The 57,671-nt window shown below is 73.3% G+C and carries 30 protein-coding genes (1 of these 30 only partly in view); 17 read left to right on the top strand and 13 right to left on the bottom strand.

Features of this window, described 5'->3' with window-relative positions; translation table 11 throughout:
• On the top strand, positions 1-197 hold the 3' end of the coding sequence (locus ACGF5O_RS14320; RefSeq protein WP_393810186.1) for an amidohydrolase. Its footprint begins 1,336 nt before the window's first position; the window shows 197 of its 1,533 coding nt (coding positions 1,337-1,533); its start codon lies off the left edge, out of view; it ends in the stop codon at positions 195-197.
• 99 nt (positions 198-296) lie between these two features.
• Here ACGF5O_RS14320 and ACGF5O_RS14325 read toward each other — a convergent pair whose 3' ends face one another.
• Entirely contained in the window at positions 297-1,622 is a 1,326-nt protein-coding gene (locus ACGF5O_RS14325) for a lysine N(6)-hydroxylase/L-ornithine N(5)-oxygenase family protein (RefSeq protein WP_393810187.1), read from the bottom strand.
• A gap of 89 nt (positions 1,623-1,711) precedes the next feature.
• Between ACGF5O_RS14325 and ACGF5O_RS14330 the strand changes: the two genes are divergently transcribed.
• Positions 1,712-2,665, top strand: coding sequence for a methionyl-tRNA formyltransferase (locus ACGF5O_RS14330; protein ID WP_393810188.1), 954 nt, complete (start codon positions 1,712-1,714; stop codon positions 2,663-2,665).
• Between the two features lie 65 nt (positions 2,666-2,730).
• Here the strand turns inward: ACGF5O_RS14330 and ACGF5O_RS14335 are convergent, their stop codons facing one another.
• The 3 genes from ACGF5O_RS14335 to ACGF5O_RS14345 all read right to left on the bottom strand — a co-directional run bounded on the left by ACGF5O_RS14335 (position 2,731) and on the right by ACGF5O_RS14345 (position 5,769).
• On the bottom strand, positions 2,731-3,645 hold the full coding sequence (locus ACGF5O_RS14335; protein WP_393810189.1) for an ABC transporter ATP-binding protein: 915 nt from the start codon (positions 3,643-3,645) through the stop codon (positions 2,731-2,733).
• A gap of 4 nt (positions 3,646-3,649) precedes the next feature.
• Positions 3,650-4,645, bottom strand: a complete 996-nt coding sequence (locus ACGF5O_RS14340) for an iron chelate uptake ABC transporter family permease subunit (RefSeq protein WP_362598299.1) — start codon at positions 4,643-4,645, stop codon at positions 3,650-3,652.
• A 128-nt stretch (positions 4,646-4,773) separates the two neighbouring features.
• A complete protein-coding gene (locus ACGF5O_RS14345) occupies positions 4,774-5,769 on the bottom strand; it encodes a FecCD family ABC transporter permease (RefSeq protein WP_393810612.1) in 996 nt (331 codons plus the stop codon).
• A gap of 225 nt (positions 5,770-5,994) precedes the next feature.
• Here ACGF5O_RS14345 and ACGF5O_RS14350 point away from each other — a divergent pair, with 225 nt between their 5' ends.
• Both ACGF5O_RS14350 and ACGF5O_RS14355 read left to right on the top strand, forming a co-directional pair.
• Entirely contained in the window at positions 5,995-28,104 is a 22,110-nt protein-coding gene (locus tag ACGF5O_RS14350) for a non-ribosomal peptide synthase/polyketide synthase (protein ID WP_393810190.1), read from the top strand.
• A gap of 45 nt (positions 28,105-28,149) precedes the next feature.
• Entirely contained in the window at positions 28,150-28,353 is a 204-nt protein-coding gene (locus ACGF5O_RS14355; protein WP_189262309.1) for an MbtH family protein, read from the top strand.
• Between the two features lie 67 nt (positions 28,354-28,420).
• On the opposite strand, the gene ACGF5O_RS14360 is transcribed toward ACGF5O_RS14355, so the two are convergent.
• The 3 genes from ACGF5O_RS14360 to ACGF5O_RS14370 all read right to left on the bottom strand — a co-directional run bounded on the left by ACGF5O_RS14360 (position 28,421) and on the right by ACGF5O_RS14370 (position 33,136).
• Complete coding sequence (locus ACGF5O_RS14360) at positions 28,421-29,503, bottom strand: iron-siderophore ABC transporter substrate-binding protein (RefSeq protein ID WP_393810191.1); 1,083 nt, start codon at positions 29,501-29,503, stop codon at positions 28,421-28,423.
• 82 nt (positions 29,504-29,585) lie between these two features.
• Positions 29,586-31,382: an ABC transporter ATP-binding protein gene (locus ACGF5O_RS14365; protein WP_393810192.1), complete on the bottom strand. Its 1,797-nt coding sequence runs from the start codon at positions 31,380-31,382 to the stop codon at positions 29,586-29,588.
• Positions 31,379-33,136 (bottom strand): ABC transporter ATP-binding protein, encoded by a 1,758-nt coding sequence (locus tag ACGF5O_RS14370; RefSeq protein WP_393810613.1) that lies wholly within the window; start codon positions 33,134-33,136, stop codon positions 31,379-31,381. The genes ACGF5O_RS14365 and ACGF5O_RS14370 overlap by 4 nt, the downstream gene beginning before the upstream one ends.
• A 631-nt stretch (positions 33,137-33,767) precedes the next feature.
• On the opposite strand from ACGF5O_RS14370, the gene ACGF5O_RS14375 reads away from it, so the two are divergent.
• Together ACGF5O_RS14375 and ACGF5O_RS14380 are read left to right on the top strand one after the other, a co-directional pair.
• A complete protein-coding gene (locus tag ACGF5O_RS14375) occupies positions 33,768-36,986 on the top strand; it encodes an NACHT domain-containing protein (RefSeq protein WP_393810193.1) in 3,219 nt (1,072 codons plus the stop codon).
• A gap of 75 nt (positions 36,987-37,061) precedes the next feature.
• Positions 37,062-38,369, top strand: coding sequence for an MFS transporter (locus ACGF5O_RS14380; protein ID WP_393810194.1), 1,308 nt, complete (start codon positions 37,062-37,064; stop codon positions 38,367-38,369).
• Here the strand turns inward: ACGF5O_RS14380 and ACGF5O_RS14385 are convergent.
• From ACGF5O_RS14385 to ACGF5O_RS14395, 3 genes are all read right to left on the bottom strand, one after another.
• Entirely contained in the window at positions 38,366-39,064 is a 699-nt protein-coding gene (locus ACGF5O_RS14385) for a histidine phosphatase family protein (RefSeq protein ID WP_393810195.1), read from the bottom strand. The two genes, ACGF5O_RS14380 and ACGF5O_RS14385, sit on opposite strands and share 4 nt — an antisense overlap.
• Before the next feature lie 230 nt (positions 39,065-39,294).
• Positions 39,295-40,407, bottom strand: coding sequence for a sensor histidine kinase (locus tag ACGF5O_RS14390; RefSeq protein WP_393810196.1), 1,113 nt, complete (start codon positions 40,405-40,407; stop codon positions 39,295-39,297).
• Entirely contained in the window at positions 40,404-41,072 is a 669-nt protein-coding gene (locus ACGF5O_RS14395) for a response regulator (RefSeq protein WP_393810197.1), read from the bottom strand. Before ACGF5O_RS14395 ends, ACGF5O_RS14390 begins: the two co-directional genes overlap by 4 nt.
• Before the next feature lie 254 nt (positions 41,073-41,326).
• Here ACGF5O_RS14395 and ACGF5O_RS14400 point away from each other — a divergent pair, with 254 nt between their 5' ends.
• The 4 genes from ACGF5O_RS14400 (at position 41,327) to ACGF5O_RS14415 (ending at position 45,052) form a co-directional block, all read left to right on the top strand.
• Complete coding sequence (locus ACGF5O_RS14400; RefSeq protein WP_393810198.1) at positions 41,327-42,382, top strand: serine hydrolase domain-containing protein; 1,056 nt, start codon at positions 41,327-41,329, stop codon at positions 42,380-42,382.
• A gap of 62 nt (positions 42,383-42,444) precedes the next feature.
• Positions 42,445-43,971, top strand: a complete 1,527-nt coding sequence (gene miaB, locus ACGF5O_RS14405) for a tRNA (N6-isopentenyl adenosine(37)-C2)-methylthiotransferase MiaB (protein ID WP_393810199.1) — start codon at positions 42,445-42,447, stop codon at positions 43,969-43,971.
• A gap of 42 nt (positions 43,972-44,013) precedes the next feature.
• The gene (locus tag ACGF5O_RS14410; protein WP_393810200.1) at positions 44,014-44,304 is read left to right on the top strand and encodes a hypothetical protein; all 291 of its coding nucleotides are present in this window, start codon (positions 44,014-44,016) and stop codon (positions 44,302-44,304) included.
• Between the two features lie 10 nt (positions 44,305-44,314).
• Positions 44,315-45,052, top strand: a complete 738-nt coding sequence (locus ACGF5O_RS14415; protein ID WP_393810201.1) for a class III extradiol dioxygenase subunit B-like domain-containing protein — start codon at positions 44,315-44,317, stop codon at positions 45,050-45,052.
• Positions 45,053-45,130: 78 nt separating this feature from the next.
• Here ACGF5O_RS14415 and ACGF5O_RS14420 read toward each other — a convergent pair whose 3' ends face one another.
• Together ACGF5O_RS14420 and ACGF5O_RS14425 are read right to left on the bottom strand one after the other, a co-directional pair.
• Positions 45,131-45,418 (bottom strand): antitoxin, encoded by a 288-nt coding sequence (locus ACGF5O_RS14420; RefSeq protein WP_393810202.1) that lies wholly within the window; start codon positions 45,416-45,418, stop codon positions 45,131-45,133.
• A gap of 33 nt (positions 45,419-45,451) precedes the next feature.
• Entirely contained in the window at positions 45,452-45,751 is a 300-nt protein-coding gene (locus ACGF5O_RS14425; protein WP_393810203.1) for a hypothetical protein, read from the bottom strand.
• A gap of 183 nt (positions 45,752-45,934) precedes the next feature.
• Here ACGF5O_RS14425 and miaA point away from each other — a divergent pair, with 183 nt between their 5' ends.
• The 6 genes from miaA (at position 45,935) to hflX (ending at position 54,228) form a co-directional block, all read left to right on the top strand.
• Positions 45,935-46,873, top strand: a complete 939-nt coding sequence (gene miaA / locus ACGF5O_RS14430; RefSeq protein ID WP_393810204.1) for a tRNA (adenosine(37)-N6)-dimethylallyltransferase MiaA — start codon at positions 45,935-45,937, stop codon at positions 46,871-46,873.
• Between the two features lie 107 nt (positions 46,874-46,980).
• Positions 46,981-47,496 (top strand): hypothetical protein, encoded by a 516-nt coding sequence (locus ACGF5O_RS14435; RefSeq protein ID WP_362598296.1) that lies wholly within the window; start codon positions 46,981-46,983, stop codon positions 47,494-47,496.
• A 150-nt stretch (positions 47,497-47,646) separates the two neighbouring features.
• Positions 47,647-48,510, top strand: coding sequence for a diaminopimelate epimerase (gene dapF, locus ACGF5O_RS14440; RefSeq protein WP_393810205.1), 864 nt, complete (start codon positions 47,647-47,649; stop codon positions 48,508-48,510).
• 295 nt (positions 48,511-48,805) lie between these two features.
• A complete protein-coding gene (locus ACGF5O_RS14445) occupies positions 48,806-50,947 on the top strand; it encodes a RelA/SpoT family protein (protein WP_393810206.1) in 2,142 nt (713 codons plus the stop codon).
• 69 nt (positions 50,948-51,016) lie between these two features.
• Entirely contained in the window at positions 51,017-52,525 is a 1,509-nt protein-coding gene (locus ACGF5O_RS14450) for a M1 family metallopeptidase (protein WP_393810207.1), read from the top strand.
• 209 nt (positions 52,526-52,734) lie between these two features.
• The gene (hflX, locus tag ACGF5O_RS14455) at positions 52,735-54,228 is read left to right on the top strand and encodes a GTPase HflX (RefSeq protein WP_393810208.1); all 1,494 of its coding nucleotides are present in this window, start codon (positions 52,735-52,737) and stop codon (positions 54,226-54,228) included.
• A 145-nt stretch (positions 54,229-54,373) separates the two neighbouring features.
• Here the strand turns inward: hflX and ACGF5O_RS14460 are convergent, their stop codons facing one another.
• Entirely contained in the window at positions 54,374-55,597 is a 1,224-nt protein-coding gene (locus ACGF5O_RS14460; RefSeq protein ID WP_393810209.1) for a trypsin-like serine peptidase, read from the bottom strand.
• 359 nt (positions 55,598-55,956) lie between these two features.
• Here ACGF5O_RS14460 and ACGF5O_RS14465 point away from each other — a divergent pair, with 359 nt between their 5' ends.
• The gene (locus tag ACGF5O_RS14465; protein ID WP_393810210.1) at positions 55,957-57,537 is read left to right on the top strand and encodes a diaminobutyrate--2-oxoglutarate transaminase family protein; all 1,581 of its coding nucleotides are present in this window, start codon (positions 55,957-55,959) and stop codon (positions 57,535-57,537) included.
• The last annotated feature ends 134 nt before the right edge of the window (positions 57,538-57,671 follow it).

The following is a 57,671-nucleotide window of genomic DNA, read 5'->3' on the forward strand; positions in this document are numbered from 1 at the left end:
GGCACCCGGAGCAGCGCCTGCCGGTGCGGGACGCGCTGGCCGCGGCGGCTCGCGGGCGCCGGCTCATCAGGGTCGGGGACCCCGCCGACCTGGTGGTCGTGGACGTGGATCCGCTGACGGCCGGCCCGGACGCCCTGCGCGCGATGCCGGTGCACGCCACGATGACGGCCGGCCGCTGGACCCACGGCCCCTACTGACACCGCCCGCCGGACGGACGAGCCCCGTGGCCCGGACGGGACCGTACCGTCCGGGCCACGGGAGTGCGGGGTGGCGGTGAGGCGGGGTGGCGGCGCGGGTCAGGCCGCCGTCGCCCGGTCGGCCACCAGGGATCCGTGGATCTCCTGCGCACGGACCGCCACGGTCGACAGCAGGGTGCTGGTGAGCCCGTGGGTGTGCTCGGTCCCGCCCTGGAGGTAGATGCCGGCCGCGACCTCCGGCACCGTCTCCACGCGGTGGTCCCGGCCGACCCGGATCGCGTCGCCGTCGTCCTTGAGGCACAGCTTGGCCGCGTCGCCCATGAGCGCGGTCAGGTCCCGGGGCCGGTAGCCGGTGGCGAGCACCAGGACGTCGGCGGGCAGCGTCTGCTGTTCGCCGGTGGGCAGGAACTCGACGGTGACGCCGAGACCGCCGTCCGGCCCGTCCGCGACCTCGCGGACGCGGGAGACGTTGAGGAAGCGCAGCCGCTCCCGGCCCGCCACCTTCTCCCGGTACGTGGTGGCGTACAGCGACTCGATCAGATCCATGTCGACGACCGAGTAGTTGGTGGAGCGGTGGTAGTCCAGCAGCGACTGCTTGACCGCGGACGGCGCGGAGAAGTAGACGTCGACCGCCTCCGGGTCGAAGATCCGGTTGGCGAACGGGCTGTCGTCCGCGGGCGTGTAGCCGTACTTGGCGAAGACCGAGCAGACCTCGGCGTCCGGGAACGTGCGGTGCAGGTAGTCCACCGTCTCCGCGGCGCTCTGCCCGGCACCGAGCACGACCGCCCGCCGCACCGGCGCGCCCGTCGCCGCCAGTTGCTCGGCGCGCGGGATCAACTCGCTGTTGTGCCAGACCCGTTCGGCGAGTTCAAGACCCGGCGGCACATGCGGCTCAAGTCCCATCGCCACGCTGATGTTGCGGGTGCGGTGGGTCACGGCCGTCCCCGGGCGGGCCGCGTCCCGGCAGGTGACGTCGAAGAAGGCCACCCCGCCGTCGTCGTCGCGCACCGGGTCCACCGCGACCACCTCGCTGCCGTACGACACCAGGTGCGCGACCCGGGCCGCCGCCCACTCGAAGTACTCGTGGAACTCCATCCGCAGCGGGAAGAGGGTCTTCTGGTTCAGGAAGTCGATCAGTCTGCCCTGTTCGCGCAGGAAGCAGAGGAAGCTGTAGTCGCTGGTCGGGTTGCGCAGGGTGACGAGGTCCTTGAGGAAGGAGACCTGCATCGTGGCGTCGTCGATCAGCATGCCCCGGTGCCAGCCGAACCGCGGCTGCCGTTCCAGGAACAGGGCGTTGAGACGGCTGTCCGCCGCCAGACCCGTGTTGTGCTCCTCAACCGCTATGGACAGAGCGAGATTTGACGGGCCGAAACCGATTCCGATGATGTCGTGGACGACGTCGGAACCCATGACCGGTGATTTCACCTTTGCATCGCCTCCCTCAGGCAGACCCATGCTAGATAAGGTAAGGCTTACCTAGCAATGGGGTCTGTGAAGGGAAGGGAAGGTCCGTCATGCGGGTCGTCATGCTCGGCTACCAGACCTGGGGTCACCGCACGCTGCAGGCGCTGCTGGACTCCGATCACGAGGTGGTCCTCGTCATCACCCATCCGAGGAGCGAGCACGCCTACGAGAAGATCTGGGACGACAACGTCGCCGAGCTGGCCGAGAAGCACCAGGTCCCGGTGCTGCTGCGCAACCGCCCCGACGACGCCGAACTCCTCGACGCCGTACGGGAGTCGAGGCCGGACATCATCGTCGCCAACAACTGGCGGACCTGGCTGCCCCCGGAGCTGTTCGACCTGCCGCCGCACGGCACCCTCAACATCCACGACTCGCTGCTGCCCGCCTACGCCGGGTTCTCGCCGATCATCTGGGCGCTGATCAACGGCGAGGAGCGGGTCGGGGTGACCGCGCACCGCATGAACGCCGAACTCGACGCCGGGGACGTCCTGGTGCAGCGCTCGGTGCCGGTCGGGCCCACCGACACCGCCACCGACCTCTTCCGCCGCACGGTCGACCTGATCGCGCCCATCGTGCGCGAGTCCCTCGACCTGATCGCCGCCGGCCGGGACACCGGCCAGTGGGTGCCGCAGGACCGGGCCCGGGCCAGCTTCTTCCACAAGCGGTCCCTGGAGGACAGCCGCATCGACTGGAGCTGGCCGGCGGAGCGCCTGGAGCGCCTGGTGCGGGCCCAGTCCGACCCGTACCCCAACGCCTACGCGTTCCACCGCGGCGAGCGGCTCAGGATCGTCTCCGCCGCCGTCTCCGAGGGGCGTTACGGCGGCACCCCGGGCCGTATATTCATCCGCGAGGGCGACGGCGTGGTCGTCGTGGCGGGCCCCGACGCCCACACCGGGCGGGGCCGGGGGCTGCTGGTCCGGCGGGTACGGACGGACGACGGCACGGAGTACGCGGCGGCGGACCACTTCCGCACCATGGGCGGTTACCTGACGTCCCGTCCCTGACCGTACGACGGCCTCCCGCCGCCCCGGTCTTCGCGTCGCGTCGGCCGGGGCGACGGGATGGCCGCTCAGTCGAGGGCGGCCGGTACCGCGTCCTCGGCGGCGCGGGCGGTGCCGGTGGCGTCGTCGGTGTCGGTGGCGTCGTCGTGGTGGTGGCGGCCGAGTGGGATGACCATCGGGGTGCCGCTGACCGGGTCGGGGGTGATCCGGCAGCGCAGGTCGAAGACGTCCTCGACGGTGGCCTCGGTGACCACCTCGGCCGGTGTGCCCTGGGCGACGATGCGGCCGGCCTTCATCGCGATGACGTGGTCGGCGTACCGGCACGCCTGGTTGAGGTCGTGCAGCACCATCACCACCGTACGGCCCTCGCGCCGGTTGAGGTCGGTGATCAGGTCGAGCACGTCGATCTGGTGGGCCAGGTCGAGATAGGTCGTCGGCTCGTCCAGGAGGAGGACCGGGGTGCCCTGGGCGACGGCCATGGCGATCCACGCGCGCTGCCGCTGGCCGCCGGAGAGCTCGTCCACCGGCCGGTCCGCGAGCTCGGTCAGGCCGGTCGCCGCCAACGCGGCCCGTACGGCCTCCTCGTCCGCCGCCGACCACTGCCGCCACCAGGTCTGGTGCGGGGAGCGCCCGCGGTTGACCAGGTCGGCGACGGTCAGCCCCTCCGGCGCCACCGGTGTCTGCGGCAGGATGCCGAGGGTGCGGGCGAGTTCGCGGGTCGGTATGGAGCGCAGGGCGGTGCCGTCGAGTTCGACGACGCCTTCGCGGGGGGCCAGCAGCCGGGCGAGGGCGCGCAACAGGGTCGACTTGCCACAGGCGTTGGCGCCGACGATGGCCGTGACCCGGCCGGTGGGCACGGTGAGGTCGAGGTCGGCCACCACCGTCCGGCCGTCGTAGGCGAGATGGAGCCCTCGGGCTCGCAACTCGGGTCCGGCGGCGGGCCGTTCGAGGAAGCCCGGGGTGCGCGGGGCGGTGGTCGACATGGGATCAGCCTCCAGATCCCGCGCGGTTGGCGCGGACGAGCAGCCACAGCAGGACCGGCGCGCCGAGGGCGCCGGTGACGACCCCGACCGGCAGTTCCGTCCCGGGGACCGCCTCGCGGGCGAGGAGGTCGGCGCCGAGGACGACGAACGCGCCGGTGAGACCGGAGACGAGCGGGGGCGGCGCCGAGGTGCCGGCCAGCCGCAGGGCGATCTGCGGGCAGGCCAGGGCCACGAAGGCCACGGGTCCGGCCGCCGCCGTACCGAAGGCGACCAGGCCCACCCCGGTCAGCAGCAGCGCCAGCCGGACCGGCTGGACGGGGGTGCCGAGCCCGGCGGCCACGTCGTCGCCGAGCTGGAGCGTGCGCATCCAGCGGCCCAGGCCCAGGGTGACCGGCAGCAGCACGGCGAGGGCGACGGCCAGCGAGTCCACCTGGCCCCAGGTACGGCCGTTGAGGTTGCCGACCAGCCAGCCGAGCGCCTCCTCGGCCTGGAACCGGTTGCCCCGCGCCACCAGGAAGTCGGTGGCGCTGGTGCAGATCCAGGAGACGCCGATGCCGACGAGGATGATGCGGTAGCCGGTGGCCCCGCCCTTCCAGGCCAGCGCGTACACGAGCAGCGCGGTCGCCAGGGCGCCGAGCAGCCCGACCGTGGACAGCCCGAGTCCGCCGGCCCAGCCGAGCACCACCGCCGCCACCACCGCGGTGCCGGCGCCCTCGGTCAGCCCGATCATGTCGGGGCTGGCCAGCGGGTTGCGGGTCATCGTCTGGAACACCGCCCCGGAGACCCCGAAGGCGATGCCGACCAGGAGCCCGGTGAGGGCGCGGGGCAGCCGCAGGTCCCGTACGACGACGAGCGTTCCGGGATCGCCCACCCCGAACAGGGCCTTGACGACGTCGGGCAGGCTCACCGGGTAGTCGCCGAGGGCCAGGCCCCAGCAGAACAGCGCGAACGCGCCCACGCCGACGAGCACTCCGGTCAGTACCAGGCGTGGCCGCAGCATGCCGGAGACCGGGGGAGCGGCCAGCCGGAACGGCCGGTCGCGCAACGCGGGCCGGGCGGCAGCAGGTGCAGGTGCAGGAGCAGGGGCGGGAGAGGGAGAGGGAGAGGGAGTGGGTCGTGCGGGCACGCTCACACCTCCGCGAGTTTCCGGCGGCGGACCAGGGCGATGAAGAACGGGCCGCCGAGGAAGGCGACGAGGACCCCGGCCTGGATCTCGGTGGGCCGGGCCACCATCCGGCCCACGATGTCGGCGGACAGCAGCAGCACCGGTGCCAGCGCGGCGGACAGCGGCAGCAGCCAGCGGTGGTCGGGGCCGATGCCGGCGAACTGGGCGAGCAGCCGGGCGATGTGCGGGACGACCAGGCCGAGGAAGACCACCGGGCCGATCACGGCGACCGACGCGCCGGTCAGCAGCACGATCGCGGTCACCCCCTGGAGCCGTACCAGACCCAGCCGCCGTCCCAGCGAGGCGGCCACGTCGTCGCCGAGCGCGAGGCTGTTGAGGGCGGGTGCGCAGGACAGCGCCAGTACGGCGCCCACGGCGAGGAACGGCAGGATGCGCACCAGGTCGCCGGAGTCCTGGTCGGCCAGGGTGCCGGCCGACCAGTAGCGGTAACGGTCCAGCGCGTCCTGGTCGGTGAGCACCGCGGCACTGGTCAGCGACGACAGCAGCGAGGTGACGGCCACTCCGGCGAGCGCCAGCTTCACCGGGGTCGCCCCGGAGCGGCCGAGCCGTCCGAGGAGGAAGACCAGGACGCTCGCGGCGAGCGCCCCGGCGAACGCGAACCACACGTAGCCGTAGAGCGATCCGACCCCGAGCACCGCGACCGACACGACGATCGCGAAGGACGCGCCCGCGCTCACCCCGAGGATGCCGGGGTCCGCGAGCGGGTTGCGGGTCAGGGCCTGCATCAGGGCGCCGGAGAGGCCGAGCGCCGCGCCCGTGGTGAGGCCGAGCAGCGTCCTGGGGACGCGCACCGACCAGATCACGTTGTCGACCAGCCGGCTCGGCGGGTGCCCGAGGACCGAGCGCACCACCTGGTCGAGCGGGACGCTCAACGCGCCCAGTGCCACGGAGAGCAGGGACAAAAGGACCAGGAGCGCGACGATCACCGTCACCAGCACCGTGGTGCGAAGCCTTCTGCCTGAAGCCACTTGCCGGTCTCCATGCCGTCGTCCGGTGGTCCGCGAACAGTCCTGAGAGCAGGTTAGGTGAGCATAACCTCAGCGGCTGTGACTTGGACCGCTGAAGTCACATTCCCCTGTTGAGTTAGGCAATCCTTACCTTACTATGCGAGCGGTCGCGGCTCCGCTGAGCCGTTCCACACCTATGGGGAGGCACGGGCAGCTGTGTCGGGCAACAGGCGTTCTTCCGCACCTTCTTCCGCGGCTTCGACTTCGACGGCGCGGACGGCATCCACGGAGGAGTACTGGCGGGAACGGTTCGCCGCACCGGCACCGGAGACCTCACTGCCGTTCGACTTCCCGCACCCGGCGCGCCCGCGGGAACCAAGGCCGCGCGAGGTCCGCACGGCCGAACTCGGCCTGACGGCCGACGCACCCACCCTGCTCGCCGCCTTCGTCGCCCTGCTGCACCGCTACGGCGGCGGCACGGCGCAGGAGCTGACGGTCGCTCACGAGGGCCTGCCGCTGCGGCTTCCGGTGAACGGCACCATGACGTTCGCCGAGTTGCGCGACCACGTCACGGCCGCCCACGCGCAGGCCGCCGCCCACCGGCTGCCCACCGCGGAGCTGCTACGGCTGCTCGCTCCCGAACCCGGCCGTGGCGGCGCCCTGTTGTGCGCCGTCGGCTTCGGCCCTTCGCCCTGGGACGAGGGCGGCCCACTGGACCTGGCGCTGTCCGTCACCGACCTGTCCGTCGCCGACCTGTCCGCGAGCGGCGCGGAGTTGTGCGCGGACTACGCCGCCGACCTCTTCGAACCCGCCACCGTCGACCGGATCCTCGGCCACTACGCCGCGCTCCTCGCCGACGCCCTAGACCGGCCCGGCACCCCCGTCGCCGACCTCCAACTCCTCGGCGCAGGCGAACGGCGGCGGATCCTGGCCGACTGGAACGACACCGGCCACGACGTGCCGGCCCGCACCTGGCCGCGCATGTTCGCCGACCAGGTCGCCGCCCGCCCCGACGAGGTGGCCCTCGTCCACGGGGACGTCCGCCTCACCTACGCCGAACTCGACGCCCGGGCCGCCCGGTTGGCCCATGCCCTGGTCGCCAGGGGCGCAGGTCCCGAGCAGGTCGTGGCGCTCGCCGTACCCCGCTCCGCGGAGATGATCGTCGCGGAGGTCGCCGTACTGAAGACGGGCGCGGCCTACCTCCCCGTCGACACCGACTATCCGGCCGACCGCATCGCGTACATGCTGGAGGACGCCCGGCCGGTCTGCCTCGTCACCACCGCCGACACGGTCCCCGACCTGCCGCCGGGCCCGGCGACGCTGGTCCTCGACGCCCCGGAGACCGTCGCCGAGCTGGCCGCCCACCCGGCCCACGACCCCGCCACCGCCGACGCGTTGACGGTCGCGCACGCCGCGTACGTCATCTACACCTCCGGCTCCACCGGCCGCCCCAAGGGCGTGGTGCTCTCGCACGCCGGAGTCGCCAAGCTGGTCGCCACCCAGCGCGAGCGGTTCGGGATCGGCCCGCACAGCCGGGTCCTGCAGTTCGCCTCGCCCAGCTTCGACGTGGCCTTCTGGGACCTGTGCCTCGGCCTGCTCTCCGGCGGCCGGCTGGTCGTCGTACCCGCCGACCGCCGGGTGCCCGGCGCGCCCCTCGCCGACTACGCGAACGAGCACGGCATCACCTTCATGATCCTGCCGCCCGCTCTCCTCGCGGCCATGCCCGACGACGTGCGACTCCCGCCCACCGCAACCCTGCTGGCCGGCACCGAGCGGGTCTCGCCCGAGCTGGTCGGCCGCTACGCGCGCGGCCGGATGATGTTCAACGCGTACGGGCCCACCGAGGCCACCACCAACTCCACCCTCGGCCGGTGCGACCCGGACACCCCGGCCGGCACCATCGTGCCCATCGGCGTCCCCGACCCCGGCACCCGCGCCTACGTCCTCGACGACCGGCTGCGGCCCGTACCGGCCGGTGTGGTGGGGGAGTTGTACCTCGGCGGCGCCGGACTCGCCCGCGGCTACCTCGGCCGGCCCGCGCTGACCGCCGAACGGTTCGTCGCCGACCCGTTCGGCGCGCCCGGCGAACGGCTCTACCGCACCGGCGACCTGGTCCGCTGGAGGTCCGACGGGCGCCTGGAGTTCCACGGCCGCGCCGACAGCCAGATCAAGATCCGCGGCTTCCGCATCGAGCCCGGCGAGATCGAGTCGGTGCTGCGCGCCCACCCGGCCGTCGACCAGGCCGCCGTCGTGGTCCGTGAGGACCGTCCGGGCGACCGCCGCCTCGCCGCCTATGTCGTGCCCGCCCTGGACGCCCCGGACGCTCCGGACGGCACCGCCGGGGCCGACGAGGCCGTGTCCGACTGGAAGGACCTGCACGAACTCCTCTACTCCGCCGCCGGATCCGACGGCTTCGAGGAGAACTTCGCGGGCTGGAACAGCATGTACGACGGCCTGCCCCTCCCGCTCGCGGACCTGCGCGAGTGGCGGGACGCGACCGTCGCCCGGATCCGCGAACTGCGGCCCCGCCGCGTCCTGGAGATCGGCGTCGGCAGCGGCCTGCTGCTCTCCCGGATCGCCCCCGACTGCGCCGAGTACGTCGGGTGCGACCTCTCCGAGGAGGCGGTCCGCGCGCTGCGCGCCCAGGTCGGCGCCGTACCGGAGCTGGCCGGCAAGGTCACGCTGCACGCCCGGCCCGCACACGGGCTGACCGGGCTCCCCGAGGGCCACTTCGACACCGTCGTCGTCAACTCCGTGATCCAGTACTTCCCGGGCGCCGACTACCTCACCGACGTCCTGCGCTCGGCCGCGCGCCTGCTCGCGCCCGGCGGCGCGCTGTTCGTCGGCGACGTGCGCAACCTGCGGCTGCTGCGGACGCTGGCCACGGCCGTCGAGTCGGGCCGCGGCCGGACGGAGGACAAGGAGGCGCTGCGCGCCGCCGTCGACCGGGCCGTCGCCTGGGAGGGCGAACTCCTCGTCGACCCGGACTACTTCGCGACCCTGGACGGCTTCACCGCCGACGTGCGCGTCAAGCGCGGCGCCCACCACAACGAGCTGACCCGTTACCGGTACGACGTCGTCCTGCGCCCGGGCACCGAACCGGGCCCGGACGACTCGGCTCCGGCCGCCTTGGCCTCGGTCGCCTCGGTCGCGGCGGCCTTGGCTCCGGTCGCCTCGGCCGCGGACGCCTTGACCTCAGCGGCCTCGGCCCCGGTGCCCTGGTCCGCGTTCGGCACCCCGGACGCCCTCGGCGACCGGCTCGCCGCCCCGGACCGTCCCGCGCACCTCCGTGTCACCGGCATCCCCAACGCCCGTCTCGCCCCCGACCTGGCCGCGCTCGGCGCCCTCGACGACAGCAGCCGTACCGGCAGCGCGGGCGTCGACCCGGAGACCCTGTACGAGACCGCCGCCCGGCACGGCTACCGGGCCGCCCTGACCTGGACCGCGGACGCCGAGGACGGCAGCCTGGACGCGGTGTTCGCGCGCGGCGACGACACCCCGCTCGGCCCGCTGTACCTCCCCGGCCGGGCCCGGCCCGAGGCGCACCCGCACACCAACCGTCCCGCACCGTTCCGCAACGTCACCGCGCTGATGGCCGGGCTGCGCGCGCACGCCGCCGAGTTCCTGCCCGAGTACATGGTCCCGGCCGCCCTCGTCCCGCTGGACCGGCTCCCGGTCACCCCGAGCGGCAAGCTCGACTCCGCCGCCCTGCCGGTCCCGGACTACGGCCTGCTCAGCTCGGGCCGCGCCCCGCGCACCGAACGCGAGCGCCTGCTGTGCGACCTGTACGCGCGGGCCCTGCGGGTGCCCTCGGTCACCGTCGACGACGACTTCTTCGCGCTCGGCGGGGACAGCATCGTCGCCATCCAGTTGCTCGTCCTGGCCCGCCGGGCCGGTCTGGAGCTGACCCCGCGCGACGTCTTCCGGCACCGCACGGTCGACCGGCTCGCCGGGGTCGCCCGCACCGCCGACGCCGCCTCCGCCGAGGACCCGGCCGGCACCCCCTGGGACCCGCCCACCGCCGACGAACTCGCCGCGCTCCAGGGCGACGCCCCGCTCACGGTCGCCGAGGTCCTGCCGCTCGGCCCGCTCCAGGAGGGCTTCTTCTTCCACGCCCTGGTGGACGGCGCCGAGCACGACGCCTATGTCGTCCAGCAGGTGGTCGAACTCGCCGGACCCGTCGACGGCGGCCTCCTCCGCCAGGCCGCCCAGCGGCTCCTCGACCGGCACGCCCCGCTGCGGGCCTGCTTCCGTCAGCTCCCGGACGGCCGCCCCGCCCAGCTCGTGGCCACCGGCCTCGACGTGCCCTGGCGTGAGGTCGACCTCTCCGCCCAGGATCCCGCGGTCCGTACCGGCCTCGCCGCGGCCGTCGCCGCCGACGAACGCGCCCGCCGCTTCGACCTCGCCCACCCGCCGCTGCTGCGCTGCGCCCTGCTCCGCCTCGGCCCGGACCGCAGCCAACTGGTCCTGACCTTCCACCACATCGTCGCCGACGGCTGGTCCCTGCCCGTCCTGCACCGCGAACTCCTCGCCCTCTACGGCGAGGAGCCCGCGCCACTCCCCGAAGTCGCCCCGTACCGCGGCTACCTGGCCCGCGTCGCGCGCGCCGACCGGGAAGCCGCGCGGAACGCCTGGCGCACCGCCCTCGCCGGGATCGACGAGCCCACCCGCCTGGTCGGAACCCCGGCGGCCACCGGTCCGGTCGAGCCCGCCCAGCTCCGCGTCGAGCTGCCCGAGCGCACCACCGCCCGGCTCACCGCCCGCGCCCGCGAACACGGCGTCACCCTCGGCACGGTCGTCCAGGCCGCCTGGGGCCTGCTCCTCGCCGGACTCACCGGCCGCCAGGACGTGGTCTTCGGCACCACCGTCTCCGGCCGCGACGCCGCCGTGCCCGGCATCGAGTCGATGGTCGGCCTCTTCATCAACACCCTGCCCACCCGGCTGAGCTGGGCCCCCACCGAAACCCTCGGTGCCGTCCTGGAGCGCCTCCAGCAGGAGCAGAGCGCCCTGCTGGACCACCAGCACCTCGGCCTCGCCGAGATCCAGCGGGCCGCCGGGCACGCGGGCGACGGCGAACTCTTCGACACCCTGGTCGTCTTCGAGAACTACCCCGCCGAACCGAACCTCGCCGACCCCACCGGCACGGTCCGGCTGGCCGGGCACGCCTTCCACGACGCCGTGCACTATCCGCTGGCCCTGATCGTCAAGCCCGGCCGCCGCCTCGACCTGCGCCTCAAGCACCACGCGAACCGGATCCCCGGCGAGGCCGTGCGACTGCTCGCCGACCGGCTCACCCGGGTCCTCGACGCCCTCGCCGAGGACACCGCACGCCCGGTGGCCGCGCTGGACCTGCTCGTCGAGGGCGAGCACGTACACGTCGACGGCGAGCGGCGCGCCGTACCCGCGACCACCCTGCCCGCCGCCATCGCCGCCCAGACCGCCCGCACGCCTGACGCCACCGCCGTCGTGTACGAGGGCGCCACCCTCACCTACGCCGAACTCGACGCCCGTGCCGAGCGGTTGGCCCGCCGCCTGCGCGCCCGCGGTGCCGGGCCCGAGCGGTTCGTCGCCGTCGCGGTGCCGCGTTCGGCCGAGTTGATGGTCGCGCTCCTCGGGGTGCTCAAGTCGGGCGCCGCCTACCTGCCGGTCGACCTCGACTACCCGGCCGACCGCATCGCCTACATGCTCAGCGACTCCGGTGCCCGGACGGTCATCACCACGGCACGGGACGCGGTACGCCTTCCGGCGGTGGACGGACTGGAGATCCTGCACGTCGAGGCGGAAGTGGCGGAAGAGGAGGAAACGGAGGAAACGGAGGAAGCGAAGGGCGAGGAGCCGCAGGACGTACCGCGGTCCGCGCCTCTCACCCCCGACCACCCCGCCTACCTCATCTACACCTCCGGCTCCACCGGCCGACCCAAGGGCGTCGTCGTCACCCACCGCGCGATCGGCAACCGGCTCGCCTGGATGCAGGGCGCGTACGGACTGGCCGCCGACGACCGGGTGTTGCAGAAGACCCCGTCCAGCTTCGACGTCAGCGTCTGGGAGTTCTTCTGGGCGCTGCGCGAGGGCGCCGCGGTCGTGCTCGCCGCGCCCGACGGGCACCGCGACCCCGCCTACCTGGCCCGGCTGATCCGGGCCGAGGGCGTCACCACCATGCACTTCGTGCCGTCGATGCTGGACGCGTTCCTCGCGTCCGAGGAGGTCACCGCCGATCCCGCCTGGGCGGGCGGCCTGCGTCGCGTCTTCAGCAGCGGCGAGGCCCTGTCGGGCGCGGCGGCCCGGCGCTGGCGCGACCTGACGGGCGTACCGCTGCACAACCTGTACGGCCCGACCGAGGCCGCCGTCGACGTGACGTACCACGCCTACGACGGTGCGCCCGGTACGGTCGTGCCCATCGGGCGGCCCGTGTGGAACACCGGTCTGCGGGTGCTGGACTCGTGTCTGCGCCCGGTGCCGGACGGGGTGCCCGGCGAGCTGTACCTGACCGGCGTCCAGCTGGCCCGCGGCTACCACCGGCGGCCCGCGCTCACCGCCGACCGCTTCGTGGCGGACCCGTACGCCGCCGCGCCCGGCGTCCCCATGTACCGCACCGGCGATCTGGTGCGCCGTCGCCCCGACGGTACCCTCGACTACCTGGGCCGCACCGACCGGCAGGTCAAGCTGCGCGGCAACCGGATCGAACTCGGCGAGATCGAGGCCGCGTTGACCCGGCACCCGGCGGTGGCGCGCGGTGCCGTGGTCGTCCGGGACGGGCGGCTCGTCGCCTACGCGGTCCCCGCGGCCGGTGCCGTCGCCGACCCCGCCGACCTGCGGGCCGCCCTCGCCGGGGCGCTGCCCGCGCCGCTGGTCCCCGAGGCGTACGTCGTCCTCGACGACCTCCCGCTCACCCCCAGCGGCAAGCTCGACCAGGCCGCACTGCCCGTCCCCGAGGCCGAACGCGCCGCCCGCCGGGAACCCGAGGGCCCCCTGGAACGGCGGCTCACCGGGATCTTCGCGGCCGTCCTCGGCATCGCCGACGTCGGCCCGGACGACGACTTCTTCCGGCTCGGCGGCGACAGCATCAGCTCCATCGGCGTCGCCAGCCGGGCCCGCGCGGCCGGCCTGGACCTCAGCCCACGGGACGTGTTCACCCACCGGACCCCCGCCGCGCTCGCCGGCACCGCCGGCACCGTCACGCGGGAAGCGCCCAACGCCGCTGCCGCCTTCACCCTCACCGACGCCGAACACGCCCGGATCCGCGCGCTCGCCGCCCCGGCCGCGGTCGCCGACGTCTGGCCGCTGGCCCCTCTCCAGGAGGGCCTGTTCTTCCACTCGGCCTACGACCAGGGCGCGTTGGACGTCTACACCGTCCACGAGACCTTCGACTTCGCCACCGGCCTCAACCCGGCCCGGCTGCGCGCCGCCGCCCGCACCCTCCTGGACCGCAACCCGGGCCTGCGCGCCGGGTTCACCAGCGAAGGCCTCGACCAGCCGGTGCAGTTCATCGTCGAGACCCCGGAGATCCCGCTCGACGAGGTCGACCTCTCGCACCTCGCGGCCGTGGAACAGGACGCGCGCGTAAGGGAGTTGACCGACGCCGAGCGCAACCGGCGGTTCGACCTGTCCGCGCCCCCGCTGTTCCGGCTGCTCCTGCTGCGCCTCGGCGCCGAGCGCGGCGACCGCCTGGTCGTCGGCCGTCACCTGATCCTCTGGGACGGCTGGTCGGCCTGGCTCTTCCTGGACGAGCTGTTCGCCCTGTACGAGTCGGGCGGCGACGCCTCCGCGCTGCCCGCCCCCGGCAGCTACCGGGACTACCTGACCTGGCTCGACCAGCAGGACGACACCGTCGCCACGGCCGCCTGGCGGACCGCGCTGGCCGGTCTGGAGGAGCCCACCCTGCTGGCCCCGACCGCCGCCGACGGGCTCGAACCGGTCATCCCCGACCGGCTCGACGTCCGCCTCGGCGCCGAACTCGGCGACCGGCTGCGGGAGACCGGCCGGGTCCACGGCCTCACCCTGAACACCCTGCTCAACGCGGCCTGGGGCCTCACCCTCGCCTCCGCGACCGGCCGTACCGACGTCGTGTTCGGCACCACGGTCGCCGGCCGGCCCAGCGAGGTCCACGACGTCGAGAACATCATCGGCCTCTTCCTCAACACCGTCCCCACCCGGATCGCCCTCGACCCCGCCGAACCGGTCCTCGGCCTGCTCCGCCGCGTCCAGGGCGAACGCCTCGACCTGATGCCGTACGAGCACCTCAGCCTCGGCGTGCTCCAGGCCGAGACCGGGCACCGCAAGCTGTTCGACACCCTGTTCGTGCTGCGCAACAACGACACCGAGGACCGGCTGGCGGAACTGCGCACCCGGCACGGCGCCACCGCCGTCGCCAACGTCGACGCCACCCACTACCCGGCCAACCTCGTCGTCACCCCCGGACAGCGGATCACGGTCACCCTCACCCACCGGCCCGACTTGGTCCCGGCCGACCGCGCCCGCGCCCTGCTCGACCGCTTCACCCTCCTCGTCGACCGGCTCACCGCCGACCTCACGGCCCCCGTGGGCTCCCTCGACCCGCTGCTGCCCGCCGAACACGCGGCGCTGCGCGAGGAGTGGGCGTCCGGCCGGGTCGAGGTCCCCGAGGAGACCGTCGCCGACCTGCTGGCCGCCCAGGCCGCCCGTACCCCGGACGCCCGCGCCCTCGTCCTCGGCGAGCGCGCGCTGACCTACGCCGAACTCGACGCGGCCGTCAACCGGACGGCCCGGCTGCTCGTCGAGCGGGGCGCCGGTCCCGAGCAAGTGGTCGCGCTCGGCCTCGGCCGCTCCCTCGACATGGTGGTCGCGCTCTTCGCCGTGCTGCGCACCGGCGCCGCCTACCTGCCCCTGGAGCTGGACCACCCGGCCGACCGGCTCTCCCTGATGCTGGCCGACGCCCGCCCGCTGCTCCTGCTCTCCACCGCCGCCGTCTCCGCGACCCTCGACGGCGACGGCCTGCCGCGCCTCCTGCTCGACGACCCGGCGGTCCGCGACGAACTGGCCGGCCTCCCCGACACCCCCGTCCGCCGCCGCTTCAGCCTCGAACACCCCGCCTACGTCATCTACACCTCCGGCTCCACCGGCCGCCCCAAGGGCGTCGTCACCCCCTACCGGGGCCTGACCAACATGCAGCTCAACCACCAGAAGGAGATCTTCGAACCCGCGATCGCCGCGGCGGGCGGCCGGCGGCTGCGGATCGCGCACACCGTGTCCTTCGCCTTCGACATGTCGTGGGAGGAGCTGCTCTGGCTGGTCGAGGGCCACGAAGTGCACGTCTGCGACGAGGAGTTGCGGCGCGACGCGCAGGCCCTGGTCGCCTACTGCGAGCGGCACCGCATCGACGTCGTCAACGTCACGCCCACCTACGCGCGGCTGCTGATCGAGCAGGGCCTGCTGGAGGGCCACGTCCCGCCGCTCGTGCTGCTCGGCGGCGAGGCCGTTCCGGAGACGGTGTGGGCGGCGCTGCGCGACACCGAGGGGACGTACGGCTACAACCTGTACGGGCCGACCGAGTACACCATCAACACCCTCGGCGGCGGCACCCTCGACTCCGACACCCCCACCGTCGGCAGGCCCATCCGCGGCACCCGCGCCCACCTGCTGGACGCCTGGCTGCGCCCGGTGCCCGACGGCGTCCCCGGCGAGCTGTACATCGCCGGGATCGGCCTGGCCCGCGGCTACCTGGACCGGCCGGGACTGACCGCCGAACGGTTCGTCGCCGACCCGTTCGGGGAGCCCGGCGAGCGCATGTACCGCACCGGCGACCTGGTGCGCCGGAACCCCGACGGCAACCTCGACTTCCTCGGCCGCACCGACGACCAGGTGAAGATCCGCGGCTACCGGATCGAGCCCGGCGAGATCGAGGCCGCCCTCAGCCGCCACCCGCTGGTCTCCCAGGCCGCCGTCGTGGTCCGCGGCGAACGCCTCGTCGGCTACGTCGTGCCCTCCGGCGCCGACCCCGCCGACCGCACCGCCGCCGAGGCCGCCCAGGTGGGGGAGTGGCAGGAGATCTACTCCGACGAGTACGAGGAGATCGGCACCGCCGTCTTCACCGAGCAGTACGACGGCTGGGACAGCTCCTACGACGGCCGGCCCATCCCCTTCGAGCAGATGCACGAGTGGCGCGAGGCCACCGTCGCCCGCATCCGCGCCCTGAACCCGCGCCGCATCCTCGAAATCGGCGTCGGCTCAGGCCTGCTGCTGTCCCGGCTCGCCCCGGACGCGGCGGAGTACTGGGCGACCGACTTCGCCGCCCCGGTGATCCGCAAGATCGGCGCGGAGCTGCGGGACCGGGACCCCGAACTGGCCTCCCGGGTTCAGCTGCGCTGCCGGCCCGCCGACGACCTGAGCGGGCTGCCCGCCGGCCACTTCGACACGATCGTCGTCAACTCCGTCATCCAGTACTTCCCGAGCATCGAGTACCTCACCGCCGTCATCGACGGCGCCATGGAACTGCTCGCACCCGGCGGCGCCCTGTTCGTCGGCGACGTCCGCAACCTGCGGCTGGCCCGCACCTTCCACACCGAGATCCAGCACGCCCGGGGCACGGCCGAGTCCGAGCTGTCGGCGGCGGTGGAGCGCGGGCTGCGCCTGGAGAAGGAACTCCTGGTCGACCCGGACTACTTCACCACCCTCGGCTACCACGTCGACCTGCGCACCAAGCGCGGCCGGCACCACAACGAGCTGACCAGGCACCGCTACGACGTCGTCCTGTACGCCGGCGAGCCCGGCGTCCGACTCGACGACGCGCCGACGGTCGAGTGGAGCACCGCCCACACCGTGGGCGAACTCGCCCGCGGCGGCCTGACGTCCGGAGTCGTCGGACAACTCCTGCGCGATGCGGGGGAGCTGATCGCCCGCGTGGGCGAACGCCCGCGTGCCGGGCGGCCCGCGGCCCTGCGCGTCACCGGCATCCCCGACGGCCGCATCCGCGAGGACGGTGTCGACCCGGAGACCCTATACGCACTCGGCGCCGACGCCGGCCACCGGGTCCTCACCACCTGGTCGCCGGGGGCCGGGACCTACGACGCCGTGTTCCTGGGCGCCGAACACCGGCTCACCGCGGGCCTGTTCCGGCCCGGCGGCGGCACCGCCCCCTACGCCAACGACCCGACCGCCGCCCGCGAGACCGGTGCCCTGGTCCGGCGGCTGCGCGAGGACCTCGGACGCGAACTGCCCGAGTACATGGTCCCGGCAGCCTTCGTCACCGTCGACGGCCTGCCCATGAACGCCAACGGCAAGCTGGACGTGCGCGCCCTGCCCGAGGCCGAGCCCGCCGTCGCCCTCGGCGGCGGACGCGGCCCCCGCACCCCGCGGGAGGAGGTGCTCTGCCGCCTGTTCGCCGAGGTGCTCGGGCTGCCCGAGGCCGGTGCCGAGGACAACTTCTTCGACCTCGGCGGCCACTCGCTGCTCGCCACCCGGCTGGTCAGCCGCGCCCGCACCGAACTGGGCGCCGAACTCGCCATCCGCGACCTCTTCGAGGCCCCCACCCCGGCCCGGCTCGCCGCCCGCGTCGGCACGGCGAGCCCCGCCCGGCCGCCCGTCACCCCGGTCAGGGACCGGCCCGCCCGGATCCCGCTCTCCCCGGCCCAGCGCCGGCTGCTGCTCGTCGAGCAGATCACCGGCAGCGGCGTCGCCTACAACTTCCCGCTGGTCTTCCGGCTGCGCGGCGACCTCGACACCGAGGCCCTGCGCGCCGCCCTGCGGGACGTGGCCGCCCGCCACGAGGCGCTGCGCACCGTGTTCCCGGCCCTTGACGGCGAGCCGTACCAGCGGATCGTCCCCGCCGAGGACGCGCACCCGGCCCTCACCGTGGCCGCCGCCACCGAGGAGGCGCTGCCCGCGCTGATCGAGGCGGCCCAGCGCCGCCCCTTCGACCTGACCGCCGAACTCCCGCTGCGCTGCGAGGTGTTCCGGCTGGCCGACGACGACCACGTGGTGGCCGTCGTGCTGCACCACATCACCACCGACGAGTGGTCCGACCGGCCGTTCCTCGCCGACCTGGACACCGCCTACGCGGCCCGCCGCGCGGGTACGGCCCCGGAGTGGGCGCCGCTGCCCGCGCAGTACGCCGACTACACCCTGTGGCAGCGGCAGTTGCTCGACGCGACCGGCGAGGCCCAACTCGCCTACTGGCGTGAGGCGCTGCGCGACCTCCCGGAGGAGCTGATCCTGCCCGCCGACCGGCCGCGCCCCGCCGAGCCGACCGGCCGCGGCGGCAAGGTCCGGCTGGAGCTGCCCGCCGCCACCGGCCAGGCCCTGCGCGACCTCACCGCATCCACCGGCACCAGCATGTTCATGCTGTTCCAGGCCGCCACCGCCGCCCTGCTCCGGCGGCTCGGCGCGGGCGACGACATCCCCCTCGGCTCGCCCGTCGCGGGCCGCACCGACGAGGCCCTCGGCGACCTGGTGGGCTTCTTCGTCAACACCCTGGTCCTGCGCACCGACCTGTCCGGCGACCGGCTGACGTTCCGTGAACTCCTCGGCCGGGTCAGGGAGTCGTCGCTGTCCGCCTTCGAGCACCAGGACCTGCCCTTCGACCGGGTGGTGGAGGCCCTCAACCCGCCCCGGACGGCCGGCCGCAACCCGCTCTTCCAGGTCATGCTCGGCTACCATCACCGGCCCGACGGCGACCCCGACGTGCTGGGCCTGGCCACCGAGTGGTCCGACATGGACACCGGCATGGCCAAGTTCGACCTGCACTTCACCTACGTCGACGAGTCCGACCGGGTGGTCCTGGTCCTGGAGTACGCCACCGACCTCTTCGACCCCGGCACGGCCGAGGCCCTGGCCGACCGCGCGGCCCGGCTCCTCGCGCACGCCGCCGCCGCACCCGACGCCCCGCTCGGGGACCTGGACATCCTGCACGAGGACGAGCGGGCCCGCGTCCTCACCGGCTGGAACGACACCGCCAGGACCGTCCCGGACGTCACGCTCCCCGAGCTCTTCCGCGCCCAGGCGGCCCGCACCCCCGACGCGACCGCCCTCGTCTTCGAGGAACAGCGGCTCACCTACGCCCAGTTGGACGCCCGCGTCGAGCGCACCGCCCGGGTCCTGGCCGGACTGGGCGCGGGCCCGGAGCGGACCGTCGCCGTCGCCCTGCCGCGCTCGGTCGACCTCGTCGTGGCCCTCCTGGCCACCCACCGCGCAGGAGCCGCCTACCTGCCGCTGGACCCGGACTACCCGGCGGACCGGCTCGCCCTGATGGTCGAGGACGCCCGGCCGGTCTGCGTGATCCGCGACGCCCTGCCCACCGGCCCGGAGGCGCCGCTCCCGACGTCGTACGACCCCCGGCACCCGGCCTACGTCATCTACACCTCGGGTTCCACCGGCCGTCCCAAGGGCGTGGTCGTCCCGCACGCGGGCATCGCCAACCGGCTGCTGTGGATGCAGGACACCTACCGCCTCGACGCCGACGACCGGGTGCTGCAGAAGACGCCGTCCAGTTTCGACGTGTCGGTGTGGGAGTTCTTCTGGCCGCTGATCACCGGCGCCACGCTCGTCGTCGCCCGGCCCGAGGGACACCGCGACCCCGCCTACCTGGCCGCGCTCATCCGCGAACAGGGCGTCACCACCGTCCACTTCGTGCCCTCGATGCTCCAGCTCTTCCTGGAGGAGCCGACGGCCGCCGGCCGCACCGGACTGCGCCGCGTGCTGTGCAGCGGCGAGGCCCTCCCGGCCGCCCTCGCCCGCCGCTGCCACGAGGCGCTCGACGCCGAGCTGCACAACCTGTACGGCCCGACCGAGGCGTCCGTCGACGTCACCGCGACCGAGATCGGCCCCGGCGCGACCGCCGTCCCCATCGGCCGCCCGGTCTGGAACACCCGCCTGTACGTCCTGGACGCCGGCCTGCGCCCGGTGCCGCCGGGCGTGCCGGGCGAGCTGTACCTGGCGGGCGTCCAGCTGGCGCGCGGCTATCTGGACCGGCCCGGGCTGACCGCCGAGCGGTTCGGCGCCGACCCGTACGGCCCGGCCGGGGCCCGCATGTACCGTACCGGCGACCTCGCCCGCTGGACGGCCGACGGCACGGTCGAGTACCTCGGCCGCACCGACGACCAGGTGAAGGTGCGCGGCTTCCGCGTCGAGCCCGGCGAGATCGAGGCCGTGCTCACCGCCCACCCGGCCGTCGCGCACGCCACCGTCACCGTGCACGGCCAGGCGCTCGTCGCCCACGTCGTCCCCGCCGCGGGCCCGGTGGTCGACGCGACCGCCCTGCGCGCCCACGCCGCCGCCGTACTCCCCGCCCACATGGTGCCGGCCGCCTACGTCACCCTCGACGCGCTGCCGCTCACCCCGAACGGCAAACTCGACCGCAAGGCCCTGCCCGCCCCCGAGTTCACCGCGGGCACGGGCGACGGCACCGCGCCGCGCAGCCCGCGCGAGGAGATCCTCACCGCCCTGTTCGCCGACGTCCTCGGCCGCGAACGGGTGGGCGTGGCCGACGACTTCTTCGCGCTGGGCGGCCACTCGCTGCTCGCCATGCGCCTGGCCGGCCGCGTCCGCACCGCGCTCGGCGCGGAACTGACGGTCCGTGACGTCTTCGAGGCACCCACGGTCGCCCTGCTCGCCGCCCGCACGGACACCTCCGACGCCGGGCCGCGTCCCGCGCTCGCCGTCCCGCGCCCGCTTCCCGAACGGCTGCCGCTGTCCGCCGCACAGCGCAGGCTCTGGCTGCTCGCGCAGGTCGACGGCGCGAGCACCGCGTACAACCTCCCCTCGGCCTGGCGGCTGACCGGCCCCCTGGACCGGGACGCCCTCCAGGCCGCCCTGAACGACGTGGCCGCCCGGCACACCCCGCTGCGGACCGTCTTCCCGGCGGTCGACGGAATCCCGTATCAGCGGATCCTCGCCGATGCGCAAGTCCCCATGGAGAGTGCCCCGTTCGGGGAACTCGCCGGCCGGGCGGCGCACGTCTTCGACCTGGAGCGCGAACTCCCGCTCCGTGCCACCCTGTTCGAGACCGGCCCGGACGAGCACGTCCTGCTGCTCCTGCTGCACCACATCGCCACCGACGAGTGGTCCGACCGCCCCCTGTTCGCCGACCTCGCCACCGCCTACGCCGCCCGCACCACGGGCCGGGCCCCCGACTGGGCGCCGCTGCCCGCGAGTTACGCCGACTACACGCTCTGGCAGCGCGACCTGCTGGCCGCGACCGAGCCGGGACTGCTCGCCCACTGGACCGGGACCCTGCGCGGGCTGCCCGCCGAGCTGGACCTGCCCACCGACCGGCCGCGCCCCGCCGAGCCCACCGGGCGCGGCGGCACCACCGGCTTCACCGTCCCGCCCGCCCTGACCGGCGCCCTGCGCGGCCTCGCCCGCGCCCACGGCGTCAGCATGTTCATGGTGGCCCAGGCCGCGGTGGCCGCGCTGCTGCACCGACTCGGCGCCGGAGACGACATCCCGCTCGGCGCCCCGGTGTCCGGGCGGTCCGACGAGGCCCTCGAAGACCTGGTCGGGTTCTTCGTCAACTCCCTGGTCCTGCGCACCGACCTGTCCGGCGACCCCACCTTCACCGAACTGCTCGACCGGGTACGGGAGACCGACCTGTCCGCCTACGAGCACCAGGACCTGCCCTTCGAACGGCTGGTGGAGGCCCTCAACCCCGAACGCTCGCTGGCCAGGCACCCGTTGTTCCAGGTGATGGTCGTCCACCTCGCCGGACCCGGTGACGGCCCCGCGCTGCCCGGCCTCACCGCCCGCCGCGAGACCGTCGGGCAGGACAGCGCCAAGTTCGACCTCAGCTTCGACTTCGTCGAGCAGGGCGAGCGCATCGACGGCTGGATCGAGTACAGCGCCGACCTCTTCGACGAGCCGACCGCCGTACTCCTCGCCCGCCGCCTGGAGTCCCTGCTCACCCAGGTCGCCGCCGACCCCGGCCGCCGCGTCGGCACCCTCGACGTCCTGCGCGACGACGAACGCGCCCTGGTCCTCACCGGCTGGAACGACACCGCGAGGGCGGTCCCCGACCTCACGCTCCCCGAGCTGTTCCGCGCCCAGGCGGCCCGCACCCCCGCCGCCCCGGCCGTCATCTTCGAGGGCACCCCGCTCACCTACGCCGAACTCGACCGGCGCGTCGAACGGCTGGCCCACACCCTCGCCGCGCACGGCGCCCGCGCCGAGACCACCGTCGCCGTCGCCCTGCCGCGCTCCGCCGCCCTCGTGGTGACCCTGCTCGCCGTGCACCGCGCGGGCGCCGCCTACCTGCCCCTCGACCCCGGCTACCCGGCCGAGCGGCTGGCGTACACCCTCGCCGACGCCCGCCCGGCCTGCCTGGTCACGGGGGAGGGCGTCGCCGTCCCGGACACCGGCGTGCCCCGCCTCACGGTGACCGCCGACGGCACCCCCGACCACCCGGCCGACGCCCCCCTGCCCACCTCCTACGACCCCCGGCACCCGGCCTACGTCATCTACACCTCGGGTTCCACCGGCCGCCCCAAGGGCGTGGTCGTCCCGCACGCGGGCATCGCCAACCGGCTGCTGTGGATGCAGGACACCTACCGCCTCGACGCCGACGACCGCGTCCTGCAGAAGACCCCGGCCGGCTTCGACGTGTCGGTGTGGGAGTTCTTCTGGCCGCTGATCACCGGCGCCACGCTCGTCGTCGCCCGGCCCGAGGGACACCAGGACCCGGCCTACCTGGCCGCGCTCATCCGCGAACAGGGCGTCACCACCGCCCACTTCGTGCCGTCCATGCTGCGCGCCTTCCTCGACGAGCCGGCCGCCGCGAGCTGCACCGGCCTCCGCCAGGTGATGTGCAGCGGAGAGGCCCTGCCCGCACCGCAGGCCGCCCGGTTCCGCCGACTCCTCCCGGACACCCGGCTGCACAACCTCTACGGCCCGACGGAGGCCTCCGTCGACGTCACCGCCCACGAGGTGCCGGCCGATCCGGACGCCGTGCCGATCGGCCGCCCGGTGTGGAACACCCGCACCTACGTCCTCGACGCCGGCCTGCGCCCGGTGCCGCCGGGCGTGCCGGGCGAGCTGTACCTGGCGGGCGTCCAGCTGGCGCGCGGCTATCTGGACCGGCCCGGGCTGACCGCCGAGCGGTTCGTCGCCGACCCGTACGGCCCGGCCGGGGCCCGCATGTACCGCACCGGCGACCTCGCCCGCTGGACGGTCGACGGCACGGTCGAGTACCTCGGCCGCACCGACGACCAGGTCAAGCTGCGCGGCTTCCGCGTCGAGCCCGGCGAGATCGAGACCGTGCTCGCCGCGCACCCCGCCGTCGCCCACGCCACCGTCGTGGTCCGCGACGACCGGCTCGTGGCGTACGCCGTCCCGGCCCCCGGCGCCCCCCTGGACTCCGCGGCCCTGCGCGCGCACGCCGCGGCCGCACTGCCCGAGTACATGGTCCCGGCCGCCGTGGTCACCCTCGACGCCCTCCCGCTCACCCCGAACGGCAAGCTGGACCGCCGGGCCCTGCCCGCCCCGGACTTCGCCGCCGAGGTCGGCGACACCCGGCCGCGGACCCCGCTGGAGGAGACCCTCGGCGCCCTCGCCGCCGAGGTGCTCGGCCTCGAACGGGTCGGTGTGGACGACGACTTCTTCGCCCTCGGCGGGGACAGCATCGTCGCCATGCAACTGGTCGCGAGGGCCCGCGCCGCCGGGCTGGCGTTCAGCCCGCGCGACGTGTTCCGGCACAAGTCGGTGGCGGGGCTGGCCGCGGTGGCGACCACCGCCACGTCCGGGGACCGGGCCGAGGAGACCGTCCTCCTCGACCTCACCGAAGCCGAACGCGCCGAGGTCGCCGCCCTCCCCGCCGGCACCGACGTACTGCCCCTCTCCCCGCTCCAGGCCGGACTGCTCTTCCACGCGGCCCTGGACTCCGGCGACGAGGGACCGGACGTCTACACCGTCCAGATCTCCTACGACCTCGAAGGCCCCGTCGACGCCGACCGCCTGCGCGCCGCGGCCCAGGACCTGCTCGACGCCCACGAGAACCTGCGCAGCGGCTTCCGGTACCTGTCCTCCGGCCGCCCGGTGGCCGTCGTACCGCGCACCGCCGTGCTGCCCTGGCGGCAGCTCGATCTCACCGATGGCGACGAGGCGGCCTGGACCCGGGTGCTCGGGCAGGAGCGGCGCCGCTTCGACCCCGAACGGCCGCCGCTGCTGCGCCTGTTGCTGGCCCGCACCGGCCCGGACCGGCACCGCCTCGTGCTCTCGCACCAGCACCTGCTCCTCGACGGCTGGTCGCTGCCGCTGCTCACCGCCGAACTCTGGACGCGCTACGAGGGCCGCACCCCGGCCCCGCCCGCCCCCTACCGGGAGCACCTGCGGCTGCTGGCCGCCCAGGACCCGGCCGCCTCCGCCACCGCCTGGACCGAGGCCCTCACCGGCCTCGCCGAACCCACCCGGCTCGCGCCCGCCGATCCCGACCGGGCCGCCGCCGTCCCGCACACCCACACCGTGGAGCTGGACGCCGGGCGCACGGCGGAACTGGAGGCGTTCGCCCGGCGCACGGGCGTCACCGTCAACACCCTCGTGCAGGCCGCCTGGGGCGTGCTGCTCGGCCGGCTCACCGGACGCGACGACGTGGTGTTCGGCGCCACCGTGGCGGGCCGTTCGCCCGAACTCCCCGGTTCCGAGGCGATGATCGGGCTCTTCATCAACACGATCCCGGTCCGGGTGCGGATCCGCCCCGAGGAGAGCACGGCCGCCCTCCTGGAACGGCTCCAGGACGAGCAGTCCCGGCTCATCGCCCACCAGCACCTCGGCCTCGCCGACATCCAGCGCACCGCCGGACTCGGCGAACTCTTCGACACGCTCGTGGTGTTCGAGTCGTACCCCGTGGCGGAGACCGACCAGGACACGGGTGCCGCGCCGCGTGCCACGGTCCGCGAGCACGCGGACTCCACCCACTATCCGCTGGCCTGGGCGGTCGAGCCCGCCGAACGGCTGCGGGTGACGGCCGAGTTCCGCCCCGACCTGTTCGAGGCGGCCACCGTACGGCGGATCACGGCCGCCCTGACCGGCCTGCTCACCGGCATGGCCGCCGACCCCGGGCGCCCCGTCGGCCGCCTCGACCTGCTCGGCTCCGCCGACCGCTACACCGTCCTGGAGACCTGGAACGACACCGCCCTCCCGGCCGCCGAACGCCTCGGCACGGTACCGGCGCTGTTCGCCGCCCAGGCCGCCGCCACTCCGGACGCGGTCGCCGTCACCGACGGCCGCACCACCTGGACCTTCGCCGAACTCGACGCCCGTAGCGCTAAGTTGGCCCGCATCCTGGCCGGGCACGGCGCCGGACCCGAGCGGATCGTGGCCCTCGCCCTGCCCCGCACCGCCGACCACATCGCCGCCATACTCGCGGTGATGAGGGCGGGCGCCGCCTACCTGCCCCTCGACCCCGACCTGCCCGCGGCCCGCGTCACCGACATGCTCGCCGACGCCCGCCCGGTGCTGGTCCTCGCCACCGACGCGACCGCGGGCGCGCTGCCCGCGACGGACGTCCCCGTCCTGCGGCTCGACGCCCCGGCGGACCGCCTGCCCGAGGCCGAGCCCACCGCCCCCGGCCCCGACCACCCCGCCTACGTCATCTACACCTCCGGCTCCACCGGCCGCCCCAAGGGCGTCGTCGTCACCCAGCGCGGCGTCGCCAACCTCTTCCACAGCCACCGCCACGACCTGCACGACCTCGCCAAGGAGCGCACCGGGCGGCGGCACCTGCGGGTCGGACACGCCTGGTCGTTCTCCTTCGACGCCTCCTGGCAGCCGCAGCTCTGGCTGCTGGACGGACACGCGCTGCACATCGCCGACGACGACACCCGCCGCGACCCCGAACTCCTCGCCGCCTTCGTCCGCGACCGGGACATCGACTTCATCGAGGTCACCCCCTCCCTGCTCGCCCGGATGGCCGACAGCGGCCTGATCGGGCCCGACGGAGACTGCCCGCTCGCGGTGGTCGGCTTCGGCGGCGAGGCCGTCGCCGACGCGCTGTGGCGGCGCCTCGCCGCGCTCCCGGACACCGAGGCGGTCAACCTGTACGGCCCCACCGAGGCCACCGTCGACGCCCTCGTCGGCCGGGTCCGCGACAGCGCCCGCCCGGTCGTCGGCCGCCCCGTCCACCACTCCCGCGCCTACGTCCTGGACACCGCCCTGCGCCCGGTCCCGCCCGGCGTCACCGGCGAGCTGTACCTGTCGGGACCCGGCCTGGCCCGCGGCTACCTCGGCCGGCCCGACCTCACCGCCGAACGCTTCGTCGCGGACCCGTTCGGGCTGCCCGGGGCCCGCATGTACCGCACCGGCGACCTGGCCCGCTGGACCGAGGACGGGCTGCTCGAATTCGCCGGACGCACCGACGACCAGGTGAAGATCCGCGGCTACCGGGTCGAACTCGCCGAGATCGAGGCCGCGTTGGACAGCCATCCCGCGGTCGCGCGGAGCGTCGTCGTGACCCGTGAACACCGGCCCGGAGTGCGGCAGTTGATCGCCTACGCGGTCCCGGACGGTGCGAACGGCGCGAAGGGCACAGGCGGCACAGGCGGCACGGGTGGCGCGGAGTTGCGCGCCCACGCCGCCGCCCGCCTGCCCGACTACATGGTCCCGGTCGCCGTGGTCGTCCTGGAGCGGCTGCCGCTGCTCTCCAACGGCAAGCTCGACCGGGCCGCCCTGCCCGCCCCCGACTTCACCGCCGCGGGCGGCGGCCGGGCCCCGGAGAACGACACCGAGCGCGGCCTGCGCGCCCTGTTCGCGGACGCCCTCGGGTTGCCCGCCGAGGCGATCGGCACGGACGACGACTTCTTCGCCTTCGGCGGGGACAGCATCGTCGCCATGCAGCTCGTCGCCCGCGCCCGCTCGGGCGGCCTGCGGATCACCCCCCGCCAGGTCCTCCAGCACCGCACCGTCGCCGCCCTCGCCGCCGTCGCCGTCCCGCTGGGCGCGGGCGACCGGCGGGCCGCCCACGACGACGGCACCGGCACCGTCCCGCTCACCCCGATCATGCGTGCCCTGCTCGACCGCGGCGGCCCCATCGCCGCCTACCACCAGGCGGCCCTGCTGCGGACCCCGGCCGACCTCACCGAACCCGGCCTGCTGACCGTGCTCGGGGCGCTCGCCGCCCGGCACGACATGCTCCGGGCCCGGCTGGTCCGCACCCCGGAGGCCGCCCTGTCGGTGCCGGCGGCGGGCGACACCGACGTACGGACCTGGCTCGCCAGGGTCGACGTACGCGAGGTGGCCGCGGACGTGAGCGCGCTGCGGGACGCCATCGCCCGGCACGCTCCGCGGGCGTTGGCGGGGCTGGACCCCGAGGCCGGGGCGATGGTGCGGGCGGTGTGGTTCGACGCCGGTCCCGACCGGCCCGGACGGCTGCTGCTCCTCGTCCACCACCTGGTGGTCGACGGCGTCTCCTGGCGCGTGCTGCTGCCCGACCTGGCCACCGCCTGGGCCGCCGTCCGCGCCGGGCGTACCCCCGAACCGGCCCCGGTGGAGCTGTCGTTCGCCCGCTGGTCACGGCTGCTCGGCACCCGCGCGGGCGAACCGGCCGCCGAGGACGAGTTGCCCTGGTGGACCTCCGCCCTCGCCGCGGGCGCCGACCTGCCCCTGGCCCGGCCGCTCGATCCGGCGCGGGACACCGTCGCCACCACCCGCCACCTGTCCCTCTCCCTGCCGGCCGCCGTCACTGGCCCGCTGCTCAGCCGGGTCCCGGCCGCCTTCGGGGCGAGCGTCAACGACGTCCTGCTCACCGCGTTCGCCCTCGCCGTCGGCGACTGGCGGGCCCGGACGCTGGGCGCCGCGGGTGCCGGCGGTCCGGTCCTGGTCGACCTGGAGGGCCACGGCCGCGAGGAGGAACTCGCGGGCGACGCCGACCTGTCCCGCACGGTCGGCTGGTTCACCAGCGTCGTCCCGGTACGGCTCGACCCCGGTGCGTCCGGCCCCGACGCCCTGACCGGCGGTCCCGCCCTGGACGCGGCGGTGGCCCGGATCCGCGACCACCTCACCGCCCTCCCGGCGGCCGGCATCGGCCACGGCCTGCTGCGCCGGCTCAACCCCGCGACCGCCCCGCTCCTCGCCGAACTCGCCGAGCCGCAGATCGAGTTCAACTACATGGGCCGCTTCGACCGCCCCGCGGCAGCCGACTGGTCCTACGCCGCCGAGGAGGACGCCGCCGACCTCGACGCCGACCCCGGCATGCCGATGTCGCACGCGCTCACCCTCAACGCCCTCACCGAGGACCGTCCCGAGGGCCCGGAACTCGGCGCCCACTGGGCGTACGCGGCCGGACTGCTCACCGAGGAGGCGGTACGGGAGCTGGCCGAGACGTGGTTCCGGGCGCTGGAGGCGGTGGTGGCACGCGCGGACGAACTGAACTGACCCACCGCACCCGTCGAACAGACCGAAAGGCAAGGACCCCCTGACATGAGCAACCCGTTCGAGAACCCCGACGGCGTCTACTCCGTCCTCGTCAACGACGAGGGCCAGTACAGCCTGTGGCCCGACTTCGTGGACGTACCGGCCGGCTGGACGGTCGCCCACGGCCCGGCCCCCCGGCAGGAGTGCCTGGACCACATAGAGACCCACTGGACGGACATGCGGCCCAAGAGCCTGGTCGAGGGCTCCTGACGGACGCAACGGGAAAGGGGGGTGGCCCGGTGTCGAACCGGGCCACCCCCCTTCCCCCTTTCCGCGCTCAGGACGCCGGCTGCTCCACCTTCGTCGACGCCTTGCCGTCCACCGCCGCCGCCAGCTGCGGCACCAGGCGGTCCAGGACGTAGGGGATGCTCAGCACGGTCGACAGCGACACCGCGTTGCCGTAGTCGCTGGTCTCCTTGATGTAGACCTCACGACCCTGCTTCACCACGTTCAGATCGCCGTAGACCGGGTCGCTGTGCAGCTTGGTGACCGAGGTGGTGGTGTCCGGCGCGATCCACACGGCCACGTCCTGGTCGAGCAGGTCGTAGCGCTCCTTGCTGATCTGGGCGCCGAACTGGTCCCCGATCACCTTGTCGAGGTCCTTGGGCAGCGAGAAGCCGAGGTCGGACAGGAGCCGGGAGCGCGGGTCCTCGCTGCCGTAGACGAACACGCCCTGGTACGGGGTCGCCATGACCGCCGTGGCCCCGGAGAACGCGGGGTTCGCCTTCTTCGCCGCGGCGAACTTGGCCTCCACGCCCGAGACCAGCGTCTTCGCCTCGTCCGCCTTGCCGAGGGCCTGCCCGATCTCCTCGGTCTGCTGCTGCCACGGCACGCCGTAGTCGTTGTACTGCTTCGGCTGGGCCACGACCGGCGCGAATTTCGACAGGCTCTCGTACTGGGTCTTCGTCAGCCCCGAGTACACGGCGAGGATCAGGTCCGGCTTGAGCGCGGCGATCTTCTCCACCTGCGGGCCGGTGCCGGTGTCCTTGAGCACGGTCGGCGCGGGGGAGCTGCCCAGCTTGTCCTGGGCCCAGGGGCCGATGGCGCCCTTGTAGCCGCCGAGCCACTCGGTCGTGCCGACCGGGACCTTGCCGAGGGCGAGGACGGCGTCCTGGTCGGTGAGGCCGACCGTCACGATCCGCTCGGGTGCGGACTTGATGGTCGTACTGCCGAACTTGTGGGCGATCGTCACGGGGAACGCGTCGGCGGACGAGCCCTCCGCTCCGGAAGAGGAGGAGGAAGAGGACGAGCCGGAGTCGTTGTCGGAGTCGGAGGAGCCGCAGGCGACCGCCGTCGCCGTGAGCAGGATGACGGAGGCGAGCAGGCCGGTGAGCCTGGACACTCTGGTGACGCGGGGCATCGGCTGATCCTTCTGTTCTTGGCCGTTCTCGGCTGTTCTCGGCTGCCCGGGACGTTCTGGGCCGTTCTGCGATGTTGTGGGGTCAGTGAGGAGCGGTGGGGGAGCGGTGGTCCGACCAGGCCTGCCACAGGACGGCGTACGGGCCCCGGGCGGCGAGGAGTTCGTCGTGTGTGCCCTCCTCGACCACCCGGCCGTCGCTCAGCACGACCACCCGGTCGGCCGCGGCGGCCTGGCTGAGGCGGTGCGCCACGACCAGCGCGGTACGGCCCCGCAGCGCCTGCTCGGCGGCCTCGTCGAGCAGCCGGGCGCCGGAGCTGCCCGCCTCGGCGGTCGCCTCGTCGAGCACGGCGACCGGCGGATCGGCCAGCAGCAGCCGGGCCAGGGCGAGTTGCTGGGCCTGGTCGGCGGTGAGCCGGTGCCCGCCGTCGCCGACGACCGTCTCCAGCGCCTCCGGCAGGGCCTCGGCCCAGCCGAGGGCGCCCACCGCGGCCAGCGCGTCCCGCAGTTCCTCGTCGTCCGCGTCCGGTCGGGCGAGCCGCAGGTCGTCGGTGAGCGGCCCGGCGAAGACGTGCACCTCCTGGGTGACGAGCCCCACCAGGCGCCCGGAGCCGTCCGGTTCGGCGCCGCCGACGTCTACCCGCCCGGCCTCCGGACGGTGCAGTCCCGCCACCAGCCGCGCCAGGGTCGTCTTGCCCGCACCCGTGGTACCGACCAGCGCGACCCGCTCCTTGGGCCGAACCGTGAGGTCGACGCCGTGCAGCACCGGACGGCCGGGCACATACGCGTGCGCGACCCCGGTCAGCGTCACGGTCGGATCGCCCGCCACACCGGTGGTACGACCGTCCGTGCGCTCGTCGGCCGCGGGCGCCTGCTCGTCGACGACCCCGACCAGCCGGGCCAGTCCCGCTGTCGCCGACTGGGCGTCGTCGAGGAGTACCAGCGCGGTGTTGACCGGCCCGAAGAGACTGTGGAAGTAGAGCGCGGCGGCCGTCGCGGTGCCGACCGAGGCGGCGCCGGAGCGCACCAGCAGGAACCCGGTGACCAGCACGGCGGCCAGGCCCACGTACTCGGCGATGTGCAGCCTGCTGTAGAAGCGGAGCACCAGCCGTACCCCGCGCATGGTCAGCTCCACCGCCGCCCGCGAGCGTTCGGTGACCCGGCGGGTGTGGTCGTCCTGGAGCCGGTACGCCCGTACCGTCCGGGCCCCGCCGATCGTGTCCAGCAACTGCTGCTGCTGGGCCCCGGTGGCGATCCGCTCCTTCGCGTACAGGGGCACGGCGTTGCGCACGTACCAGCGGGCGGTGTGCGCCTGCACCGGCACCGCGAGCAGTGCGGCCAGCAGGAACCGCCAGTCCAGCACGGCGAGCGCGGCCAGGGTCAGCACGATCGACAGCCCGGAGCGGGCGAGTTCGGGCAGCGCGGTGCGGACGGCGTCGGCGACCCGGGAGACGTCCCGGGTGACCCGGGCGTTGAGGTCGCCGGAGCCCGCCCGCTCCAGCCGCTCCAGCGGCAGCGACAGGGCACGTTCGACGAAGAGTTCGCGCAGCCGGGCCAGCGCGGTCTCGCCGAGCCGGGACACCAGGGACATGCCCAGCGCGGTGCTGACGCCCTGCACCACGGCGACCCCGGCGAGCGCGAGGACGGGCCAGGTGAGCGCGTCGGGGGAGCGGTGCTCGGTGACCACGTCCACGATGTGCCCGAGCAGCGGCTGGGTGAGCAGTCCGACGGCCGTCGCGATCACCATGGTGCCGAAGCCCGCGACCGCCAGCTTCCGGTCGGGGCGCAGGAGTTCGCGGACGGCCGCGCGGGTGCGGGCGGGCGTGGCGGTGGGCAGCAGATGGCTCTCGGCGCCGTCCGGCCCCGCGGTGACGTCCGTCATGCCAGCACCGCCGTCCGGTAGGCCGCATGGGTCCGGGCGAGTTCCGCGTGGGTGCCCTCGGCGCCGACCCGGCCGCCGTCCAGCAGCACCACCCGGTCGGTGACGGCGAGCAGCGCGGGGCTGTTGGTCACCACGACCGTCGTACGGCCCTGCCGGAACTCCCGGAGCCCCGCGGCGATCCGGGCCTCGGTGACCGCGTCCACGGCGGTCGTCGGATCGTGCACGACCAGGACCGGAGGCCCGGCCCGCAGCGCCCGCGCCAGCAGGACGCGCTGCCGCTGCCCGCCGGACAGCGAACGCCCGCCCTCGCCCACCCCGGTGGCCGCGCCGCGCGGCAGCGAACGGACCACCTCGTCGGCGTCGGCGGCGGCCATGGCGCGTGCCGTGAGCAGGGCGTCGGCGTCGGCGGTCATGGCCCGGGCCGTCGGTGTGCCGTCGGTGGCGACCACGGCGCGTACCGTCGGCGGGTCGTCGGCGTCGGCCGCCGGGACCACGTTGTCGGCGAGGGATCCCTCGAACAGCGCGGCGTCGTGGGCGGCCACCAGCACCGCCGCCCGCAGCCGGGCCGGGTCCAGCCGGGTCAGCGGCACCCCGTCCAGCTCGACCGAACCGGACTCCGGGTCGCTCTCCCGGCCCAGGCAGCTCAACAGGGCCTCGGCGCAGGCCGGATCGGTCACCGCGATCCCGGTCAGCCGCCCGGCGGGCACGTCGAGGTCCACACCGTCCAGGCCGCCGAGCCGTACCCCGCGCAGCCGCAACTCCCCGCGCACCGCGCCCGGAACCGGCTCGTCGCCGCCCGGGACGGCGGGCCCCGCGGAGAGCACCTCGGCGATCCGGGCGGCGGAGGCCCGGCCCTGCGCCAGCTCGGCGTTGACCCACGCGGACGTCTCCAACGGCCCCAGCAGGAACAGCGCGAGCCCCACCGCCGAGACCAACTGCCCCAGCGTGAGCGACCCGTCGAGCGCCAGCCGGCCGCCCACCCAGGCGATCAGCGCGATGAACCCGCCGGTCAGGGCCAGCACGAGCCCGGTCTGCCACGACTCGGCACGCGCGGCGCGCAGGGTGGCCGCGAGGGAGTCCTGGCTGGTCCTGCGGTAGCGCTCGACCGCGGCCCGCTGTGCGCCCAGCCCCTTCAACACCCTTAGTCCGGCCACCAGATCGGCCGCGACCCCGGCGGCGCCCGCGGCCCGGTCCTGCTCGGCCTCGCTGCGCCGCTCCAGCGGCTTGCCCAGCAGATGCCCGAGCCACAGCAGGACCGGTGTGCCCAGCAGCACGATCAGGCCGAGCGGCACGGAGGTCAGCAGCAGCGCCACGGCGCTGACCGCGATACCGGCGACGGCCGAAATCCCGCTCATCAGGGCCATGTTGACCGCCCCGACGCGTTTGGCGTCCTCGGTGGCGACGTTGGCCAGCTCACCGGAGAGCCGGTCCGCCTCGGCCCCGCCGCGGGCGTCGAGCACCCGGCGCACGACGGCCAGCCGCAGCTCGTGCGCGGCCTCCTCGGCCCCGCGTTCCGCGGCCCGCGCGCCCAGCCGGAAACTCCACGACAGGCAGACGTACAGGACGGCCAGCACCGCCAGCCACAGCACCAGACGCCCGGCGTCCCGGCCGGCCACGGCCTGGTCGACGACGACTCCGATGAGCACCGGGACCAGGGCCTCCCCGAGCTGGTGCACGCACCCGAGCGCCGCACCGAGAGCGACCCGCCGGCCCTGCCTTCGGACCGAGTTCGACAGGACATCCCGCCCCGACAGTTCCCCTGTTCCCACCGGCCACCCTCCGGAGACGGTCAACTTAGGCAAGGCTACTCTAAGTAAATCCCGTCCCGTCAATCCCCGCTCCACGATCCGGAGTCGGCCCGCCGTGGCCCGGCTCCCCTTGCGTGGCGGGCGATCGGCCCGTGGCCGGACCGGTCGCCGGGCCGGTGCGTGGGCCCGCGTGCTGGGGGACTCGCCCGGTTGTGGAGCGCTGGGAGAGCATGCGTGAAGGCCGTTGGAAGCGGGCTGTCCGGCAGACCCGGCCGGCTCCGCGGTGGCGGCCCGGACGACCGCGGCCCGCCGAACTGCGCGGGGAGAGCCGTCGGGTTGGCCCGTAACCGTTCCGCTGCGGTCGGGCACCCGGGGCGGCGGCAGGGGCCGGCCGGGCGCGGGAGCGCTCCCGGTCGTCGCCGTGGTCCTGGCCGCCGAGCACCACCCCTCCTGATCGGCAGGCGGGTTGATGACCGCTTCCGCCGTCGGAGCCCCGGCCGGTTCCCTGAGTCACGTGTACCGGTCCGTAAAGGCGAACCGGGTCCGGAGCACATACTCCCGCGAGGTTTGCCGGTCACCGGCGCTCCGCCGGCTCCGGTGCTCTGGACCCGGCACGCCGAAACAGCCAGTGGCTGCCGTGACGTCGCTGCGCACGTATGTGCTAACCCTCGGAATGGGTGACCGGCGGCATGCCGTGGGCAATTTCCGCATACGGCTCGGTCATGTGCCGAGCGTGCGTTCCAACAGCTGCATCGTCCCTGAGAGTTGTGGGCCTATGCCGGGCAAGATAGTCGGGCTGGTCACCGCTGCGGTACTGCCGCCGGCTGTGATCGCCGGGTTGTGGCGAGATCTGGTGACGAGCCATCCGCTGATCGCGGCAGTTCTCCTCCTGGTCTACGAGGGCGTGCTCGGGTTGGCGGCGTTCGTCTGGGGGATCGCGCAGGAGGTGGCGAAGCGCTGGCAGCATCGGCTCGTCGAGCGAGTCGATCAGGCGCTGTGGCAGCGCCTCTCCCGATTTCCCCGCCGCTACCGGGCCGCCCTGCTCGGCAGCTTGCGGTTCGTCTATCTCAAGGACTTGAAGACGCCGGGCTACTACGCCCCTGAACTGGACGAGATTTACATCGACCTCAGGCTTGCCCGCCAACTCCCGGAACGGGTCGAGCAGAGTTTCCTCGCCCGCTTTCCCCAGGACGCGACCGCCCGTCTTGGGCTGGACGAGTTCCTTGACAGTGATCACCCCGTGATTCTGGCGATAGTGGGGGCTCCTGGCAGTGGCAAGACCACCCTTGTCCGGCGGACGGCCCGACAGATCTGCCAGGCGCCCCGAGGCCGCCGTCGCCCGGTCCCCATCCTGCTGTTCCTGCGTGATCACGTGACCACAGTGCTTGCCTCCGCACAGGTCACCCTGGCCGATCTGGTTCGGACGACGCTGGAACGCGGGGTGGACGAGCCCACCGGCTGGTTCGAGCAGAGGCTTCGGGACGGCGAGTGCGTCGTGCTGCTCGACGGGCTGGACGAAGTGGCGAAGGAAGAGGAGCGGCTGGTGATGGCCGCCTGGGTGGAGCGTCAGGTCGCTCAGTACCCGGCGAACGATTTCGTCGTCACTTCCCGTCCGCAGGGCTACATTGCCGCGCCGGTCGACGGGGCGGCTGTCCTCCAAGTGCGCAGCCTCACCGACGACCAGGTGACGAAGTTCGTCCACAGCTGGTATTTCGCGGTCCTGCGGCACTTCCCGGACCGGGAGGAGTCGGATGTCCGGCGCGAGGCGCAGTCGGCGGCAGACGATCTTCTCGCACGCTTGAACAACGCCCCCTCCCTGCTCGACCTGACGGTCAACCCACTGCTGCTGACGATGATCGCCAACGTTCATTTCTATCGAGGTGCGCTTCCCGGCAGCCGGGCGCAGCTGTACGACGAAATCTGTCAGGTCATTCTCTGGCGCAGGCAGGAGTTCAAGCGTATCGGCAGTGAACTTCGCGGCGAACAGAAAGAGATCCTGCTCCGCCGTCTCGCGTTCTCGATGATGGACCAACGCGTGCGCGACCTGCCCCGCTCACTGGTTCTCGCGGAGATCGAACCGATGCTGCGGCGGATGCCCACCTCGCAGACCGCAGCGGAGTTCTTGGCCGAAGCAGGATCGAGTGGGCTGCTGGTGGAACGTGAAAGTGGTCAGTACTCCTTCGCGCATCAGACCTTCCAGGAATACCTTGCTGCCGCGCACCTCCATGACGTGGGGGGCTCCGGGTTGCTCGCCGGAACCGTCGACGATGTGTGGTGGCGTGAGTCCACCCTTCTGTACGTGATCGGATCGGACGCCGATGCCGTCGTCGAGGCGTGCCTCAGCTCAGGCAGCGTGACCGCGCTGTCCCTGGCTTTCGACTGCGCGGAACAGGGCTGTCATCTCGCCCCGGAACTGCGCGAGCGCCTTGACGGGCTCCTTGCCTCGGCGCTCGGACCGGGCACCGACCGCGATCGGCTGCGTTTGATGGCCAGTGTGATGGCGACGCGTCAGCTGCGTCAGCTGGTGCGGACCCAGGCGGGCGGCCACATCTGTACCCGGCCGGTGACGCGTGGCCTCTACCGGCTCTTCCGGCTGGACTGCGACGTCCCGCCCCCTGACCGACCGGGTGTCGACGGAGCCACGGGTGCAACGCCGGCTGATCGGCGAGACGCGGAACCGCCCGTCACCGGAGTGCGTGCCGCGGAGGCGGTTGCCTTCGTCGGCTGGGTCAACGGCATCACGAGCGACGATCCGGGCTACCGTCTCCCGACACAACGGGAATTGCAGGACCCCGCTGTTCTGCGCGCTCTCACCTTCGTCCGGCACGGCGCCGGTTCCCGCAGCTTCTGGCTGATGCCGGACCGGGAGCCGGAACGGCCGCAACTATGGCCCGTGCCGGGCAGTCCGCATCCTTACGCGATGGATGCGGTCACCCTGAAGCGCCACGTCAGCGAGGACATGAGGCGCGCACGCACGGCCCTCGTCCGTCTGCTTCTGGTGCGGGGAGTTGTTTCCCTCCGCGTGTTGTCGCACACCCTGGACCTTGCCCCCACACATGGTGTTGCCGCCGCCGACGCACTTGATCACACGCATGACCTTGTCCGGACGCTCCGGCACACGGTCGCGCTGGACCCCGGCCTGCGTGGGCAGCTCACGGCGGCGTTCGCCCTGGCTGAGGACCTCGGCGGCACTCTCCGCCGCGCCAGGCGGCGCGACCGGTCCGGTGGAATCGCCGCCGCCCTCGAACACCGGTTGGTGTCGGCTCTGGAAGTCCGTCGCGACGGCGCTCAGGCCGATGTCCTCGACCTCGTACTCCCACCCGGCATGGCCGTGGGCGGGGAGCTTTCGAACGACCATGTATTCGACCGTGCACTGGAGCATGCGATGGGGACCGCCCTGTCGTCCTCGATGACGCACGTACTCCGCCTGGACGCCGATGCGGATTCCTGGTTCACCGAGTTCGCTCGGGAGTTCATCGAGGAGACCTGCGCCGAATTCGGCCCCCGAACCGTGCCGTTGAGTGACCTGCCGGCCATGGCTCGGGAGGCCGGAAGTCTCCTCCTGTCCTGTCTTCAGGGGTCCTCGGAGGTTGTGCCGGGTACCTGGGCTCGTACCGTCGTTCCCTTGTTCGTCGAAGCGATGACGTCGGCATGGGGAAGCCGCGACGGGATCGCTCCGTATGCCGCAAGCCGTGTGCGTCTCGCGGCCCTCTGCCTGGCGGCGGAAGCCGCCGCCCGGGGCGCATCGCGAGCCCGTCACATTTTCCTCGACCTCGCGGCCGGTGTGACGTTGCTGGAAGAGAGACATACGGGAGTGCGGACTCCGGACGAGATGATTCTGCTGGGGACTTCATAGCAGCCGACGTGGGTTCGGTTCTGATCGCGTCGGCCGTCGGCGCCTCGTGACAACACCACTTCATCAGGAGGTCGCGTGCCGCACGAAAACGGGCCGGCGCGACGTCATCGAACTCGCGGTGGTACGTATCGTCCGTTGTCGCGCCGCGGTGTCGTCGCCGCCTCCATCGGACATGCACTTGAATGGTTCGACTGGAACTCCTACGTGATCTTTTCTGTTTTCTTCGCTCCGCATTTCTTTCCCTCCGGCCGTTCCGGAGCCGCGCAACTCGACACATTGGTGATCTTCGCGGTCGGGTTCCTGTTCCGTCCCCTGGGCGGGATTGTCCTGGGTGGTTTCGCCGACCGGCACGGCCGGCGCAACGCACTGACCCTGTCCATGCTGCTCATGGCGGGTGGCAGCCTGCTCATCGCCGTGTGCCCGACATACGAGCAAGTCGGGCCGGCCGCCCCGGGACTGCTGCTTGCCGCGCGCGTGGTTCAGGGGCTGTCGACGGGAGGTGAGATGGCGACGTCCGCGACGTATCTGGCCGAGGTCGCGCCGCAAGGCCGCCGCGGCTTCTACTCCAGCTTTTCCTACGTCACCGGGACACTGGGCAGTCTGGCCGCGACGCTCCTCGGACAGCTGATTCTCGGTCAGGTCGGCGCGACGGGAATGGGGGATTGGGCCTGGCGCCTTCCCTTTGCCTGCGGAACGGGTCTCGGTTTCTATGCCCTGTACCTGCGGCGTTCCCTGGACGAGACCGGTCCCTACCTCATGGGGCAGGACCTTCGAGTGCGCCGCCCCACGTGGGAAGTTCTCCGTCGGCATCCCGCCGGCGGGTTGCGCGTGGCCGGGTTCACGGTCGGCGCGACGACCGTCTACTACACCTTCCTCGTCTATCTTCCCGGATATGCGCAGAGCACGTACGGCATGTCCGCCGCCTCCGCCCTGTGGGCGGCCGTCGTCGCGCAGGGCGTCATGACGGTGGCGCTTCCGGCCCTGGGAATCCTTTCCGACAGGATCGGCCGTAAGCCGCTCCTGAGCGTCTTCGCCGGCGGCTACGTGATACTGGTCGTGCCCTTCTTCTCCTGGCTGTCCTCGTCGGCGTGGACCCTCTTGGCCATCATGACGACCGGCCTGCTGCTCTTCGGGTGCTATGCGGCTGTCGCACCCACCGCGATGGCTGAGCTCTTCCCCACCCAGGTACGGTCCGTGGGGCTGGGTATGCCCTATTCCCTCGTCGTTGCGCTTTTCGGTGGTACGGCCCCGTACCTCGTCCAGGCACTGACCGACCACGGTCACGGAGACTGGTTTCCCTGGTACGTGCTCGTGCTCTGCCTTGTGTCCCTGGCGGTCTACCTGACCACGCCCGAGACCAAGGACGTGAACCTCCTGGACTAGCCGCAGCCGGTGAGGGCCGATTCCGGCAGGTACCAGGAGCCTGCCCCGCCGTCCGGGTGGACCACCGTCGGCCGGGCGTTGCCGGCGGCCGCGGTCGCCGGGGGCCGCGAGAGCAGCCGTCGCCGGGGCTCCTGGGGGGAGACACGGCCGAACTGGACGTCCCAGAAGCCGTCCCGCCGGGTGAGGATGACCGTGCTCAGGGGCGGCACGGAGAGGTGCCAGAAATTTCTCACCGGTACGCCCAGGGCATGGATGAGCGCGGCTCGGACGACGGCTGCTTCGACGATCGCCACGACGTGGCCCGTGTCGGGCGCCAGACCGCCCAGCCAGTCCGCCGATCGACGGCAGAGCCGGCGTACGGACTCCCCGCCGTGGGGCGCGGCATCCGGATCCGTGAGCCAGGCGCTGAACCCGTAGGGGTCGGTCGCGGCGACGTCGGCGACGGTGCGACCGCGCCATCCGCCCACGTCGAGATCGCGCAGCACGGGCTCGGGCACCGCCGCAAGGCCGAGGGCGTCGGCAGTCTGCGAGCAGCGGGTCGAGGGCGTCCGGACGGCTCGCCCGCGGGCGGAGAGCGCCGCTCTCGCGGCGCCTGCCAGCAGCAGGCCGCTGTCGTCGAGGGGGGCGTCGCCGAGGAGCGGGTCCAGCGTGGCGTCACCGCCGGGCGCGCACAGAAGCGTCAGGTGGATGGACATGGGACCGACCTCCTTCTTGGCCCTTCCAGGCCCTTCTCGGCCTGGCACGGCATGGGGCGGTGCGAAAGCCGCTCTTCCTGCCCCGCCGACGCCATGTGGTGCCTCACGTGTTCCACAGTCGGTGCAGGCCCCCCGCCCGCACTATCCGCCAGGTGTCCGGAACCACCCCGCCGAGTGGCCGACCTGCCCCCGGGGCCCGGTCGCCTCGCGGCGTTCACCGGTTCCGGCGTTCACCGGTTCCGTTCGACAGGCAGTTCGAGGCGGAGCTCGTACCCCCCTTCGGACGTCGGGCCGGAGGTGACGGTGCCGCCGAGGAGTTCCGCGCGCTGGGCCAGGCCGACCAGGCCGTTCTGGGCGCTCGGCAGGGCGTACGCGGGCCGGGTGGGGGCGGTGTTGCTGACGGTGGCGCGGAGGACACCGTCCGTATGCCTGACGTGGACGGTCGCGGCGGCGCCGGGGGCGTGCTTGCGGACGTTGGTCAGCGCTTCCTGGACGGTGCGGTAGACGGCGCGCTGCACCGTGGGCGGAAGCTCCTCGGGCAGGTCGGTCTCCAGCTTCGCCTCGATGCCGCTGCCCCCGACCAGGTGCTCCAGATCGGCGAGCGAAGGCTGCGGGGTGAGCTCCGTGGGCCTGCTGCCGGAGGCCCGCAGCACGCCGACCATGTGCCGCAGCTCCTCCAGGGTCTGCACGCTCAGCCGGCGGATCGTGGCCCCGGCCTGCCTGGTCTCGGCGTCCCGGCCGCTCACCTGGAGCGCTCCGGCCTGTACGGCGATGAGACTGACCTGGTGGGAGACCACGTCGTGCATCTCCCGGGCCAGCTGGGCGCGCTCCTTCGCCAGCACGCTCTGGGCGGTCAGCAGCCGCTCCTGCTCGCGGGCCTCGGAGATGTCGGCGAGCCGCAGGGACAGCTCCCGCCGGGCCTGGACGAGCTGGCCGAGGAAGACGGGAGCGGCGGCGGTGGCCAGGGTGTAGCTGAGGTGGAACAGGCCGTTCGTCTGGGACAGCTCGGTGGCGTCCAGCGAGGACCACGGCCAGGGCAGGAAGTCGATGATCGCGTAGGCCAGCGCGCAGCCTGCCAGCAGGAGACGGTGGCGGTTGACGGAGGAGAGCGTGTACAGCGCGGCCATGGGAGCGACCACCGAGTCGGTGACCAGGGCGGTGGGGAGCGTGAGGACGAAGGTCGTCAGGGGCAGCCGGTGCCGCAGCATCAGCGCGAGGCCGCCGAGCAGCGCGCAGAAGGCGGCCGGCTTCTCCTGGACTCCGACATGCGCCCAGGCGTCCGCCAGCGCGACCCCGACGACGCCGATGTCGAGGAGCACGGCCGTCGGCCGCCGGGAGGTCATCGGACGCCCTCGTCCTGCGCGGGGGTGAGCAGGCCCGCCCGCTCGGCGACGAGAGCCGCCTGGACCCGGCTGCTCACCCGCAGTTTGCCGAGGACGCTGGTGACATGGCCCTTGATGGTGCCGGTGCTCAGGTGCAGCCGTTCGCCGATCTCGTTGTTGGCGAGCCCTTCGGCCATGAGGACGAGCACGGCACGCTCGCGTTCGGTGAGCCCGGCGGTGAGACGGGCGGCGGCCGGCTCGCGGCCGCTGTTGTCGAGGTAGCCGCCCACCACCAGGCGGGTGACCTTGGACGACAGCACGGTCCCGCCCTGGGCCAGGGTGCGCACCAGATGGGGCAGCTGCTCCGGGTCGGTGTCCTTGAGCAGGAACCCGGCGGCGCCCGACCGCAGCGCCGTCGCCACGTATTCGTCGGTGTCGAACGTGGTGAGCATGGCGACCACCGGCGGCCGCGGCAGGCCGCGGAGGTCGGCCAGGATCGTGAGCCCGTCCACGTCCGGCATCCGGATGTCGAGCAGGACGACGTCGGGCCGCAGCTCGCGCACCGTGCGCACGGCCCGGCCGCCCGGTACCGCCGCGACGACCTCGATGTCGTCCGCCGTTTCGAGAATGTGCATGAAACCCGTGCGGATCAGGGCTTCGTCATCGACCACCAGTACCCGGATCACGTGCGCTCCGCTCGTCGCGTGCCCTGTCGGTGCGTACCCCGTGGCGGCCGTCCGGCCGGCGGCCGGCGCGGAGAACCCGCCGGTTGGCGGCGCGACCTCAGCCGGTCGGCGGGCGCGCCCGCCGCCACGGCGGTGAGCGCGTCGCCTCGGCGAACCGCGCCGCCGGCCCGCCCGTGGCGCAGCCGGGACCTCCGCATCCGCCTGACTACGCTGAGCGACGGGAGACCACACCGCCCAGGACAGATCGGGAGACCATGGCCCTCGACCTAGACATCGACCGCATCCGCGAGCTCGTCGGCGAAGGCGTCCGCGACAAGGTCTACCCCGGCGCCGTCTGGGCCGTGGGCGACCGCTCCACCATGGCCATCGGCACCCCGGGCGTCCCGGACCCCGACCGGCCCGACGAACCGATGCGGCACGACACCCTCTTCGACGTCGGCGGCCTCACGGAGATCCTCGCGGTCTGGCCGGCCGTCGGCTGCCTCGTCGCGGACGGCACCCTGCACCTCGACGCGCCGCTCGGAGACTTCTGGCCCGAGGTGACCGGCCACCCCCTGGGCCGGGTGACCACCCGCCACCTGCTCACCCACACCGCGGGACTTCCGCCCCGCACCGACCCCGACCTGGGGAAGCTGTACGGCACCCACCCCCGGGACATCCGCGACGGGGTCCTGCACGAAGCCGTACACCGTCCGCCCGGGGAGGCCGTGGAGTACACCGACCGTGCCGCCCTCGTCCTCGGCCACCTCGCCGAAGCACTCTCCGGCCAGGGCCTCGACGTCCTCGCGGCCACCCGCGTGTGGCAGCCCCTCGGCATGACCCACACCCGCTACGGCCCCCTGCCGGACGAAACGGCCGCCCGCTGCGCGCCGACCGAAGTCGACGACAGCACGGCGGTCCGCCTGAAGGGCACCGCCGCATCGTCGTCGGCGCGCCTGCTCGGCGGAGTCTGCGGCGCCTCCGGAGCGTTCTCCGCCCTCCCCGACCTCGCCGCCTTCCTCCGCCACCTGCTCCAGCCGGGACAGGGCGGCGGACAGCCGGGCCTCGGCCCCGCCTGGATCCAGGAGTCGCTGCGGATCCGGACCGGCGATCCCACACCCGCCTGCGGACTGTTCTGGCACCCGGTCCCGGGAACCGCCCCCGGGGCCGACGACATCTGGGCGCCCCACGCCGCCACCGGAGCAGGCGCCTGGCTCTCGCCGAAACAGGGCCGCTGGGCGGTCCTGCTGACCAACGAGCTCTACTACGCCGGCGACCCCGGACCCGTCGGCCGCATCCGCGGCGCCTTCCGCTCGCTCGCCTTCGCCTGACGGTGCGCTCCCCGCCGGACGGGCCGGGATGGCGGTCTCCGGGGACCGCCTACCCTTGACCCATGACCAGCAGCAGCGACCGGAGCCCGGTAGTGGACGTTCAGGCACCCAGGACCTACGAAGTGCGCACCTACGGGTGCCAGATGAACGTCCATGACTCCGAGCGATTGTCCGGGCTGCTGGAGGACGCCGGTTACGTGCGCGCCCCCGAAGGGGCGGACGGCGACGCCGACGTGGTCGTTTTCAACACCTGCGCGGTCCGCGAGAACGCCGACAACCGGCTCTACGGCAACCTCGGCCGGCTCGCGCCGAGGAAGGCGTCCCGCCCCGGCATGCAGATCGCGGTCGGCGGCTGCCTGGCGCAGAAGGACCGCGACACCATCGTGCGGAAGGCCCCCTGGGTCGACGTCGTCTTCGGCACGCACAACATCGGCAAGCTGCCGGTCCTGCTGGAGCGCGCCCGGGTCCAGGAGGAGGCCCAGGTGGAGATCGCGGAGTCGCTGGAGGCGTTTCCCTCCACTCTGCCGACCCGCCGCGAGAGCGCCTACGCGGCCTGGGTGTCGATCTCCGTCGGCTGCAACAACACCTGCACCTTCTGCATCGTCCCGGCCCTGCGCGGCAAGGAGAAGGACCGCCGCACGGGCGACATCCTCGCCGAGATCGAGGCCCTGGTCGCCGAGGGCGTCTCCGAGATCACGCTGCTCGGCCAGAACGTCAACGCCTACGGCTCCGACATCGGCGACCGCGAGGCCTTCAGCAAGCTGCTGCGCGCCTGCGGCACCATCGAGGGCCTGGAGCGGGTGCGGTTCACCTCCCCGCATCCCCGTGACTTCACCGACGACGTGATCGAGGCCATGGCGGAGACGCCGAACGTCATGCCGCAGCTGCACATGCCGATGCAGTCCGGTTCGGACACGGTCCTGAAGGCCATGCGCCGGTCCTACCGGCAGGAGCGCTACCTCGGGATCATCGAGAAGGTGCGGGCCGCCATCCCGCACGCGGCGATCACCACCGACATCATCGTGGGCTTCCCCGGCGAGACCGAGGAGGACTTCGAGCAGACCATGCACGCGGTCCGCGAGGCCCGCTTCACGCAGGCCTTCACCTTCCAGTACTCCAAGCGGCCCGGCACCCCCGCCGCCACCATGGAGGACCAGATCCCCAAGGAGGTCGTCCAGGCGCGCTACGAGCGTCTCGTCGCCCTCCAGGAGGAGATCTCCTGGGACGAGAACAAGAAGCAGGTCGGCCGCACGCTCGACCTGATGGTCGCCGAGGGCGAGGGCCGCAAGGACGGCGCCACCCACCGCCTCTCCGGCCGCGCCCCCGACAACCGCCTGGTCCACTTCACCAAGCCGGACCAGGAGGTCCGCCCCGGCGACGTCGTCACGGTCGAGATCACCTACGCCGCCCCGCACCACCTCCTCGCCGAGGGCCCGACGCTCGCCGTCCGCCGCACCCGCGCCGGCGACGCCTGGGAGAAGCGCAACGCGGCCGGGGCGGCCAGGCCGGCCGGCGTGCTGCTGGGGCTGCCGGGGATCGGCGTGCCGGAGCCGCTGCCGGCGGCCACCGGAGGCTGCGCGGCGCACTGAACACGCGCCATACTCCTCACGTCGATCGGACGGGGGCGGAGCATGGCGCGCTGGGTGGTTGTCGTGCAGTTCGGGAACGGGGAGTACTACAAGGTCGAAGAGGTCACCCGCTTCGAGAGCACCCAGGAGCAGGCCCGGGCCACCCTGTACGAGGTCGCCTGTACCCACCGTCCGCGCACTGGTCTGCGCCAGCAGCGCCGTGAGGTGTTCCGGGTGGGGGACGGGGACGAGTACTACGTCCACATCGTCGGCATGATGTCCACGCACCGTGTGTTCTACCGGCTGGCGGAACTGGCGTGGAGCAGCGGTCCTGCGCCCGTGTACCCGCAGTAGGCTGCCGATCATGCTTGTCGCAGCAGCAGTCTGTCCCTGCCCGCCCGTGCTCGTCCCCGAGCTCGCCGCGGGAGCCGCGCCGGAGCTGGACGCCGCGCGTGCCGCCTGCACCGACGCGCTCGGGGTGCTCGCCGTCGCCCGGCCCGACCTCCTGGTGGTGGTGGGACCCGCCGAACAGCCGGGACGCGGCGTGTTCCCGCAGGGCAGCCGGGGTACTTTCCGGGGCTTCGGGGCCGAGGTCGACGTACGGCTGGGCGGCGGCCCCGCAGGCGGGCCGGAGGGCGGGCCGGAGCCGGACGGTGAGCGCGAGCTGCCGCCCTCGCTCGCCGTCGGCGCCTGGCTGCTGGAGCGCACCGGCTGGGCCGACGCGCCCGTCGAGGGGCTCGGCGTCGGCGAGCCCCTGGAGACCGAGCGGTGCGTCCTGGCCGGCCGGGAGATCGCCGGCCGCGCCGAGCGGGTGGCGATGCTGGTGATGGGCGACGCCAGCGCCTGCCGCACCCTCAAGGCACCGGGCTACCTGGACGAACGGGCGGCCCCCTTCGACGCCGAGGCCGCCCGCGCGCTGGGCGCCGCCGACATCGAGGCGATCAAGGCCCTCGACACCGACCTGGCCCACCGGCTCAAGGCCGCCGGCCGGGCCCCCTGGCAGATCCTCGCCGGCGCGGCCGAGGACGCCGGCCTCGCCGGGGCCCTCCTCTACGACGACGCACCGTACGGCGTCTGCTACCTGGTGGCGGCCTGGTCCTGAACGGCTGCCGAAACGGCGGACGGCCGGGAGTCGGGTGACTCTCGGCCGTCCGCCGATCTGCGCCGGGACCCGCCCGGCTCAGGAAGCCGACGGCGGCCCCTCCGGCCGGGTCGGGGCGGTGGGGTCGGGCGTCGTACCGCCCATGGCGTCCGGGTGCACGAACCGGTCCACGGCGCCCTTGGCCCTGCCCGTACCCGTCTGGATCTTGTCGCTGTACTTGCCCTTGGTCTTCTCGTCGACGACCCGCGCGGCCTTGTCGATGCCGTGCTGCAGCTTGTCGATCTTGTCCTCGTGCTGCTGCGCGAGGTGAGAGGCCTTGTCCTTGGCCGGGGCGAGCTTGGCCTTCAAATTGTCCAAAAGACCCATGGTTACCTTCCCTATGGCTTCCCTCGCGGGCCGTTATGTGCGGGCGTTCTCGCCGGACTCGTTGTCGGCGGCCTCCTTGGCGGACTGCTGCTTGGGGATCTCGGTGTCCGCGGCGGCAGCGGCGCGCTCCGTCTCCGCCCTCGCGTCCCGGCCGTCGTCCTCGCCGGAGCCCTTCGCCTCGGCCACGGCCTCGGCCGCCTCCTCCGCGGCGTTCTCCGCTCCGGGCCCGTCGGGCCCGGCACCGGCCGACGCCTCGACCTCAGGCTCTTCCGGCGTCCTCGGCTCTTCCGACGCCTTCTGCTTCTTCCCAAGGAACCGTGCAAAAACGCCCATATCCACTCCATACGTTACTCGTGCGAGCGAAATCCCGCGTGACCCCGGTGCGTCCGATTGCGCCGGACCGGTCGCGACCTCTCGGCGGCGGTGGCGGGAACCTCGCAACGGGCAACGAAGCCGGACACGCTCCGTCACGTAACTCGTTCGAGACCGGTCTCCGAGGTTTGCGAGACTGGTGCGGTGAGCAGCGCACCCCCCGCCCCCCGTGTCATCGCCGTCGTCGGCCCCACCGCGGCCGGAAAGTCCGACCTCGGCGTCTTCCTGGCCCAACGGCTCGGCGGCGAGGTTGTCAACGCCGACTCCATGCAGCTGTACCGGGGGATGGACATCGGCACCGCCAAACTGACGCCCGAGGAGCGCGCAGGCGTCCCGCACCACCTGCTCGACATCTGGGACGTCACCGTCACCGCCTCCGTCGCGGAGTACCAGCGGCTCGCCCGCGCCCGCATCGACGCCCTGCTCGTCGAGGGCCGCTGGCCGATCCTGGTCGGCGGCAGCGGGCTGTACGTCCGGGGCGCCGTCGACAACCTGGAGTTCCCCGGCACCGACCCCGAGGTCCGGGCCCGCCTGGAGGACGAGCTCGCGCTGCGCGGCTCCGGCGCCCTGCATGCCCGGTTGTCCGCCGCCGACCCCGGGGCGGGCCGCGCGATCCTGCCCAGCAACGGCCGCCGTATCGTCCGCGCGCTGGAGGTGATCGAGATCACCGGGCGCCCCTTCACCGCCAACCTGCCCGGCCACGACTCGGTCTACGACACCGTCCAGATCGGCGTCGACGTGGCCCGTCCCGAACTCGACGAGCGCATCGCGCTGCGCGTCGACCGGATGTGGGAGGACGGACTCGTGGCAGAGGTGCGCGCACTGGAGGCGCACGGGCTGCGCGAGGGCCGCACGGCGTCGCGCGCCCTCGGCTACCAGCAGGTCCTGACGGCGCTCGCAGGCGACTGCACGGAAGCGGAAGCAAGGGCCGAGACCGTCCGTGCCACCAAGCGCTTCGCGCGCCGCCAGGATTCGTGGTTCAGGCGCGACCCCCGCGTGCACTGGTTGAGTGGGGCCGCGGCGGACCGCGAGGAACTTCCGCGGCTGGCCCTGGCGTTGGTCGAACGACCGGTCACAGCCTGATCACGTCATGGCATCGGGATGCGCCACCGGTCATCGGGGCCTCCGGTGCCGTGCCATCATCGAGCTTCGATCGCAAGTGGAGTCCTAGGTTGGGAGGGCGCGTGGCGATGGAGGCCGGCCCTCGCGACACCGCACAAGACACCGAGCACGTCGCCGTCGAGGCCCTCGAACCGGGTGAGGCCGAGGAGGCCGAGGGGCGACTCTCGCCGGACGGTCCGGACGACACGGTGGGCGGCGGCGTCACCGCCGACGGCCCCGAGCCGGAGGAGATGTTCGCGAGCGGCCCCGAGGTCGAGGTGGAGCTCCGCCCGCAGCGCCGCCTGCGCCTGTGGCAGCTGGCCCCCATCGTCGGCCTGGCCGCGGTCGGCTCCCTGATGTTCGCCTTCCCGCTGGCCTTCGACTTCGGCGACAGCGGCGCGGTGATCGCGATGCTGGGCCTGCTGATCTGCTCCTGCGCCGCGGGCTGGGGCATGATGGCGGCCAGGAAGGTCGGCTACACCTGGCCCGGCCTCCCGCCGAGGGGCTCGACCCGCAGGCCCGACTGGCGCGTGGTGATCGGCTACGTGATCCTGGTCGCGATCGTGGTCGTCCTGGCGGTGTGGCGCGTGGCGCGCCTGCGCTGACGTCGGCGCAGGCTGAAGCACGCCCGAGCTGAAAACGCCCCAGCTGGAGCGCCCCGAAAGGGGCGCGGGGAACTGCGCGCTCAGCCCCCACCGGGCTCGCACCCGGACCACCACCGGAACCACCCCCCACCCCTCCTTTACCCTCGAAGAATGAGCATCCCCTTCCTCAAGGGCCACGGCACCGAGAACGACTTCGTGATCGTCCCGGACCCCGACAACGCCCTGGACCTCACCCCGGCCGCCGTAGCCGCCCTCTGCGACCGCCGCTCAGGCATCGGCGCCGACGGCGTGCTGCACGTCGTACGGTCCGCCGCGCACCCCGAGGCCAAGGGGATGGCCGCCGACGCCGAGTGGTTCATGGACTACCGCAACGGCGACGGCTCGATCGCCGAGATGTGCGGCAACGGCGTCCGCGTCTTCGCCCGCTACCTCCAGCACGCCGGCCACGCCACGGAGGGCGACCTCGCCGTCGCCACCCGCGGCGGCGTCAAGACCGTCCACATCGCCAAGAACGGTGACGTCACCGTCGGCATGGGCACCGCCCGCCTCCCCGAGGGTGACGTGACCGTCAGTGTCGGCGACCGCACCTGGCCCGCGCGGAACGTGAACATGGGCAACCCGCACGCCGTCGCCTTCGTCGCGGACCTCGCCGACGCCGGCGACCTCTGCACCCCGCCCCCCTTCAGCCCCCCGTCGGCCTACCCCGAAGGGGTCAACGTCGAGTTCGTCGTCGACCGCGGCCCCCGTCACGTCGCCATGCGCGTGCACGAGCGCGGCTCCGGCGAGACCCGCTCCTGCGGCACCGGCGCCTGCGCGGTCGCCGTGGCCGCCGCCCGCCGCGACGGCGCCGACCCCTCGGCCACCGGCGCCCCGGCGACGTACACCGTGGACGTGCCCGGCGGACGGCTCGTCATCACCGAGCGGCCCGACGGCGAGATCGAGATGACCGGCCCCGCAGTGATTGTCGCCACGGGCGAGATCAGTTCGGAGTGGCTGGAAAGCGCCGTCCGTTGAGCTGACTGCACGTCGTAAACCGTGGTCCGGGCGGTACTCCAACCCCCCGATGCACGGCCCGCGTTGCCCCGTCTGGCGAGAAACGTCGGCCACCCCCCGAACAGGTGGCGCAAAATCGTAAACCTCGAAATGGTCGCTCGATTGGGTGATCCGTTTCACGCTCGGCGGGAGCCGGTCAATCGGGCGCGATGGGCTCGGTAGCATCAAGCACCGGCACGGACGGGGGAACGTCGCCAATCCCTGAGCCGCGTATGCCCTGGGGCCCCGTCCGCCGGTACACGAGCCGGAGGTGCCCATGAGTGCGGAGGCCACGAACCCTGCGACGCCCGGTCCCGTCGTGCCCACAGCGGCGGTCCGCAGGAAGTCCCGCCCCCGGATCGACCTGCGCCGGCTCGGCCGGGCCGCGCTGCTCGGCAACGCCGCCCGCGGCAGACTCCCCGACGCCATCGGCCACGTCGCCGAGGCGCACCGCGCCCACTACCCCGACGCCGACCTCGAACCCCTGCGCCGCGCCTACGTGCTGGCCGAGTCCTCGCACCGCGGCCAGATGCGCAAGAGCGGCGAGCCGTACATCACCCACCCCCTCGCGGTCACCCTGATCCTCGCCGAACTCGGCGCCGAGACCACGACCCTGACGGCGTCCCTGCTCCACGACACCGTCGAGGACACCGACGTGACGCTCGACCAGGTGCGGGAACAGTTCGGCGAGGAGGTCCGTTACCTGGTCGACGGGGTGACGAAACTCGAGAAGGTCGACTACGGGGCCGCCGCCGAACCCGAGACGTTCCGGAAGATGCTCGTCGCCACCGGCAGCGACGTCCGCGTGATGTCGATCAAGCTCGCCGACCGCCTGCACAACATGCGCACCCTCGGCGTGATGCGCCGTGAGAAACAGGAACGCATCGCCAAGGTCACCCGTGACGTCCTCATCCCGCTCGCCGAACGGCTCGGCGTACAGGCGCTCAAGACCGAGCTGGAGGACCTGGTCTTCGCGATCCTGCACCCCGAGGAGTACGAGCACACCCGGGAGCTGATCGCCGAGAACGCGGCCCGCGCCGACGACCCCCTCGCGGGGATCGCCGACGAGGTGCGCGGGGTGCTCCGCGAGGCCGACATCCCGGCCGAAGTCCTCATCCGGCCCCGGCACTTCGTCTCCGTCCACCGCGTCAGCCGCAAACGCGGCGAGCTGCGCGGCGCCGACTTCGGCCGGCTCCTCGTGCTGGTCAACGAGGACGCGGACTGTTACGCCGTCCTCGGCGAACTGCACACCTGTCTGACCCCGGTGGTCTCGGAGTTCAAGGACTTCATCGCGGTACCGAAGTTCAACCTGTACCAGTCGCTGCACACGGCGGTCGCCCGCGCCGACGGACAGGTCGCCGAGGTCCTCATCCGCACCCACCAGATGCACAAGGTCGCCGAGGCCGGCGTCGTCGCCCTCGGCAACCCCTACGCCCCGGCCGCCGACGCCCCCGCGGCGGAGACCGCCGACGCCCCGGCCGACGGCGAGCGCGCCGACCCCACCCGGCCCGGCTGGCTCTCCCGCCTGCTCGACTGGCAGAAGGCCGCCCCGGACACCGACACCTTCTGGTCCACCCTGCGCGAGGACCTCGCCCAGGACCGCGAGATCACCGTCTTCCGCCCCGACGGCGGCACCCTCGGCCTCCCCGAGGGCGCCACCTGCGTCGACGCCGCCTACGCCCAGTACGGCGAGGACGCCCACGCCTGCATCGGCGCCCGCGTCAACGGCCGCCTCGCGACCCTCAGCACGGTCCTCAGGGACGGCGACACCGTCCAGCTCCTGATGGGCCAGGACCCGGCCTCCGAGCCCTCCCGGGAGTGGCTGGAGCACGCCCACACCCCGGCGGCCCGGATCGCCATCCAGCGCTGGCTCGTCGCTCACCCGGACAGCACCGGGGAACTCCCGGCCCCTGCCCCCAGCCGTCCCGTACCCGACTTCCCCGTCTCCGGCACCGCCCCCGGCGCCGTCCCCCGGACCGCCAGCGCCGTGGTCGCCGACCGCCCGGACGCGACCGCACGGCTGGCCGGCTGCTGCACCCCCGTACCGCCCGACGAGGTCACCGGCTTCGCCGTGCGCGGCGGAGTGGTCACCGTGCACCGCGTGGAGTGCGCCGCGGTGGCGCACATGAAGAGCACCGGGCGCCCCGAGGTGGCCGTCAGCTGGGGCGACAGCACCGCCTGCCGGGTCACCCTGGTCGCCGAATCGTTCGGCCGGCCCCATCTGCTCGCCGACCTCACCGAGGCTATGGCCCAGGAGGGCGCCGAGATCGTCTCGGCGACCGTGGAACCGCCCGATCAGCAGCGCGTCCGGCACACGTACACCGTCGAGCTCCCCGACGCTGCCCACCTGCCCGCCCTGATGCGCGCGATGCGCAACGTGCCCGGTGTGTACGACGTCGGCCGAGCGCAACACCAATGAACTACTCGTTCGGGTGGATTGGTCGCGCGTCGTACCCGTGAACGCGGGGTGTGCTGGTAGCGGTGGTCCATGCCGCTCACCCTCCGCACCCGCCGCCCTGCACAGCGTGCCACCCGACAGCTCCGGCACCGGCGGGCCGCCGCCCTCCTCGCCTCCGCCGTCTCCGTCGCCCTCCTCGGCGCGAGCGCCCCGCCGGTCCCGCTCGGCGTCGGCGACCGGCTCTTCCCGTACCTCGGCAACCCGGGGTACGACGTGGCGTCCTACGACCTCTCCTTCACCTATCCCGGCAGCAACGACAAGCCGCTGCAGGCCGTGACCACCATCGACGCCTGGACCACCAGCGACCTGGACCGCCTCAACCTCGACTTCGCGCACGGCAAGGTCGAGTCCGTCGAGGTCGACGGCCGGCCCGCCGCCTTCGAGAGCGCCGGCGAGGACCTGGTCGTCACTCCGGATCAGCCGCTGCGGCGGGGCGACTGGACGCGGATCACGGTCAAGCACACCAGCGACCCGGTCTCCGCCAAGGGCCAGGACGGCGGCTGGGTGCGCACCACCGACGGGCTCGCCATGGCCAACCAGGCCGACGCCGCCCACCTGGTCTTCCCGTGCAACGACCACCCGTCCGACAAGGCGATGTTCACCTTCCACGTCACCGCCCCGAACAGCTACACCGTCGTCGCCAACGGCCTGCCCACCGACGCCGTCCGGACCGGCGGTCGGACCACCTGGACCTACCGCACCGAGCACCCCATGGCCACCGAGCTGGCCCAGGTCTCCATCGGCCGCTCCGCCGTGCTGCACCGCGCCGGACCGCACGGACTACCCGTCCGCGACGTCGTCCCGAGCGCCGACGCCAAGAAGCTCGAACCCTGGCTGGCCAAGACCCCGGACCAGATCGCCTGGCTGGAGAGCAAGGTCGGCACGTACCCGTTCGAGACGTACGGCGTGCTCATGGCGCAGGCGTCCACCGGCTTCGAGCTGGAGACCCAGACCCTCTCCCTCTTCGAGAAGAACCTGTTCACCGAGCCCGCGTACCCCAAGTGGTACATCGAGTCGGTCATGGTCCACGAGCTGTCCCACCAGTGGTTCGGCGACAGCGTCAGCCCGCGCGTCTGGTCCGACGTCTGGCTGAACGAGGGCCACGCCACCTGGTACGAGGAGCTGTACGCGGAGGAGAAGGGCAAGCAGCCCATGATCAACCGCATGAAGGCCGCGTACGGCGCCTCCGACCGCTGGCGCGCCGCCGGCGGACCGCCCGCCCGGCCCAAGGCCCCCGACCCCGGCCAGAAGATCAGCATCTTCCGCCCCAACATCTACGACGGCGCGGCCCTCGCCCTCTACGCCCTGCGCCAGGAGATCGGCAAGCCCGCCTTCGAGCGCCTGGAGCGGATCTGGGTCCAGCGGCACAAGGACGGCAATGCCACCACCGCCGACTTCGTCCACCTGGCCTCCGCGGTCGCGGGCCGCGACCTCACCGGTTTCTTCGACGCCTGGCTGTACGGCGCGAAGACCCCGCCGATGCCCGGCCACCCGGACTGGAAGCAGGTCCCGGCCCCGAAGAAGCAGACCAAGAGGTGACGGCGGGGCGGCCCCCGGAATAACACGGTGCCGGGACGGGGCGTACCGTGCGACCATCGTGAGGCTGGCACACGCCGGCCGACGCCGGCGACAGCTCGGCTCAGGTCGGCTCAGGTCTGCACGGTACGGGTCGCGGGGAATCTCCCGGGGTACTCGTACGTTGAAGAAACAGCGGCCGGTTACGGCACTCCCATCGACGTAAGGACCCAATGACCTCCTCTTCTTCCCCTTCCCAGGACACCAGGCGCCTCGCGCAGGACTACCCCGACGGTCTTCGGGCCGATGCCCTGATGGAAGAGGACGTCGCCTGGAGCCACGAGATCGACGGAGAGCGGGACGGCGACCAGTTCGACCGCTCCGAGCGCGCGGCCCTGCGCCGCGTCGCGGGCCTCTCCACCGAGCTCGAGGACGTCACCGAGGTCGAGTACCGGCAGCTGCGCCTGGAGCGCGTCGTGCTGGTCGGGGTGTGGACCTCGGGCACCGTGCAGGACGCGGACAACTCCCTCGCGGAGCTGGCCGCGCTCGCCGAGACCGCGGGCGCGCTCGTCCTCGACGGCGTCATCCAGCGCCGCGACAAGCCCGACCCGGCCACCTACATCGGCTCCGGCAAGGCCCTGGAGCTGCGCGACGTCGTCGTCGAGACCGGCGCGGACACCGTCATCTGCGACGGTGAGCTCAGCCCGGGCCAGCTGATCCAGCTGGAGGACGTGGTCAAGGTCAAGGTCATCGACCGGACCGCGCTGATCCTCGACATCTTCGCCCAGCACGCCAAGTCCCGCGAGGGCAAGGCGCAGGTCTCGCTCGCGCAGATGCAGTACATGCTGCCGAGGCTGCGCGGCTGGGGTCAGTCGCTGTCCCGCCAGATGGGCGGCGGCAAGGGCGGCGGTCTCGCCACCCGTGGTCCCGGTGAGACCAAGATCGAGACGGACCGGCGGCGGATCCGCGAGAAGATGGCGAAGATGCGCCGGGAGATCGCGGAGATGAAGACCGGCCGCGAGATCAAGCGCCAGGAGCGCCGCCGCAACAAGGTGCCGTCCGTCGCCATCGCCGGCTACACCAACGCCGGGAAGTCCTCCCTGCTCAACCGCCTCACCGGCGCCGGCGTCCTGGTCGAGAACGCCCTGTTCGCGACCCTGGACCCGACCGTCCGCCGCGCTGAGACGCCCAGCGGGCGCCTCTACACCCTGGCGGACACCGTCGGTTTCGTCCGCCACCTGCCCCACCACCTGGTCGAGGCCTTCCGCTCCACCATGGAGGAGGTCGGCGACGCCGACCTGATCCTCCACGTGGTCGACGGCTCGCACCCGGTCCCGGAGGAGCAGCTGGCCGCCGTGCGCGAGGTGATCAGGGACGTCGGCGCCACCGGCGTACCCGAGTTCGTCGTGATCAACAAGGCCGACGCGGCCGACCCGCTGGTCCTCCAGCGACTGCTGCGCAACGAGAAGCGCTCCCTCGCGGTCTCGGCCCGCACCGGCCAGGGCATCCAGGAACTCCTCGCCCTGATCGACAACGAGCTGCCCCGCCCGTCGGTCGAGATCGAGGCCCTGATCCCGTACACCCACGGCAAGCTGGTGGCCCGCGCCCACAACGAGGGCGAGGTCCTCTCGGAGGAACACACCCCCGAGGGCACCCTCCTGAAGGTCCGGGTGCACGAGGAACTGGCGGCGGAACTGGCGCCGTATGTCCCGGCTCCGACTGCGTGACGACTGACAAGGCCCGCTCCCTTTCAAAGGGGCGGGCCTTGTCGCGCCCCCTATAGGGGCGCGGGGACCTGCGCGATCAACCACGACGACGGGTCAGTCGCCGACGCACGGCTCCCGTACGGCGAGAAGGCGACAACCACCGCCCTCACTGATCAGCGAACTCCTTGCTGACCGCCTCATACACGCCCTTGGCCACATCACCCAACCGAGGCCCGGCCAGCCACCCCGAACTCACCGGCCCGATCGACGTGTTGGACACCAGCGCCGGCTTGCCGTCGGCACCCGTCTCCACCCAGCCACCACCCGACGCCCCGCCGGTCATCGTGCACCCGATCCGGTACATCGTCGGCGCCGACGCATCCACCGACAGCCGCCCGGGCTTGTCGGCGCACTGGTACAGCAGCGAACCGTCGTACGGCTTCGCCGCCGGATACCCCGTCGCGGTGATGCTCGACACCTTAGGCACCGCGGGCGCGTCGAAGTTCACCGGCAGCGCCGAACCGACCGTCTCCTCGAGCGACTTGCCGCCACTGCCCTGCTCCGGCGTCACATGGATCACGGCGTAGTCGTACGAAGCGCCGTTGCCGCCCGTCTCACCGCCCTGGTCGATCCACTGCTGCGAGGTCTGCGCCCCGTCGCCCCACCAGACGCCGTACGGCGCGACCTCCGAACGGGTCGCCGCCGTCAGCGCCGAACCCGTCAGCCCCTTGTCGTTGTACGACGGCACGAACGCGATGTTCCGGTACCAGCCGCCGTTCTTGCCGGCGTGCACACAGTGCCCCGCCGTCCACACCAGGTTGGACTTGCCCGGGTGCGCCGGGTCCTCGACGACCGTCGCCGAGCAGACCATCGTGCCCTCGGGGGAGTCGAAGAAGACCTTCCCGGCCGTGGCCGCGCTCGCGTGGTACGCCGGCCGCACCGCCTTCGCCTGGACCGGCTCCGGCGTCGGGTCGGTCACCCCCTGGTCACCGGAGAGGTCGTTGTCGTCGACGCCCTTGTTCTTGTCGGGGTCGTTTGCGTCCCGCATCCGGTTCGGGTCCCACAGGCCCTTGATGATGGGGTTGACGAAATCGTTGGCCTCGCGCAGCCAGTCGTCCTTGTCCCAGTTCTTCCAGGCGCCGTGCTTCCACTTGTCGATGTCGATCCCGTGCTCTTTGAGCTTGTTCTTGATGTCGTCCGGGATCTTGATCTTGCCGTCACCGGTGTCGGCGGTGGCGGACGCGGACGCCGCGCCGCCCGCGTTGTCGTCGCCGGAGCCGCCGCAGGCGGTGGCGGTCAGCGCCAGCGCCGAGGCGAGGGCGACGGCCGCCAGCGCACGCGGCGCGCCCCTTCCACCTCGGCGGGCGAACGACGGCCGGATGGATCGCATGGTGGTGACTCCCCCTGTCGGCAAGGAACTTCAGCGCCACACACTATGCGGTCGCTGTGCGGTGCTCCCGTCGGATGGGCAACGGTTTCGCTACGGGCCCCACCAGCGGGGCACCCGCGGTCCGCGGGTGGGACCGACGCGTCGCATGCGCCCGGTGGTGCCGGACGCGACGGCTCTCCCGGCAGGGCGAACGCCGGCTGGGCCGGCCAGAGCAAGTACACGGCAAGCACACGGCAATGATCTTGTGGTGACCCGTAACCCCGAGGCCGGTCCGGGGTTGGTAGCGGTGGGGGTCCGGCTGTCTGTGCCCGGCGCCCGCCGATCAACTCGCCTCTGGACAGCGGGGAGGACAGCGAGCCGTGGCCGTGACGGAGTCGGTGACCGGGGGGACGTCCGGGGGAGCGCGCGGGGCGCACGAGGGGATCCTGAGACGTCAGTCGGCGCGTGAGTCGCGGGCGCGTACCTACGCGCGCGCCCTGCCCATCGTGCCGGTGCGGGCGCGCGGCCTGACCATCGAGGGCGCCGACGGGCGCCGCTACCTGGACTGCCTCTCCGGCGCGGGCACCCTCGCTCTCGGCCACAACCACCCCGTCGTGCTGGAAGCGATCCGCAAGGTCCTCGACTCCGGCGCCCCGCTCTCCGTCCTCGACCTGGCGACCCCCGTCAAGGACGCCTTCATCACCGAACTGTTCCGGACCCTGCCGCCCGGACTCGCCGACCGTGCCCGCGTCCAGTTCTGCGGGCCCGCCGGCACGGACGCCGTCGAGGCCGCCTTCAAACTCGTCCGGGCCGCGACCGGCCGCACCGGCATCCTCGCCTTCACCGGCGCCTACCACGGGATGACGACCGGCGCCCTGGCCGCCTCCGGCGGAGCCGGCGACGTCCGTGTCGCCCGGCTGCCCTACCCCCAGGACTACCGCTGCCCGTTCGGCGTCGGCGGCCCCCGCGGTGCCGAACTCGCCGCCCGCTGGACCGAGACCGTCCTCGACGACCCCAAGTCCGGCGTCCCCCTCCCCGCCGGCATGATCCTCGAACCCGTGCAGGGCGAGGGCGGGGTGATTCCCGCGCCGGACGACTGGCTCCGCCGGATGCGCCGGCTCACCGCCGACCGCTCCATCCCCCTGATCGCCGACGAGATCCAGACCGGGGTGGGCAGGACCGGCGCCTTCTGGGCCGTCGAGCACAGCGGGGTCACCCCCGACGTGATGGTCCTGTCCAAGGCCATCGGCGGCAGCCTCCCCCTCGCCGTCGTCGTCTACCGCGACGACCTCGACGTCTGGGAACCCGGCGCGCACGCGGGCACCTTCCGCGGCAACCAGCTCGCCATGGCCGCCGGCACCGCCACCCTCGCCCACGTCCGCGAGAACGCCCTCGCCGAACGAGCGGGCCTGCTCGGCGCCCGGATGCTCTCCCAACTGCGCGCACTCCAGAACGACTTCACATGCGTGGGAGACGTGCGGGGGCGCGGCCTGATGATCGGGGTGGAACTGGTGGACCCGGAGGGGGACGAGTCCACAGGGGACGCGGAGGAGCAGGAGTGGGCGGCGGGGGAGGCGACGGCGGCAGGGGAGGCGACGGCGGCGAGGCAGGCGAGGGAGGCGGGGGAGGCCAGGGCTCAAGGTGGCGGTGACGCGGTCGCGGCGGTGCGGGGTGCCGCGGTGAGCGGGTGGGAGGGCGAAGCCCGGCCGGTGCCGCGCCCCGCCGCGCCCGAACTGGCCTCGGCCGTGCAACGCGCCTGCCTGGAACGGGGCCTGATCGTCGAACTCGGGGGCCGCCACGCCGGTGTCGTACGACTGCTGCCGCCCCTGACCATCACCGACGAACAGGCGACCGCCGTACTGGACCGCCTCGCCGACGCCGTGGCGGCCGTGGCCCGCGACCCGGCCGCCCACGGTGCCGGGTCCCGGCCACCCGAGGGCCGCAAGAAGCCGGACGGCTGACCGGCGCACCGCGACGGCCGGGACCGCTCGGACTGTCCGGACCATCTGGACCATCCGAACGAGACCTGCCCTCCGAACCGCCGACAGCAGTCCGGCCGGCCGACGGACCCCGGAGGAACCGGCCGCCCCGCGAA

Source organism: Streptomyces sp. NPDC048291, assembly GCF_043201715.1.
GTDB lineage: Bacteria > Actinomycetota > Actinomycetes > Streptomycetales > Streptomycetaceae > Streptomyces.

Excerpts from the sequence above, each read along its gene's own strand:
- ACGF5O_RS14330 (WP_393810188.1), top strand. The coding sequence starts at position 1,712 with ATGCGGGTCGTCATGCTCGGCTACCAGACCTGGGGTCACCGCACGCTG.
- ACGF5O_RS14335 (WP_393810189.1), bottom strand. The coding sequence starts at position 3,645 with ATGTCGACCACCGCCCCGCGCACCCCGGGCTTCCTCGAACGGCCCGCC.
- ACGF5O_RS14340 (WP_362598299.1), bottom strand. The coding sequence starts at position 4,645 with ATGCTGCGGCCACGCCTGGTACTGACCGGAGTGCTCGTCGGCGTGGGC.
- ACGF5O_RS14355 (WP_189262309.1), top strand. The coding sequence starts at position 28,150 with ATGAGCAACCCGTTCGAGAACCCCGACGGCGTCTACTCCGTCCTCGTC.
- ACGF5O_RS14360 (WP_393810191.1), bottom strand. The coding sequence starts at position 29,503 with ATGCCCCGCGTCACCAGAGTGTCCAGGCTCACCGGCCTGCTCGCCTCC.
- ACGF5O_RS14365 (WP_393810192.1), bottom strand. The coding sequence starts at position 31,382 with ATGACGGACGTCACCGCGGGGCCGGACGGCGCCGAGAGCCATCTGCTG.
- ACGF5O_RS14385 (WP_393810195.1), bottom strand. The coding sequence starts at position 39,064 with ATGTCCATCCACCTGACGCTTCTGTGCGCGCCCGGCGGTGACGCCACG.
- ACGF5O_RS14390 (WP_393810196.1), bottom strand. The coding sequence starts at position 40,407 with ATGACCTCCCGGCGGCCGACGGCCGTGCTCCTCGACATCGGCGTCGTC.
- ACGF5O_RS14400 (WP_393810198.1), top strand. The coding sequence starts at position 41,327 with ATGGCCCTCGACCTAGACATCGACCGCATCCGCGAGCTCGTCGGCGAA.
- miaB (WP_393810199.1), top strand. The coding sequence starts at position 42,445 with ATGACCAGCAGCAGCGACCGGAGCCCGGTAGTGGACGTTCAGGCACCC.
- ACGF5O_RS14410 (WP_393810200.1), top strand. The coding sequence starts at position 44,014 with ATGGCGCGCTGGGTGGTTGTCGTGCAGTTCGGGAACGGGGAGTACTAC.
- ACGF5O_RS14415 (WP_393810201.1), top strand. The coding sequence starts at position 44,315 with ATGCTTGTCGCAGCAGCAGTCTGTCCCTGCCCGCCCGTGCTCGTCCCC.
- ACGF5O_RS14420 (WP_393810202.1), bottom strand. The coding sequence starts at position 45,418 with ATGGGTCTTTTGGACAATTTGAAGGCCAAGCTCGCCCCGGCCAAGGAC.
- ACGF5O_RS14425 (WP_393810203.1), bottom strand. The coding sequence starts at position 45,751 with ATGGGCGTTTTTGCACGGTTCCTTGGGAAGAAGCAGAAGGCGTCGGAA.
- ACGF5O_RS14435 (WP_362598296.1), top strand. The coding sequence starts at position 46,981 with ATGGAGGCCGGCCCTCGCGACACCGCACAAGACACCGAGCACGTCGCC.
- dapF (WP_393810205.1), top strand. The coding sequence starts at position 47,647 with ATGAGCATCCCCTTCCTCAAGGGCCACGGCACCGAGAACGACTTCGTG.
- ACGF5O_RS14445 (WP_393810206.1), top strand. The coding sequence starts at position 48,806 with ATGAGTGCGGAGGCCACGAACCCTGCGACGCCCGGTCCCGTCGTGCCC.
- ACGF5O_RS14450 (WP_393810207.1), top strand. The coding sequence starts at position 51,017 with ATGCCGCTCACCCTCCGCACCCGCCGCCCTGCACAGCGTGCCACCCGA.
- hflX (WP_393810208.1), top strand. The coding sequence starts at position 52,735 with ATGACCTCCTCTTCTTCCCCTTCCCAGGACACCAGGCGCCTCGCGCAG.
- ACGF5O_RS14460 (WP_393810209.1), bottom strand. The coding sequence starts at position 55,597 with ATGCGATCCATCCGGCCGTCGTTCGCCCGCCGAGGTGGAAGGGGCGCG.